The 57,493-nt window shown below is 58.2% G+C and carries 54 protein-coding genes and 1 pseudogene (1 of these 55 running past the window's edge); 43 read left to right on the top strand and 12 right to left on the bottom strand.

Annotation, left to right across the window (positions count from 1 at the left end; translation table 11 throughout):
• The 8 genes from corC to HMPREF3140_RS24910 form a co-directional block, all read left to right on the top strand.
• Positions 1-117: the 3' portion of a CNNM family magnesium/cobalt transport protein CorC gene (gene corC / locus HMPREF3140_RS24950; protein ID WP_004197606.1), read on the top strand. 762 nt of this gene lie to the left of the window's left edge; only the last 117 of its 879 coding nucleotides appear in the window; its start codon lies beyond the left edge, outside the window; it ends in the stop codon at positions 115-117.
• A 125-nt stretch (positions 118-242) separates the two neighbouring features.
• Complete coding sequence (gene lnt, locus HMPREF3140_RS24945) at positions 243-1,781, top strand: apolipoprotein N-acyltransferase (protein WP_032411047.1); 1,539 nt, start codon at positions 243-245, stop codon at positions 1,779-1,781.
• Positions 1,782-2,135: 354 nt separating this feature from the next.
• The gene (locus tag HMPREF3140_RS24940; protein ID WP_070553153.1) at positions 2,136-3,047 is read left to right on the top strand and encodes an amino acid ABC transporter substrate-binding protein; all 912 of its coding nucleotides are present in this window, start codon (positions 2,136-2,138) and stop codon (positions 3,045-3,047) included.
• Positions 3,048-3,211: 164 nt separating this feature from the next.
• Positions 3,212-3,952 (top strand): amino acid ABC transporter permease, encoded by a 741-nt coding sequence (locus HMPREF3140_RS24935; protein ID WP_002894709.1) that lies wholly within the window; start codon positions 3,212-3,214, stop codon positions 3,950-3,952.
• Positions 3,952-4,626 (top strand): glutamate/aspartate ABC transporter permease GltK, encoded by a 675-nt coding sequence (gltK, locus tag HMPREF3140_RS24930; protein ID WP_002894707.1) that lies wholly within the window; start codon positions 3,952-3,954, stop codon positions 4,624-4,626. The genes HMPREF3140_RS24935 and gltK overlap by 1 nt, the downstream gene beginning before the upstream one ends.
• A complete protein-coding gene (locus tag HMPREF3140_RS24925) occupies positions 4,626-5,351 on the top strand; it encodes an amino acid ABC transporter ATP-binding protein (RefSeq protein WP_002894706.1) in 726 nt (241 codons plus the stop codon). The genes gltK and HMPREF3140_RS24925 overlap by 1 nt, the downstream gene beginning before the upstream one ends.
• A 373-nt stretch (positions 5,352-5,724) precedes the next feature.
• Positions 5,725-7,395 carry a ShlB/FhaC/HecB family hemolysin secretion/activation protein gene (locus tag HMPREF3140_RS24915; protein WP_004176875.1) on the top strand — a complete coding sequence of 557 codons (1,671 nt, stop codon included), beginning with the start codon at positions 5,725-5,727 and terminating at the stop codon, positions 7,393-7,395.
• 65 nt (positions 7,396-7,460) lie between these two features.
• Complete coding sequence (locus HMPREF3140_RS24910; RefSeq protein WP_023279711.1) at positions 7,461-9,254, top strand: filamentous hemagglutinin N-terminal domain-containing protein; 1,794 nt, start codon at positions 7,461-7,463, stop codon at positions 9,252-9,254.
• 45 nt (positions 9,255-9,299) lie between these two features.
• Here HMPREF3140_RS24910 and HMPREF3140_RS24905 read toward each other — a convergent pair whose 3' ends face one another.
• Positions 9,300-9,782 carry a zinc ribbon-containing protein gene (locus tag HMPREF3140_RS24905; protein WP_002894699.1) on the bottom strand — a complete coding sequence of 161 codons (483 nt, stop codon included), beginning with the start codon at positions 9,780-9,782 and terminating at the stop codon, positions 9,300-9,302.
• 226 nt (positions 9,783-10,008) lie between these two features.
• Here HMPREF3140_RS24905 and leuS point away from each other — a divergent pair, with 226 nt between their 5' ends.
• The 15 genes from leuS to lipA all read left to right on the top strand — a co-directional run bounded on the left by leuS (position 10,009) and on the right by lipA (position 25,489).
• A complete protein-coding gene (leuS, locus tag HMPREF3140_RS24900; protein WP_004147581.1) occupies positions 10,009-12,591 on the top strand; it encodes a leucine--tRNA ligase in 2,583 nt (860 codons plus the stop codon).
• Between the two features lie 14 nt (positions 12,592-12,605).
• A complete protein-coding gene (lptE, locus tag HMPREF3140_RS24895; RefSeq protein ID WP_002894693.1) occupies positions 12,606-13,196 on the top strand; it encodes an LPS assembly lipoprotein LptE in 591 nt (196 codons plus the stop codon).
• On the top strand, positions 13,196-14,227 hold the full coding sequence (holA, locus tag HMPREF3140_RS24890; RefSeq protein ID WP_002894692.1) for a DNA polymerase III subunit delta: 1,032 nt from the start codon (positions 13,196-13,198) through the stop codon (positions 14,225-14,227). Before lptE ends, holA begins: the two co-directional genes overlap by 1 nt.
• The gene (gene nadD / locus HMPREF3140_RS24885; protein WP_004176879.1) at positions 14,220-14,870 is read left to right on the top strand and encodes a nicotinate-nucleotide adenylyltransferase; all 651 of its coding nucleotides are present in this window, start codon (positions 14,220-14,222) and stop codon (positions 14,868-14,870) included. The genes holA and nadD overlap by 8 nt, the downstream gene beginning before the upstream one ends.
• A 72-nt stretch (positions 14,871-14,942) precedes the next feature.
• The gene (locus tag HMPREF3140_RS24880) at positions 14,943-15,572 is read left to right on the top strand and encodes an adenosylcobalamin/alpha-ribazole phosphatase (RefSeq protein WP_004151650.1); all 630 of its coding nucleotides are present in this window, start codon (positions 14,943-14,945) and stop codon (positions 15,570-15,572) included.
• A 222-nt stretch (positions 15,573-15,794) separates the two neighbouring features.
• The gene (gene rsfS / locus HMPREF3140_RS24875; RefSeq protein ID WP_002894623.1) at positions 15,795-16,112 is read left to right on the top strand and encodes a ribosome silencing factor; all 318 of its coding nucleotides are present in this window, start codon (positions 15,795-15,797) and stop codon (positions 16,110-16,112) included.
• 3 nt (positions 16,113-16,115) lie between these two features.
• A complete protein-coding gene (gene rlmH / locus HMPREF3140_RS24870) occupies positions 16,116-16,583 on the top strand; it encodes a 23S rRNA (pseudouridine(1915)-N(3))-methyltransferase RlmH (protein ID WP_002894620.1) in 468 nt (155 codons plus the stop codon).
• A gap of 27 nt (positions 16,584-16,610) precedes the next feature.
• Complete coding sequence (mrdA, locus tag HMPREF3140_RS24865) at positions 16,611-18,512, top strand: peptidoglycan DD-transpeptidase MrdA (RefSeq protein WP_002894617.1); 1,902 nt, start codon at positions 16,611-16,613, stop codon at positions 18,510-18,512.
• Positions 18,512-19,624: a peptidoglycan glycosyltransferase MrdB gene (gene mrdB / locus HMPREF3140_RS24860; RefSeq protein WP_002894613.1), complete on the top strand. Its 1,113-nt coding sequence runs from the start codon at positions 18,512-18,514 to the stop codon at positions 19,622-19,624. Before mrdA ends, mrdB begins: the two co-directional genes overlap by 1 nt.
• An 11-nt stretch (positions 19,625-19,635) precedes the next feature.
• Positions 19,636-20,790 (top strand): endolytic peptidoglycan transglycosylase RlpA, encoded by a 1,155-nt coding sequence (gene rlpA / locus HMPREF3140_RS24855; RefSeq protein WP_023279712.1) that lies wholly within the window; start codon positions 19,636-19,638, stop codon positions 20,788-20,790.
• A 138-nt stretch (positions 20,791-20,928) separates the two neighbouring features.
• The gene (gene dacA / locus HMPREF3140_RS24850; RefSeq protein ID WP_002894539.1) at positions 20,929-22,128 is read left to right on the top strand and encodes a D-alanyl-D-alanine carboxypeptidase DacA; all 1,200 of its coding nucleotides are present in this window, start codon (positions 20,929-20,931) and stop codon (positions 22,126-22,128) included.
• Positions 22,129-22,240: 112 nt separating this feature from the next.
• A complete protein-coding gene (gene ybeD, locus HMPREF3140_RS24845; protein WP_002894474.1) occupies positions 22,241-22,504 on the top strand; it encodes a DUF493 family protein YbeD in 264 nt (87 codons plus the stop codon).
• 104 nt (positions 22,505-22,608) lie between these two features.
• A complete protein-coding gene (gene lipB, locus HMPREF3140_RS24840) occupies positions 22,609-23,253 on the top strand; it encodes a lipoyl(octanoyl) transferase LipB (protein ID WP_002894472.1) in 645 nt (214 codons plus the stop codon).
• A gap of 130 nt (positions 23,254-23,383) precedes the next feature.
• Positions 23,384-24,343: a YbeF family transcriptional regulator gene (locus HMPREF3140_RS24835; protein WP_004220154.1), complete on the top strand. Its 960-nt coding sequence runs from the start codon at positions 23,384-23,386 to the stop codon at positions 24,341-24,343.
• 180 nt (positions 24,344-24,523) lie between these two features.
• Positions 24,524-25,489, top strand: a complete 966-nt coding sequence (gene lipA / locus HMPREF3140_RS24830; protein WP_002894467.1) for a lipoyl synthase — start codon at positions 24,524-24,526, stop codon at positions 25,487-25,489.
• A gap of 190 nt (positions 25,490-25,679) precedes the next feature.
• Here lipA and tatE read toward each other — a convergent pair whose 3' ends face one another.
• Positions 25,680-25,886 (bottom strand): twin-arginine translocase subunit TatE, encoded by a 207-nt coding sequence (tatE, locus tag HMPREF3140_RS24825; RefSeq protein ID WP_002894464.1) that lies wholly within the window; start codon positions 25,884-25,886, stop codon positions 25,680-25,682.
• Positions 25,887-26,128: 242 nt separating this feature from the next.
• A complete protein-coding gene (locus HMPREF3140_RS24820; RefSeq protein WP_020803596.1) occupies positions 26,129-26,917 on the bottom strand; it encodes a deaminated glutathione amidase in 789 nt (262 codons plus the stop codon).
• Between the two features lie 89 nt (positions 26,918-27,006).
• Between HMPREF3140_RS24820 and crcB the strand changes: the two genes are divergently transcribed.
• Positions 27,007-27,390, top strand: a complete 384-nt coding sequence (crcB, locus tag HMPREF3140_RS24815) for a fluoride efflux transporter CrcB (protein WP_002894459.1) — start codon at positions 27,007-27,009, stop codon at positions 27,388-27,390.
• A 67-nt stretch (positions 27,391-27,457) separates the two neighbouring features.
• On the opposite strand, the gene cspE is transcribed toward crcB, so the two are convergent.
• Positions 27,458-27,667, bottom strand: a complete 210-nt coding sequence (gene cspE / locus HMPREF3140_RS24810) for a transcription antiterminator/RNA stability regulator CspE (protein ID WP_002439184.1) — start codon at positions 27,665-27,667, stop codon at positions 27,458-27,460.
• 194 nt (positions 27,668-27,861) lie between these two features.
• Positions 27,862-28,380 (bottom strand): lipid IV(A) palmitoyltransferase PagP, encoded by a 519-nt coding sequence (gene pagP / locus HMPREF3140_RS24805; RefSeq protein ID WP_004183399.1) that lies wholly within the window; start codon positions 28,378-28,380, stop codon positions 27,862-27,864.
• A 338-nt stretch (positions 28,381-28,718) separates the two neighbouring features.
• Here pagP and dcuC point away from each other — a divergent pair, with 338 nt between their 5' ends.
• The 4 genes from dcuC to uspG all read left to right on the top strand — a co-directional run bounded on the left by dcuC (position 28,719) and on the right by uspG (position 32,186).
• Positions 28,719-30,092, top strand: a complete 1,374-nt coding sequence (gene dcuC / locus HMPREF3140_RS24800) for an anaerobic C4-dicarboxylate transporter DcuC (RefSeq protein ID WP_004142371.1) — start codon at positions 28,719-28,721, stop codon at positions 30,090-30,092.
• A 92-nt stretch (positions 30,093-30,184) separates the two neighbouring features.
• Positions 30,185-30,982, top strand: a complete 798-nt coding sequence (gene rna, locus HMPREF3140_RS24795) for a ribonuclease I (RefSeq protein WP_023158358.1) — start codon at positions 30,185-30,187, stop codon at positions 30,980-30,982.
• Positions 30,983-31,160: 178 nt separating this feature from the next.
• Positions 31,161-31,571 carry a nucleoside diphosphate kinase regulator gene (rnk, locus tag HMPREF3140_RS24790; RefSeq protein WP_002894404.1) on the top strand — a complete coding sequence of 137 codons (411 nt, stop codon included), beginning with the start codon at positions 31,161-31,163 and terminating at the stop codon, positions 31,569-31,571.
• 186 nt (positions 31,572-31,757) lie between these two features.
• A complete protein-coding gene (uspG, locus tag HMPREF3140_RS24785) occupies positions 31,758-32,186 on the top strand; it encodes a universal stress protein UspG (protein WP_002894401.1) in 429 nt (142 codons plus the stop codon).
• 76 nt (positions 32,187-32,262) lie between these two features.
• On the opposite strand, the gene ahpF is transcribed toward uspG, so the two are convergent.
• Positions 32,263-33,828: an alkyl hydroperoxide reductase subunit F gene (ahpF, locus tag HMPREF3140_RS24780; protein ID WP_004179017.1), complete on the bottom strand. Its 1,566-nt coding sequence runs from the start codon at positions 33,826-33,828 to the stop codon at positions 32,263-32,265.
• Between the two features lie 187 nt (positions 33,829-34,015).
• On the bottom strand, positions 34,016-34,579 hold the full coding sequence (ahpC, locus tag HMPREF3140_RS24775) for an alkyl hydroperoxide reductase subunit C (RefSeq protein ID WP_002894394.1): 564 nt from the start codon (positions 34,577-34,579) through the stop codon (positions 34,016-34,018).
• Positions 34,580-34,990: 411 nt separating this feature from the next.
• Here ahpC and dsbG point away from each other — a divergent pair, with 411 nt between their 5' ends.
• The 4 genes from dsbG (at position 34,991) to HMPREF3140_RS24755 (ending at position 38,798) form a co-directional block, all read left to right on the top strand.
• Positions 34,991-35,740 carry a thiol:disulfide interchange protein DsbG gene (gene dsbG, locus HMPREF3140_RS24770; protein WP_009308177.1) on the top strand — a complete coding sequence of 250 codons (750 nt, stop codon included), beginning with the start codon at positions 34,991-34,993 and terminating at the stop codon, positions 35,738-35,740.
• Positions 35,741-35,920: 180 nt separating this feature from the next.
• Positions 35,921-36,853, top strand: a complete 933-nt coding sequence (gene citR, locus HMPREF3140_RS24765; protein WP_002894372.1) for a DNA-binding transcriptional repressor CitR — start codon at positions 35,921-35,923, stop codon at positions 36,851-36,853.
• A gap of 110 nt (positions 36,854-36,963) precedes the next feature.
• Entirely contained in the window at positions 36,964-38,187 is a 1,224-nt protein-coding gene (locus HMPREF3140_RS24760; RefSeq protein WP_002894369.1) for a phosphoadenosine phosphosulfate reductase, read from the top strand.
• Complete coding sequence (locus HMPREF3140_RS24755) at positions 38,172-38,798, top strand: IbrB-like domain-containing protein (RefSeq protein WP_004151651.1); 627 nt, start codon at positions 38,172-38,174, stop codon at positions 38,796-38,798. Before HMPREF3140_RS24760 ends, HMPREF3140_RS24755 begins: the two co-directional genes overlap by 16 nt.
• Here the strand turns inward: HMPREF3140_RS24755 and HMPREF3140_RS24750 are convergent, their stop codons facing one another.
• A complete protein-coding gene (locus HMPREF3140_RS24750; RefSeq protein ID WP_074195500.1) occupies positions 38,799-39,944 on the bottom strand; it encodes a pyridoxal phosphate-dependent aminotransferase in 1,146 nt (381 codons plus the stop codon). It abuts the gene before it with no gap.
• A gap of 141 nt (positions 39,945-40,085) precedes the next feature.
• Between HMPREF3140_RS24750 and mtnC the strand changes: the two genes are divergently transcribed.
• Both mtnC and HMPREF3140_RS24740 read left to right on the top strand, forming a co-directional pair.
• Positions 40,086-40,775, top strand: coding sequence for an acireductone synthase (mtnC, locus tag HMPREF3140_RS24745; protein ID WP_002894359.1), 690 nt, complete (start codon positions 40,086-40,088; stop codon positions 40,773-40,775).
• Positions 40,772-41,314, top strand: coding sequence for a 1,2-dihydroxy-3-keto-5-methylthiopentene dioxygenase (locus HMPREF3140_RS24740; protein ID WP_002894357.1), 543 nt, complete (start codon positions 40,772-40,774; stop codon positions 41,312-41,314). Before mtnC ends, HMPREF3140_RS24740 begins: the two co-directional genes overlap by 4 nt.
• Before the next feature lie 107 nt (positions 41,315-41,421).
• Here the strand turns inward: HMPREF3140_RS24740 and HMPREF3140_RS24735 are convergent.
• Positions 41,422-43,732: pseudogene (locus HMPREF3140_RS24735) on the bottom strand (molybdopterin-dependent oxidoreductase).
• A gap of 408 nt (positions 43,733-44,140) precedes the next feature.
• Here HMPREF3140_RS24735 and HMPREF3140_RS24730 point away from each other — a divergent pair.
• From HMPREF3140_RS24730 to HMPREF3140_RS24710, 5 genes are read left to right on the top strand one after another with little or no spacing between them, the layout of a single operon-like run.
• Positions 44,141-45,121 carry a sugar ABC transporter substrate-binding protein gene (locus tag HMPREF3140_RS24730; protein ID WP_002894353.1) on the top strand — a complete coding sequence of 327 codons (981 nt, stop codon included), beginning with the start codon at positions 44,141-44,143 and terminating at the stop codon, positions 45,119-45,121.
• A gap of 44 nt (positions 45,122-45,165) precedes the next feature.
• Positions 45,166-46,668 carry a sugar ABC transporter ATP-binding protein gene (locus HMPREF3140_RS24725; protein ID WP_021441413.1) on the top strand — a complete coding sequence of 501 codons (1,503 nt, stop codon included), beginning with the start codon at positions 45,166-45,168 and terminating at the stop codon, positions 46,666-46,668.
• Positions 46,665-47,654: an ABC transporter permease gene (locus HMPREF3140_RS24720; RefSeq protein WP_021312519.1), complete on the top strand. Its 990-nt coding sequence runs from the start codon at positions 46,665-46,667 to the stop codon at positions 47,652-47,654. The genes HMPREF3140_RS24725 and HMPREF3140_RS24720 overlap by 4 nt, the downstream gene beginning before the upstream one ends.
• Positions 47,651-48,655, top strand: a complete 1,005-nt coding sequence (locus tag HMPREF3140_RS24715; RefSeq protein WP_004223619.1) for an ABC transporter permease — start codon at positions 47,651-47,653, stop codon at positions 48,653-48,655. The genes HMPREF3140_RS24720 and HMPREF3140_RS24715 overlap by 4 nt, the downstream gene beginning before the upstream one ends.
• Positions 48,656-48,666: 11 nt before the next feature.
• Entirely contained in the window at positions 48,667-49,608 is a 942-nt protein-coding gene (locus HMPREF3140_RS24710; RefSeq protein WP_004147553.1) for a carbohydrate kinase family protein, read from the top strand.
• Positions 49,609-49,650: 42 nt separating this feature from the next.
• Here HMPREF3140_RS24710 and HMPREF3140_RS24705 read toward each other — a convergent pair whose 3' ends face one another.
• The 3 genes from HMPREF3140_RS24705 to HMPREF3140_RS24695 are packed head-to-tail and all read right to left on the bottom strand — an operon-like array spanning position 49,651 to position 52,793.
• Positions 49,651-50,679: a 2-hydroxyacid dehydrogenase gene (locus HMPREF3140_RS24705; RefSeq protein WP_002894255.1), complete on the bottom strand. Its 1,029-nt coding sequence runs from the start codon at positions 50,677-50,679 to the stop codon at positions 49,651-49,653.
• Entirely contained in the window at positions 50,676-52,172 is a 1,497-nt protein-coding gene (locus tag HMPREF3140_RS24700; protein ID WP_032411039.1) for an FGGY-family carbohydrate kinase, read from the bottom strand. Before HMPREF3140_RS24700 ends, HMPREF3140_RS24705 begins: the two co-directional genes overlap by 4 nt.
• 12 nt (positions 52,173-52,184) lie before the next feature.
• Positions 52,185-52,793 (bottom strand): methylthioribulose 1-phosphate dehydratase, encoded by a 609-nt coding sequence (locus HMPREF3140_RS24695; protein WP_002894164.1) that lies wholly within the window; start codon positions 52,791-52,793, stop codon positions 52,185-52,187.
• Between the two features lie 451 nt (positions 52,794-53,244).
• On the opposite strand from HMPREF3140_RS24695, the gene codB reads away from it, so the two are divergent.
• From codB to HMPREF3140_RS29445, 4 genes are all read left to right on the top strand, one after another.
• A complete protein-coding gene (codB, locus tag HMPREF3140_RS24690; RefSeq protein ID WP_032411037.1) occupies positions 53,245-54,507 on the top strand; it encodes a cytosine permease in 1,263 nt (420 codons plus the stop codon).
• Positions 54,504-55,739, top strand: a complete 1,236-nt coding sequence (locus tag HMPREF3140_RS24685; RefSeq protein WP_002894159.1) for a PucR family transcriptional regulator — start codon at positions 54,504-54,506, stop codon at positions 55,737-55,739. Before codB ends, HMPREF3140_RS24685 begins: the two co-directional genes overlap by 4 nt.
• On the top strand, positions 55,736-56,974 hold the full coding sequence (codA, locus tag HMPREF3140_RS24680; protein ID WP_032411035.1) for a cytosine deaminase: 1,239 nt from the start codon (positions 55,736-55,738) through the stop codon (positions 56,972-56,974). Before HMPREF3140_RS24685 ends, codA begins: the two co-directional genes overlap by 4 nt.
• 145 nt (positions 56,975-57,119) lie before the next feature.
• Positions 57,120-57,493, top strand: a 374-nt coding sequence (locus HMPREF3140_RS29445; protein ID WP_228705087.1) for a LacI family DNA-binding transcriptional regulator, incomplete at its 3' end; no start/stop codon positions are given.

The following is a 57,493-nucleotide window of genomic DNA, read 5'->3' as shown; positions in this document are numbered from 1 at the left end:
GAATCTATCGACATTGATGGTTACCAATTCAAGGTAGCAATGGCAGATAGTCGTCGTATCATTCAGGTGCATGTAAAGCTGCCCGATGACGCTCCCCAGCCGAAGCTGGAAGAGTAAGCGGTAGCGCTGAAATGGCCAGCCGGGAGACCGCGAGTCATACACGGTTGTAGGTGCCCCGCGTCCGGCTGGCAAAAAGAATAGCCTGTAGCAGCAGGCGTTAATTAACGGGACGATTAACCTAAATGGTATTTGCCTCTCTTCTTGAACGCCAGCGCATACGTCTGTTGCTGGCGCTGTTGTTTGGAGCCAGCGGAACGCTGGCTTTTTCACCTTATGACTTCTGGCCAGCGGCTATCGTTTCGCTGATCGGTCTGCAGGCGTTAACCCTCAACCGACGCCCGCTGCAAAGCGCCGGGATCGGCTATTTCTGGGGACTCGGGCTGTTCGGCACGGGTATCAACTGGGTCTATGTCAGCATCGCTCAGTTTGGCGGAATGCCCGGCCCGGTTAACGTCTTCCTCGTCGTTCTGCTGGCGGCCTATCTCTCGCTCTACACCGGCCTGTTTGCCGGCCTGCTCGCCCGTCTGTGGCCTAAAACTAACTGGATACGGATGGCTATCGCTGCCCCTGTCGTCTGGCAAATCACCGAGTTCCTGCGCGGCTGGGTGCTGACCGGCTTTCCGTGGCTACAGTTCGGCTACAGCCAGATTGACGGCCCGCTGAAAGGCCTCGCGCCGGTGATGGGCGTCGAGGCGATTAACTTCCTGCTGATGGTAGTCAGCGGCCTGCTGGCCCTGGCCCTCGTCCAGCGCAACTGGAAGCCGCTGGCGATTGCCGCGCTGCTGTTCGCCCTGCCGTTCCCGCTGCGCTATATCCAGTGGTATCAGCTGCTGCCGGCGCGCGCGACCCAGGTCTCGCTGGTGCAAGGCGATATCCCACAGGCCATGAAATGGGACGAAAAGCAGCTGGTCAATACCCTGAAAACCTACCTGGCGCTGACCCAGCCGCATATCGGCCACTCGCAGCTGATTATCTGGCCTGAATCGGCGATCCCGGATCTGGAGATCAACCAGCAGCAGTTCCTCAGCATGATGGACGATCTGCTGCGCGCAAAAGACAGCTCGCTGATCACCGGCATTGTCGATGCGCGTCTCAACAAGCAGAACCGTTACGATACCTACAACACCATCATTACTCTCGGCAAAGATAACCCGTACCGCTACGACTCGACCAACCGCTACAACAAGAACCATCTGGTGCCGTTCGGCGAGTTTGTACCGCTGGAGTCGATTCTGCGTCCGCTGGCGCCGTTTTTTGACCTGCCGATGTCCTCCTTCAGCCGCGGCCCCTACGTGCAGCCGCAGCTGATGGCGCATAACCTGAAGCTGACCGCGGCCATCTGCTACGAGATAATCCTCGGTGAACAGGTGCGGGATAACTTCCGGCCGGACACCGACTTCCTGCTGACCATCTCCAACGACGCCTGGTTCGGCAAGTCCATCGGCCCGTGGCAACACTTCCAGATGGCGCGAATGCGCGCCCTGGAGATGGCCCGCCCGCTGCTGCGCAGCACCAACAACGGCATTACTGCGGTGATCGGCCCGCGCGGCGAGATCCAGAAGATGATCCCGCAGTTTACCCGCGAGGTGTTGACCACCACCGTGACCCCCACCAGCGGCTTAACCCCTTACGCCCGCACCGGCAACTGGCCGCTATGGGCGCTGACGGCGCTGTTTGGTTTCGCCGCGCTGCTGATGAGCCTGCGCCAGCGTCGCCGATAAGTTTCTCCGCCGGCGACGCCCGTCGCCGGCTTTTTCTTCCCATCATCTGCCACTCTGGCACAGTCATTGCTTTATTTAACCTGGTAGCGGCATCGTCCGACCCAGTGCAACCGGGTTGCACCAGAAACGATCGGTGGTCGCGCTATTTTGGTGCAATGGAAGATATTTGCCTCCGATTGGTGCGGAGCGCTTCGCAAAAATAAACAATAAAGCAGCAAAATCTTTACATTAAGCCAAACTAAATGCTAACAAACACATACAAATGCGGCACGTGGATGCGTGCCCCCAATAACAACACACACAATCACAATGGGTATCAATAGCGTCGCTGACGCTGCGGATAAGGAGTTGGATATGCAATTACGTAAACTGGCCACGGCAATGCTGGTAATGGGAATGACCGCTGGTCTGGCGCAGGCGGAAGATGCTGCCCCGGCGGCTGGCCAGAACACCCTGGATAAGATCGCCAAAAACGGGGTTATCGTTGTCGGCCATCGTGAATCTTCGGTCCCGTTCTCTTACTACGATAACCAGCAGAAGGTTGTGGGCTACTCTCAGGATTATTCCAACGCCATCGTCGATGCCATCAAGAAAAAACTGAACAAACCCGATCTGCAGGTCAAACTGATCCCGGTCACCTCGCAGAACCGTATCCCGTTGCTGCAGAATGGCACCTTTGATTTCGAGTGCGGCTCAACCACCAACAACCTTGAGCGCCAGAAACAGGCGGCCTTCTCCGATACCATCTTCGTGGTCGGTACCCGTCTGCTGGTGAAGAAAGGCGGCCCGATCAAAGATTTCCCGGACCTGAAGGATAAAGCGGTCGTCGTCACCTCCGGAACCACCTCAGAGATCCTGCTGCATAAGCTGAACGATGAGAAAAAAATGAATATGCGCATTATCAGCGCCAAAGATCATGGCGACTCTTTCCGCACCCTGGAGAGCGGACGCGCCGTGGCCTTTATGATGGATGATGCCCTGCTGGCTGGCGAACGCGCCAAGGCGAAGAAACCGGATAACTGGGAAATCGTCGGCACCCCGCAGTCGAAGGAAGCCTATGGCTGCATGCTGCAGAAGGACGATCCGACGTTCAAGGCGCTGGTTGATGAAACCGTCGCCCAGGCTCAGACCTCTGGCGAAGCGGAGAAGTGGTTTGACAAATGGTTCAAAAACCCGATTCCGCCAAAAAATCTTAACCTCAACTTCGAGCTGTCGGACGACATGAAAGCGCTGTTCAAATCACCTAACGACAAAGCACTGAACTAATTATAACAACCAGGGGCGGGATATCCTGCCCTCCCGATGATTGTCACAGCACGGACAGACTATACGGCGGCTGGTCGTTCCCCAGCCGCCGCGAATACCGAAACAAGCTGGACAACCGTCTTCGAGGGTAGCACTGGCTACCCTTTTTTTTCCAGGAGTCATGTATGTCAATAGACTGGAACTGGGGGATATTCCTGCAACAGGCCCCCTTCGGCAACACTACCTACCTGGGCTGGCTGTGGAGCGGTTTTCAAATCACCGTCGCCCTCTCCATCTCGGCCTGGATCATCGCTTTTCTCGTCGGCTCACTGTTCGGCATTTTACGCACGGTACCCAATCGCTTCCTCTCGGGCATTGGCACCTGCTATGTCGAACTGTTTCGCAACGTGCCGCTGATCGTGCAGTTCTTTACCTGGTACCTGGTGGTGCCGGAGTTCCTGCCGGAAAATATCGGCATGTGGTTTAAATCGGAGCTGGACCCAAACATTCAATTCTTTGTCTCCTCCATGCTGTGCCTGGGGCTGTTTACCGCCGCTCGCGTCTGCGAGCAGGTACGCGCCGCCATCCAGTCGCTGCCGCGCGGGCAGAAGAACGCCGGCCTGGCGATGGGCCTGACCCTGCCGCAAACCTACCGCTACGTGCTGCTGCCGAACGCCTACCGCGTTATTGTGCCGCCGATGACCTCGGAGATGATGAACCTGGTGAAAAACTCGGCCATCGCCTCCACCATCGGTCTGGCCGATATGGCCGCGCAGGCGGGCAAACTGCTGGACTACTCCGCTCATGCCTGGGAGTCTTTTACCGCCATCACCCTGGCCTATGTTTTCATCAACGCGGTGATTATGCTGATTATGTATGTGGTCGAGCGTAAGGTTCGCCTGCCTGGCAATATGGGAGGCAAATAATGTACGATTTTGACTGGAGTTCGATCGTTCCCTCCATGCCCTATCTGCTGGCAGGGCTGGTGATCACCCTGAAGATTACGGTGATCGCCATCGTGGTCGGCATCGTCTGGGGCACCCTGCTGGCGGTTATGCGCCTGTCCAGCTTTCTGCCGCTGGCCTGGTTTGCTAAATCCTACGTCAACGTATTCCGCTCAATCCCACTGGTGATGGTCCTGCTGTGGTTCTACCTGATTGTCCCGGGCTTCCTGCAGAACGTGCTGGGACTGTCGCCGAAAACGGATATTCGCCTGATCTCGGCGATGGTGGCGTTTTCGATGTTCGAAGCCGCCTACTATTCAGAGATTATCCGCGCCGGCATTCAGAGCATCTCCCGCGGCCAGTCCAGCGCCGCGCTGGCGTTGGGGATGACCCATTGGCAGTCAATGCGGCTGGTGATCCTGCCGCAGGCCTTCCGCGCCATGGTGCCGCTGCTGCTAACCCAGGGGATCGTCCTGTTCCAGGATACCTCGCTGGTGTATGTATTGAGTCTCGCCGACTTCTTCCGTACCGCCTCCACTATTGGCGAGCGTGACGGAACCCAGGTCGAAATGATCCTGTTCGCGGGCGGCGTCTATTTTGTGATTAGCCTCAGCGCCTCGCTGTTGGTCAGCTGGTTGAAGAAAAGGACTGTGTAATGATTACCCTGAAAAACGTTTCAAAATGGTATGGTCACTTTCAGGTGCTGACCGATTGCTCCACGGAAGTGAAAAAAGGCGAAGTCGTGGTGGTCTGCGGGCCGTCAGGCTCCGGTAAATCCACGCTGATTAAGACTGTGAACGGCCTTGAGCCGGTACAGCAGGGGCAGATTATTGTCGATGGCACCGTGGTTAACGATAAAAAGACCAACCTGGCTAAACTGCGCTCGCACGTCGGCATGGTGTTTCAGCATTTTGAACTGTTCCCGCATCTGTCGATTATCGACAACCTGACGCTGGCGCAGGTTAAAGTGCTTAACCGCGATAAAGCCTCAGCGCGCAAGAAAGGCCTCAAGTTGCTGGAGCGCGTTGGCCTGGCGGCGCATGCGGAAAAATACCCGGCGCAACTCTCCGGCGGCCAGCAGCAGCGCGTGGCCATTGCCCGTGCCCTGTGTATGGACCCAATCGCCATGCTGTTTGATGAGCCCACCTCAGCGCTTGACCCGGAGATGATTAACGAGGTGCTGGACGTTATGGTCGAACTGGCCAACGAGGGGATGACCATGATGGTCGTGACCCATGAGATGGGCTTTGCCCGCAAGGTGGCGAACCGGGTGATCTTTATGGATGAAGGGAAGATTGTCGAGGATGCCGATAAAGAGGCCTTCTTTGCCAATCCGCAATCCGAGCGTGCCAAAGATTTCCTCGCCAAAATACTCCATTAATGGTTTTTCTCTGCGCATACCGCCCGGTATGCGCAGTTAATCTTTTCCGCCATATTATTCGCCAATGTTATTTATGCGGCAGATTATCGCTACTATCATTTACGTACCCAATAAACCTGGGCGATAAAAGCTGAACTTATTTATTAAATCGATCAATTCATAAAGAATTCAATAATGAATTAGTGGACCGGCCTTGCCACCGCCGCTAGCATATAACGCCTCGTAACAGGTTCGTCGCACGATTATTTTATTAATTGAATATAATATTCTTGCCTGACCTCGCCTGCGCCGAAATAAAGGCCATCAATATTCTCTGCCGCTCGCAGAATAATGGATGCGCCACCAAACCAATGAAACAAATGGATATTGCTTCATGTTAATTCGATCTCGCACGCTCACCGGGCTGCTGTTTATCACGCTGGCGGGCACCTCAGCCGCCGGGGCCGCGCCATTGGCCTCTTCTACTCACCAGACGGAGCAGGATAAAGCCCGCCAGGAAGCGCTGGCGCCGCAGCAACAGGATTTTCAGTCTTCACAACAGCGCGTGGCGCCGCAGGGTATCCCTTTTCCTGAGGAAACGCATTGCAAATTGATCAACCGGGTCGATATCGACTCCGATAACCAGGCGCTCACCCGGAAATTACTGGCGAAAACCGCGCGGCAGGCGCAGGGACGCTGTCTGGGTAGCGAAGGCATTCGCCTGCTGGCCTATACCTTGCAAAATGAGCTGATCGCGCAAGGCTACATCACCTCGCTGATTGATGTGCCCTCCCAGTCGCTGGAGCACGGCATACTCAGGTTCACGCTGCACTATGGCAAAGTGGGCGCTATCGACTATGCCGACGGCTCGGACACCACCCGCCTGTGGAATTCCCTACCCACCTCTTCCGGTACTATCCTGCGCTTAAGCGACCTTGAGCAAGGGATGGCCAACCTGCAGCGTCTGCCCGGCGCCACCGCGCACATGAAACTGCTGCCGGGCCAGCACGAGGGCGAAAGCGATATCCAGATCGCCCGCAGCCTGGCGAAAAAATGGCAGCTTGGCGCCTGGCTTGACGACGCCGGCAGCAAAGCCAGCGGACGCTACCAGGCCGGCGGGGCCCTCTATCTCTATGACCTGACCACCCTCAACGATATCCTGTACCTTTCCGGCGGGGGCGATATTGAATTCAATCAGCATAACGACGGCAACCACAACGGCAGCCTGTATTACTCCATTCCCTTTGGCTACTGGACACTAAGCGCCTACGGGGCATACAGCCAGTATCGTCAGCAGTTTAACGGCAACTGGTCGACGATGGATTATAAGAGTAAAAATCGCTACTACAGCGCCACGCTGAGTCGTCTGCTCTCCCACACCCGGCAGCAAAAAACCACCGCTGACCTGCGGATCGCCAAGAGCACCTCGCATTATTACTTCGGCGGCAGTGAGCTACTGGTGATGCGCAAGCAGAACCCCTCATGGGAATTCACCCTCAACCACCAGCACTACTTTAACAAAAAGATTGTTGATGCCAGCATCGGCATCCAGCGCAGCCTGCCGTGGCTCAGCTCGACAGCAACGCCGGAAGAGCAGGCCGGGCTGTATAGCCCGCTGTCGCGGATTGTGCATGGTAATCTGCAGGCAATGATGAAATTTGACGCCACCGGCGACAAATTTACCTGGGCTCCCCGCCTCAGCGCCCAGTTCAGCCCGGACAAACTCGCTTCCGATAATAAATTCAATATTGGTAGTCGCTGGAGCGTGCGCGGTTTTGACGGTGAAAACAGCCTGTCCGGCAATCAGGGATGGTACTGGCGCAACGATTTTATCTGGGATCTGGCCACCCACGAGCGGCAATTCTATTTGGGCGCGGATATAGGCCGTCTTATCGGCGCCGATCTATATCAAAAAGGCAAAGTGCTCTCCGGCGCCGTCAGCGGGCTGCGCGGTCAGCTATGGTCAACGCAGTACGATCTGTTTATTAGTACCCCGCTGAGTAAACCGGATAAGTTTCATAGCGACGCCCTGAATATGGGCTTTTCATTACAGTGGAGGTATTAATTCGCACATTATTGACTCGTCATATTTACATTATTTATTAATCATTATTTAAAGGAATAAAGAAAATGTTTAAGTTTAAGGCTTCTTATGTCGCACTGGCGGCAGTATTAACCTCGTCGGTAGTTTATGCCGACCCCACAAGCTATACGCACTCTTCCGGCGCCACGGTTATCGATATTGAAAAGCCGAATGCCGCCGGTGTCTCCCATAACCTGTACCGCGACTTCAACGTCGGCACCAATGGCACCATCCTTAATAACAGCGGCGATGATGTCAGCCACAGCACATTTGGCAATATCGCCCGCAACAATAATCTGACCGCCGGCAGCGCTTCGGTGATTTTGAACGAGGTGACCTCCAAAAACGCCAGTAGCCTGAAGGGCTTTATCGAAGTCAACGGTCAGAAAGCGGATGTGGTAATCGCCAACCCGAACGGCATCACCTGTTCCGGCTGTAGCTTTGTTAATACCAACAAGGCTATCCTGACCACCGGCAAGGTTAATATGACCGACGATGGCGCCATCGGCAGCTATACCGTAACGGGAGGCACCCTCACCATCGGCGAAAATGGCATGAACGCCGCCAACGGCTACGCGGTTCTGCTCGCCGACGCGATTAAGATTAACGGTAAAGTGCAGGCCAACAACGCCCTGGTCAGCGCGGGCAACTTCACCATGGATAACAGCTCTGGCTCGGTGACCTCCGCCGGTAAAAAGGCCACCCTGATCCAGATGACGGTTAACCCGCAGTACAGCATCGACGTCAGCAGCCTTGGCGGCATTGAGGCCAACAGCATCAGCATGGTCGGCAATAACATCGGCTTTGGCGTACGTAATAAGGGTTCTATTATCTCCAACGGCACGCTGATGCTCACCAGCAACGGTAATTTACTGAACAAAGGGTCAATAACGGGCAAAGGTTTGCTGAGCCAGGTTTCCACCGTCACGGGCATCACCAATGACGGTAGCATCGCCGGCGCCTATTATTTAATGCTCTCCAGTGGCGATTATATCGTTAACACCGGTTCTCTCTCCGGCGGCCAGCTGATTGCCACCGCTAACGGCAACATCACCAACGGCGACTCAGGCACGATGACCGGCACCAGTGGATTAAGCCTGACCAGCGGCGGGAAAATCCGCAACGAAGAAAAAGCCTCCCTGCTGTCAAATAACCAGATTGCCGCCACGGCAATCGGTGATTTCCTCAATGAAGGCAAAATCAGCGCCAAACACACCAGCCTGACGTTTGTCGGCGACAGCTTTAAAAACACTGGCAATATTAACTCTACTGGCCAAACCACCATTCAGTCGCTTAAACAGGACGGCAGCGCCAATACGGGCGAGATCTATAACCTCGGCAATATCACCGGCGAAAATATCAATCTGCAGACCAATGGCACGCTGGCGCAAAGCAGCAGTGGTCGTATTGAGGCAACCAACGCCATTACCGCCCACAGCTACTGGCTGAACCAAAATGGTTATATGAATGCCGCCGATATCACCACCGATCACGGCGTAGTGAATAATTATGGCAATATTACTGCCAAAAATATTTCAATCACGACCTACTCAGATATCACCAACGAAGGGCAGATCAGCAGCACCGGCGACCTGACCTTAAATACCAAAAATAAAGGCGCGATCTACAATTATTCAACCCTCAGCGCGGGCGGCAACATGACGTTAACCGCCACCAAAGTGGTCAATGGTGGTAAAAGTTGCGGCATCCTGGGCCTGGCGAAATGCGGCGTCGGGACGTTAACTGCTGACAAGCTGGTACTGAACTCATCGCAGAAATATGTTAGCGACATGGGTGGAAAACAGTATTTCAAGAGCACCGAAGTCAACACGGTGAAATAAGACAAACCACGATGCGCGAAGCCTCGCGCATCGTTTTTCGCACGCTTAGGGCTCGAAGGGCCGACGCTGGAACTGATCGTGGCCACATTTTGGACAGCGCGGCAGCACGTCCGGGGTGTATACCGCCAGGTGATAGTGGCACTTCTCGCAGACCAGGTTGCCCAGACCGACCACTTCGCCGCTGTGGTACACGCCGTGATGATTCAGATCCTGAAAGACTTCCCGCCACTCGAGCTGGGTTTTGTCGGTGATATCAGCCAGCTCCTGCCACAGGCTCTCTTTGATCACCCGCATAAACACGCTGTCGCTCTCGTCTTCGTGACTCTCTTCGTAGCTGCGGGCAAACTCCTCGAGGTCGCGCTTGACCGCCGCAATCACCGACTCGATCTCGCTCTGCGTCAGATCGCCGGCGCGGACGATTTTTTCCCGCGCCTGCGTCACCAGCGCGTCGATATCGCGCTCTCCATGGCGGAGCCGTTCGCTGAGCGAGGAGACCAGTTCACGGTAATATTGAGCAACCTTGTTCATCATTTCGCCTCCGGTGGGGTTAACGTCTTCTGATAATAGACCTTATTCCTCTCCCGCTGTGTCTGACAAGCCACAGAGTCGCGAAATAATCTGCGCAGCTTTTGCCGATGTTGATGTGCGAAAAGCTGTTTTGACGTGGGCGTTTGGGCTATGCTATGCCGATCTGAAATAACACATCCATTGGCTACACTTTGTAGCTGTATTGAAAACAGGACCACTGGCTGCCATGCAAGAGCAATACCGCCCGGAAGAGATAGAATCGAAAGTCCAGCTTCACTGGGACGAAAATCGTACATTTGAAGTAACTGAAGACGAGAGCAAAGAGAAGTATTACTGCCTGTCGATGCTTCCTTATCCTTCTGGTCGACTACACATGGGTCACGTGCGTAACTACACCATCGGCGACGTGATTGCCCGCTACCAGCGCATGCTGGGCAAAAACGTCCTGCAGCCGATCGGCTGGGATGCGTTCGGTCTGCCGGCAGAAGGGGCGGCGGTGAAAAACAACACCGCGCCAGCGCCGTGGACCTACGACAACATTGCCTACATGAAAAACCAGCTCAAAATGCTGGGCTTCGGCTATGACTGGAGCCGCGAGCTGGCGACCTGCACCCCGGAATACTACCGCTGGGAGCAGAAGTTTTTCACCGAGCTGTACAAAAAAGGCCTGGTGTACAAAAAAACCTCCGCAGTGAACTGGTGCCCGAATGACCAGACCGTGCTGGCCAACGAACAGGTTATCGACGGCTGCTGCTGGCGCTGCGATACCAAGGTCGAGCGTAAAGAGATCCCGCAGTGGTTTATTAAAATCACCGCCTACGCCGATGAACTGCTGAACGATCTGGATAAGCTGGACCACTGGCCGGACACCGTGAAGACCATGCAGCGCAACTGGATCGGCCGTTCGGAAGGGGTAGAAATCTCCTTTGACGTCAACGACTACGCTGACAAACTGACTGTCTACACCACCCGTCCGGACACCTTTATGGGTTGTACCTACCTGGCCGTCGCGGCGGGTCACCCGCTGGCGCAGCAGGCTGCGGCGAACAATCCGGCGCTGGCCACCTTTATCGACGAGTGCCGCAATACCAAAGTGGCCGAAGCCGACATGGCGACGATGGAGAAAAAAGGCGTCGATACCGGCTTTAAAGCCATTCATCCGCTGACCGGTGAAGAAATTCCGGTCTGGGCGGCAAACTTTGTGCTGATGGAATACGGCACCGGCGCGGTAATGGCCGTTCCGGGTCACGACCAGCGCGACTACGAGTTCGCCAGCAAGTACGGTCTGAACATTAAGCCGGTTATCCTCGCTGCCGACGGCTCCGAGCCGGATCTCTCCGAGCAGGCGCTGACCGAGAAAGGCGTCCTGTTTAACTCCGGCGAGTTCAGCGGTCTTGATTATGAAGCGGGCTTCAACGCCATTGCCGACAAACTGGCTGCTATGGGCGTGGGCGAGCGTAAAGTTAACTACCGTCTGCGCGACTGGGGCGTATCCCGTCAGCGCTACTGGGGCGCGCCGATCCCGATGGTGACCCTGGAAGATGGCACCGTGCTGCCGACCCCGGAAGATCAGCTGCCGGTGATCCTGCCGGAAGACGTGGTCATGGACGGCATCACCAGCCCGATCAAAGCCGATCCTGAATGGGCCAAGACCACCGTCAACGGCCAGCCGGCGCTGCGCGAAACCGACACCTTTGACACCTTTATGGAATCCTCCTGGTACTATGCGCGCTACACCTGCCCGCAGTATCAGGAAGGAATGCTGGATTCGAAAGCGGCCAACTACTGGCTGCCGGTAGATATCTACATCGGCGGTATCGAACACGCCATCATGCACCTGCTCTACTTCCGCTTCTTCCATAAGCTGATGCGCGACGCGGGCATGGTGAACTCCGATGAGCCGGCGAAACAGCTGCTGTGCCAGGGCATGGTGCTGGCTGACGCGTTCTACTATGTGGGCGAAAACGGCGAACGTAACTGGGTTTCCCCGGTTGACGCCATCGTTGAGCGCGACGAAAAAGGCCGCATCGTGAAGGCCAAAGACGCGGCGGGCCACGAGCTGGTGTACACCGGCATGAGCAAGATGTCCAAGTCGAAAAACAACGGCATCGACCCGCAGGTGATGGTTGAGCGCTACGGCGCGGATACCGTGCGTCTGTTCATGATGTTTGCGTCCCCGGCGGATATGACCCTCGAGTGGCAGGAATCTGGCGTTGAAGGGGCGAACCGCTTCCTGAAACGCGTCTGGAAACTGGTCTACGAGCACACCACCAAAGGAGAGGTTGCGGCACTGAACGTGGCGGCTCTGAGCGAAGATCAGAAAGCGCTGCGTCGCGATATCCACAAAACCATCGCCAAAGTGACCGATGACATCGGCCGTCGTCAGACCTTCAACACCGCCATCGCGGCAATCATGGAGCTGATGAACAAGCTGGCGAAAGCGCCGCAGGAAGATGAGCAAGATCGTGCGCTGATGCAGGAAGCTCTGCTGGCGGTGGTGCGTATGCTCAACCCGTTCACTCCGCACGCCAGCTTCACCCTGTGGCGTGAGCTGAACGGCGAAGGCGATATCGACAACGCGCCGTGGCCGGTAGCGGATGAGAGCGCGATGGTGGAAGACAGCACCCTCGTCGTCGTCCAGGTCAATGGCAAAGTTCGTGGTAAAATTACCGTTGCGGTAGATGCAACTGAAGAGCAGGTTCGCGAGCGCGCCGGCCAGGAACATCTGGTGGCGAAATATCTCGACGGTAAAACCGTGCGTAAAGTGATTTACGTTCCGGGTAAACTGCTCAATCTGGTCGTTGGCTAAGCGCGGGAGGAAGCGTGCGATATCTGGTAACAATGTTGTTATCTCTGGCGGTGCTCGTCACCGCCGGCTGTGGCTGGCATTTGCGTAGCACTACCAAGGTGCCCGCCACCATGAAAACCATGATTTTCCAGTCGAGCGATCCGAACGGCCCGTTAAGCCGCGCGGTACGTAATCAGCTGCGTCTTAACGGCGTGGAACTGATCGACGCCAGCACGCTGCGTAAAGATGTCCCTTCTCTGCGCCTCGATGGCTCGTCGATTCAGAAAGATACCGCATCGGTGTTCCAGGATGGTCGTACGGCGGAGTATCAGATGGTCATGACCGTTCATGCCAGCGTCCTGATCCCGGGTCACGATATCTATCCGATTACCACCAAGGTCTACCGGTCGTTCTTTGATAACCCGCAGGCGGCATTAGCGAAAGACGCCGAGCAGGATATGATTATCCAGGAAATGTACGACAAAGCGGCGGAACAGCTGATTCGTAAGCTGCCAAGCGTTCAGGTAGCGGATGTTGAAGCAACCCAGCAGGAAGAGAAACCGGTCGCCAGCAGCGCGGCGCCGGCTTCCTCGGGTAACCGCGTCTCCACCACGCTGGGTCAATGATGATTCGGTTGTACCCGGAACAGCTCCGCGCGCAGCTCACTGAAGGGCTGCGCGCGGCCTATCTGCTGCTTGGCAACGATCCCCTGCTGTTGCAGGAAAGCCAGGACGCCATTCGCGAAGCTGCTGCCGCGCAGGGCTTTACCGAGCACCATACTTTTTCAATCGACAACAGCACCGACTGGCAGGCGATTTTCGCCTTAAGCCAGGCGATGAGCCTGTTTGCCAGCCGGCAAACCCTGCTGTTGATCCTACCGGAAAACGGCCCCAACGCGGCGATCAATGAACAGCTCGCCACGCTGGTTGGCCTGCTGCACGACGACCTGCTGCTGATAGTTCGCGGAAATAAGCTGACCAAAGCCCAGGAGAATGCCGCATGGCTCACCGCCCTGGCTCAGCGCGCAGTCCAGGTCAGTTGCCAGACGCCGGAATACGCGCAGCTGCCGCGCTGGCTGGCCGCCCGTGCCAAACAGCATCAGCTGCAGCTCGACGACGCGGCCAGTCAGCTGCTGTGCTACTGTTACGAAGGCAATCTGCTGGCGCTGGCGCAGGCGCTGGAGCGTCTGGCGCTGCTCTGGCCGGACGGTAAGCTAACCCTGCCCCGCGTTGAGCAAGCGGTAAACGATGCCGCGCACTTTACGCCTTACCATTGGGTCGATGCCCTACTGGCCGGCAAAAGTAAGCGCGTGCTGCACGTCCTGCAGCAGTTACGCCTTGAAGGCTGCGAGCCGGCGATCCTGCTGCGTACTCTGCAGCGGGAGCTGCTGCTGCTGGTTACCCTCAAGCGCCAGGCGACGCACACGCCGCTGCGCTCGCTGTTTGATAAACATCGGGTCTGGCAAAACCGCCGTCAGCTGCTCAGCGACGCCCTCACGCGCCTGAGCGGGGAACAGCTGCGCCAGGCGGTGACCCTTCTGACCCGCGCGGAGCTCACCTTTAAACAGGATTACGGGCACGACGTCTGGCCCGAACTGGAAAGTCTTTCGTTGTTGCTCTGCCACAAAGCCCTGGCGGACGTTTTTATTGATGGTTGATATGACTCAGTTACAGGCAATCTATGGCGGCACCTTCGATCCGGTGCATTACGGTCACCTCAAGCCGGTTGAGATCCTGGCGAATCAGATTGGCCTGAGCAAGGTCATCATCATGCCTAACAACGTCCCGCCGCACCGGCCGCAGCCGGAAGCCACCAGCGCCCAGCGCGTGCACATGCTGAAGCTGGCGATTGCCGATAAACCGCTGTTCACGCTCGATGAACGCGAACTACGGCGCGATACCCCCTCCTGGACGGCGCAAACGCTGCAGGAGTGGCGCCAGGAGCAGGGGCCGCGCAAACCGCTGGCGTTTATCATTGGCCAGGATTCGCTACTGACCTTTCCCACCTGGCACAACTATGAAACCATTCTCGACAATGTCCACCTGATTGTTTGCCGCCGCCCGGGTTACCCGCTGACCATGGCGCAGGAAGCGGATCAGCGCTGGCTAGATCGCCATTTAACCCACGACGTGGAGTCTCTGCATAACCGCCCTTCCGGCGTGATCTACCTGGCTGAGACGCCGTGGTTCGATATTTCCGCGACGATCATCCGCCAGCGCCTTGAGCGCGGCGAGTCCTGCGCCGAGATGCTGCCCGCCGCCGTGCTGGATTACATCCGCGAGCAGGGACTCTATTGCTGACCCCAGGCTGGGCCTGGCGCGAAAAAAGCGCTATCGTAACGCCATCTCTTCATCGCCTGTCAGAGCCTGTTCATGAAATTGTGGTTAGTTCGCCATGGCGAAACCGAAGCCAACGTTGCCGGGTTATACAGCGGCCATGCCCCAACGCCCCTGACGCCGCGCGGCGTCGCTCAGGCGCGCGCGCTCGGCGAACGGCTGCGCCTGGCGCCTTTCGATAAAGTATTCTGTAGCGAGCTGGCGCGGACCGGGACAACGGCCGATCTGCTGCTTGGCGACCGCGCTATTCCGCGTGAGCGCCATCCCGCGCTCAATGAGATGTTTTTCGGCGACTGGGAGATGCGTCATCATCGCGACCTCCAGCGAGAAGATGCGGAAAACTATGCCGCCTGGTGTGCCGACTGGCAGCATGCGGCCCCCACCAACGGCGAAAGCTTTCAGAATTTTGCCCGCCGCGTCAGCGAGTTTATCCCAACGCTGACCGACTGCCGCCATCTTGACCATCTGCTGATCGTCGGCCATCAGGGCGTCCTGAGCCTGCTGACCGCCCTGCTGTTGCAGATGCCTGCGGCGGCGATGTGGCACTTTCCCATTGCCCATGGCGCCTGGAGCCTCCTCGAAATCCGCGACGATTTCACCACCCTGCGGGTATTAAATAGCCAGGCCGTCTGGCGGCCGCAAGAAGAATTCCCGCCAGACCATTGACAGGCCAGAGCAGGCTGTTATTCTCCGCTGCCAGGCAGCATCCGCCAAAGCCGGTTTGCAGAAATTGTTTTACAAAAATGGCGATGCAATCCGCGGCGAGGGATGGGATGATAGCCCGCCACGAACGCCTGCCGACAGACATTTCACCCGACTTTTTCATCAGTTCAGGTATACTGTCAGGCTCTTTATGATTATCAATCTTCACGCACCCAGGGGGAACACTTGCAGGGTAAAGCACTCCAGGATTTTGTTATCGACAAAATTGATGACCTGAAAGGTCAGGACATCGTTGCCATTGATGTACATGGCAAATCCAGCATCACCGATTGCATGATTATCTGCACCGGCACCTCCACGCGTCATGTGATGTCTATCGCCGACCACGTGGTTCAGGAGTCCCGCGCCGCCGGCATGCTGCCGCTGGGCGTTGAAGGGGAAGCCGCCGCCGACTGGATCGTCGTCGACCTCGGCGACGTGATGGTCCACGTCATGCAGGAAGAGAGCCGTCGTCTGTACGAGCTGGAAAAACTCTGGAGTTAATGCGTGAAGTTGCAGCTGGTGGCCGTTGGCACCAAAATGCCGGACTGGGTACAGACCGGCTTTAGCGAGTATCTGCGCCGTTTTCCCAAAGATATGCCGTTCGAGCTGGTGGAGATCCCTGCCGGTAAGCGCGGTAAGAACGCTGATATCAAACGCATCCTCGAAAAAGAGGGCGAGATGATGTTAGCCGCTGCCGGTAAGAACCGCATCGTGACCCTGGATATTCCGGGTAAACCATGGGATACACCGCAGCTGGCGCGCGAACTGGAACGCTGGAAACAGGACGGGCGCGACGTCAGTTTACTGGTAGGCGGCCCGGAAGGTCTCTCTCCCGCCTGTAAAGCAGCGGCGGAACAGAGTTGGTCGCTCTCCACCCTCACCTTACCTCACCCGCTGGTGCGCGTACTGGTGGCCGAGAGTCTGTACCGGGCGTGGAGCATCACCACCAACCACCCGTACCACCGTGAGTAATGATGATCAGGGTAGACTAAGCAGCGAATGAAATTACAGAATTCTTTCCGCGACTATACGGCTGAATCCTCGCTGTTCGTGCGCCGGGCGCTGGTCGCTTTTTTGGGGATTTTGCTGCTTACCGGCGTTCTGATCGCCAACCTGTACAATGTGCAAATCGTTCGCTTCGACGACTATCAGACGCGCTCGAACGAAAACCGCATCAAGCTGGTGCCGATCCCGCCGAGCCGCGGCATTATTTACGATCGCAACGGCACCCCGCTGGCGCTTAACCGCACCATTTACCAGCTGGAGATGATGCCGGAGAAAGTCGATAACGTACAGCAGACGCTGGATGCGCTACGCGACGTCGTCGATTTAACCGACGATGACATCGCCGGTTTCAAAAAGGAGCGCGCCCGCTCCCATCGTTTTACCTCGATTCCGGTAAAGGTCAACCTCAGCGAAGTGCAGGTGGCCCGCTTTGCCGTCAACCAGTACCGCTTTCCCGGCGTGGAAGTCAAAGGCTACAAGCGTCGTTATTACCCCTATAATTCGGCGCTGACTCACGTCATTGGCTATGTCTCAAAAATTAACGATAAAGACGTCGACCGCCTGGATAAAGAGGGCAAGCTGGCCAACTACGCCTCGACGCACGACATTGGTAAGCTGGGTATAGAGCGTTATTACGAGGACGTTCTGCACGGTCAGACCGGCTACGAAGAGGTTGAAGTGAACAACCGCGGCCGCGTCATTCGTCAGCTGAAAGAGGTGCCTCCGCAGGCCGGACGCGACATCTACCTCACCCTCGACCTCAAGCTGCAGCAGTATATTGAAACGCTGCTGGCCGGCAGCCGCGCCGCCGTGGTGGTGACCGACCCGCGTACCGGCGCTATTCTGGCGCTGGTTTCAACCCCGAGCTATGACCCGAACCTGTTCGTCGACGGCATCTCCAGCAAAGATTACTCCGCGCTGCTCAACGACCCGAACACACCGTTGGTCAACCGAGCAACGCAGGGGGTCTATCCGCCGGCGTCGACGGTCAAACCGTACGTCGCCGTCTCGGCGCTGAGCGCCGGGGTGATCACCCGCAACACCAGCCTCTTCGACCCCGGCTGGTGGCAGTTGCCTGGCTCAGAGAAACGCTATCGTGACTGGAAAAAGTGGGGCCACGGCCATCTGAACGTCACCAAAGCGCTCGAGGAGTCTGCAGATACCTATTTCTACCAGGTCGCCTATGACATGGGCATCGACCGTCTCTCAGAGTGGATGAGCAAGTTTGGCTACGGCCACTACACCGGTATCGACCTCTCCGAGGAGCGCTCTGGCAACATGCCGACCCGCGAATGGAAGCTCAAGCGCTTTAAGAAACCCTGGTACCAGGGGGACACCATTCCGGTGGGCATCGGCCAGGGTTACTGGACCGCCACGCCGATCCAGATGAACAAAGCGCTGATGATCCTGATTAACGACGGCGTGGTGAAGGTGCCGCATCTGCTGCAGAGCACCGTGGAAGACGGCAAGCCCGTACCCTGGGTCCAGCCCCATGAGCCGCCGGTAGGCGATATCCATTCCGGCTATTGGGAAATCGCCAAAGACGGCATGTACGGCGTGGCCAACCGCGGCAACGGCACCGCGCACAAATACTTCGCCAGCGCGCCGTATAAAATCGCGGCCAAGTCAGGTACCGCTCAGGTGTTCGGCCTGAAGGCCAACGAAACCTATAACGCGCACCGGATCTCCGAGCGCTTGCGCGACCATAAACTGATGACGGCGTTTGCGCCTTATAACAACCCGCAGGTTGCCGTGGCGATGATTCTGGAAAACGGCGGCGCCGGCCCGGCGGTCGGTACGATTATGCGCCAGATCCTCGATCACATCATGCTGGGCGATAACAACACTACGCTGCCAAGCGAAAACCCGGCGGTAACCGCAGGGGAGGATCAATAATGACGGATAATCCGAACAAAAAATCGCTATGGGATAAAATCCATCTTGACCCCACCATGCTGCTTATCCTGCTGGCGCTGCTGACCTACAGCGCGCTGGTTATCTGGAGCGCCAGCGGTCAGGATGTCGGCATGATGGAGCGTAAAATCGGCCAGATCGCCATGGGCGTGGTGATCATGATCGTCATGGCGCAGATCCCGCCGCGGGTCTATGAAGGCTGGGCGCCCTACCTCTATATTTTCTGTATCATCCTGCTGGTAGCCGTTGACGCCTTCGGCGCCATCTCCAAAGGGGCGCAGCGCTGGCTGGATCTCGGTATTGTGCGCTTTCAGCCGTCGGAGATCGCCAAAATAGCCGTGCCGCTGATGGTAGCGCGGTTTATTAACCGCGATGTCTGTCCACCGTCGCTGAAGAACACCGGCATTGCCCTGGTGCTAATCTTCCTGCCGACGCTGCTGGTGGCGGCGCAGCCTGACCTCGGGACCTCGATCCTGATCGCCCTATCCGGGCTGTTTGTGCTGTTCCTCTCCGGCCTCAGCTGGCGCCTGATTGGTATCGCCGTGGTGCTGGTCGCCGCCTTTATTCCGATCCTGTGGTTCTTCCTGATGCACGACTATCAGCGTCAGCGCGTGATGATGCTCCTCGATCCGGAAACCGACCCGCTGGGCGCCGGCTATCACATTATTCAGTCTAAAATTGCCATTGGCTCCGGCGGTCTGCGCGGCAAAGGCTGGCTGCACGGCACCCAGTCGCAGCTGGAGTTTCTGCCGGAACGCCACACCGACTTTATCTTCGCCGTCCTCGCCGAAGAGCTGGGCCTGATTGGCGTACTGATCCTGCTAGCGCTTTATATTCTGCTGATTATGCGCGGACTGTGGATCGCCGCCCAGGCGCAAACCACCTTTGGCCGGGTCATGGCCGGTGGTTTAATGTTGATTTTATTCGTTTATGTCTTCGTAAATATTGGTATGGTGAGTGGTATTTTACCGGTGGTGGGCGTACCGTTGCCGCTGGTGAGCTACGGGGGCTCCGCCCTGATCGTACTGATGGCCGGGTTTGGTATCGTAATGTCGATCCATACCCACAGAAAAATGTTGTCGAAAAGCGTTTAAAGGGGTTAGCAATGCGTAAGCAATGGCTGGGGATCTGCATAGCAGCGGGGCTGCTGGCGGCATGTTCGAGTGATGACGTGCAACAAAAAACGGTCAGTACTCCACAGCCGGCCGTCTGTAATGGCCCGACGGTTGAGATCAGCGGCGCCGATCCGCAGTATGAAACGCCGAACGCCACGGCGAATCAGGATTATGAGCGCGACGGTAAAAGCTACAAAATCGTTCAGGATCCGGCCAACTTTACTCAGGCCGGTTTCGCGGCGATCTATGACGCAGAACCCAACAGCAACCTGACCGCCAGCGGCGAAGCCTTCGATCCGACTCAGTTGACCGCAGCGCACCCGACGCTGCCGATCCCGAGCTACGCGCGGATCACTAACCTTGCCAACGGACGGATGATCGTCGTGCGGATTAACGATCGCGGTCCCTATGGCAACGATCGGGTCATCTCGCTTTCCCGCGCATCCGCTGACCGCCTGAACACCTCCAACAACACCAAAGTGCGCATCGACCCCATTATCGTCGCGCCTGACGGTTCGCTTTCCGGCCCGGGGATGGCCTGTACCACCGTCGCCAAACAGACTTACGCCCTGCCCGCCCGTCCGAATCTGGACGGTGGGGACGCCGCTGGCATGAGCCAACCCGCACCCACTGACGTTCGCCCGATCAGCAACAGCACGCTGACGCCGGCAGACAGCGTGGGCGCGCCGGTGAACAGCGGCGGTTTCCTCGGCGCGCCGACGCCCCTGAACAACGGCGTGCTGGAGAGTAGCGAACCAGCGGCAGCCGCCGCGACGGCTCCTGCCGCCGGCGCCACGCCAACAGCGCCAGTGACCGCGCCTGGCTCCATTCAGGGTAATGTGGCGCCCGCTGCGGCCACCGCCGCAGCCGCAGCCGCTGGCGCCGTGGCGGCCTCGTCCTCCGCGACCTCCAGCGCCAGCGGTAATTTTGTTGTCCAGGTGGGCGCAGTAAGCGACCAGACGCGGGCGCAGCAGTATCAGCAGCGCCTGAGCCAGCAGTTTTCTGTGCCAGGCCGGGTCATGCAAAACGGCGCGGTCTGGCGTATTCAGCTGGGTCCCTTTGCTGATAAAGCACAGGCCAGCGCCGTGCAGCAGCGCCTGCAAAGCGAAGCGCAGCTGCAGTCCTTTATTACTCGCGCCAACTAAACGCCGCGGGCCGCCCGTTCACCTCGCGCATGTAAAAGTCATTAACAAACTCATGCGCAATGTCGGATGCTGGCCCGCAGAGCATTTGCTATAGTAAGGCACTTTTTTAACTCCATCACGGATGCCGTTGTTCTGACCATGAAGACCTCTTTCACCGCTCGTTTACTCATTACGGCGCTCTCCGTTGCAGCGCTCTCCTCCGCTGCCCGCGCCGATGACCTGAATATCAAAACGATGATCCCAGGCGCCCCGCAGATTGACGCCGAATCCTGGATCCTTATCGATTACAACTCTGGCAAGGTACTGGCTGAAAACAATGCCGACTCCCGCCGCGACCCGGCCAGTCTGACCAAAATGATGACCAGCTATGTTATCGGTCAGGCGATGAAAGCGGGCAAATTCAAAGAGTCCGATCTGGTCACCGTCGGCAACGATGCCTGGGCCACCGGCAACCCGGTTTTCAAAGGCTCTTCTCTGATGTTCCTCAAGCCGGGCATGCAGGTGCCGGTTTCTCAGCTGATCCGTGGTATTAACCTGCAGTCCGGTAACGATGCCTGCGTGGCGATGGCCGACTACGTCGCCGGCAGCCAGGACGCCTTCGTCAGCCTGATGAACAACTACGTAAACGCTCTGGGCCTGAAAAACACCCATTTCCAGACCGTTCACGGTCTTGATGCTGACGGACAGTACAGCTCCGCGCGCGACATGGCGCTGATTGGCCAGGCGCTGATCCGCGACGTACCGAACGAGTACTCCATCTATCGTGAGAAAGAGTTCACCTTCAACGGCATCCGCCAGCTGAACCGTAACGGCCTGCTGTGGGATAACAGCCTGAACGTCGACGGCATCAAAACCGGCCATACCGACAAAGCGGGTTACAACCTCGTCGCTTCCGCCACCGAAGGCCAGATGCGCCTGATCTCCGCGGTAATGGGCGGCCGGACGTTCAAAGGCCGTGAGTCGGAAAGCAAAAAACTGCTTACCTGGGGCTTCCGCTTCTTCGAAACCGTCAACCCGATTAAAGCTGGCAAAGAGTTTGCCTCCGAACCGGCCTGGTTCGGCGACAGCGATCGCGCTTCGCTGGGGGTGGATAAAGACGTCTACCTGACCATTCCGCGCGGCCGAATGAAAGATCTGAAAGCCAGCTACGTGCTGAATAACACTGAGCTGCACGCCCCGCTGCAGAAAAACCAGGTTGTCGGCACCATTAACTTCCAGTTGGATGGTAAAACCATCGACCAGCGTCCGCTGGTGGTCCTGCAGGAAATTCCGGAAGGTAATTTCTTCGGCAAAATTATTGATTACATTAAATTAATGTTCCACCACTGGTTTGGTTAAAAATCGAACACTTGAAAGTGTGATTTCCATCCCCATATACTATTCATCCAAGTAACCTGATAACTCCCGCCCTTGGTGGGAGTTATTATTTTGTCGTAACACCGGAGCTGACATGAAAACCAAACTTAACGAACTGCTTGAATTCCCTACGCCATTTACTTACAAAGTAATGGGGCAGGCGTTGCCGGAGCTGGTTGATCAGGTGGTGGAAGTGGTACAGCGCCATGCGCCTGGTGATTACTCGCCGTCAGTAAAACCGAGCAGCAAAGGTAACTACCACTCGGTCTCCATCACCATCAACGCCACCCACATTGAACAAGTGGAAACGCTGTACGAAGAGTTAGGCAATATCGATATCGTTCGGATGGTGCTGTAACCTTTTCCCTGACCCGGCCGCCGTGCCGGGTCTTCTCATTCCCTTCTGCACGGCTGTGATATACTCCCCAACCTGAATTCTCTCTTCCCGGCGGAGATGTTGTTTTGCAGCACAATAAAATTCTTATCCGGCAGCTTGGCCTGCAACCTTACGAACCCGTCTCGCAGGCGATGCATGAATTTACCGACGCCCGTGATGAAGATACCCTCGACGAGATCTGGCTGGTGGAACATCACCCCGTATTCACCCAGGGTCAGGCCGGCAAAGCGGAACACGTGCTGGTGCCCGGCGATATTCCGGTGATCCAGAGCGATCGCGGCGGCCAGGTCACCTATCACGGTCCGGGACAGCAGGTGATGTACGTCCTGTTGGACCTCAAGCGCCGTAAGCTGGGCGTGCGGGAGCTGGTGACGCTACTGGAGCAAACGGTCGTCAATACCCTGGCTGAATATAGTATCGAGTCGCACCCCCGCGCCGATGCCCCTGGCGTCTATGTCGGCGAACGCAAAATCTGCTCTCTGGGATTGCGGATCCGTAAAGGTTGTTCTTTCCACGGTCTGGCGCTTAATATCGCCATGGATCTCACACCGTTTTTGCGTATCAACCCCTGCGGCTACGCCGGTATGGAGATGACGCAAATGCGCCAGTGGCAGCCGGCAGCCTCCCCGGAGACGGTCGCTCCGCGACTGGTCGCCAATCTGCTGGCGCTGCTAAATCATCCACCACACGAATATCTTCCCCGGGATTAAGCGGCAGGCCAACGTCCCGCTGTCAGCGGGGCGCTAAACGAGTAACACGTTATTTTTGCAATCAATTGTCACGCACGGCAACGCGGTGGGCCGCTATACTTGGCCTATCATTCCCAACCGGACTCATCGCGTGCCAGAGAATACGCCTCCGTCAGAATCTCCTGACAGACAGGATGAACGTTACGATCGTCAAATGTTTCGCATCCTGCGTAATATTGACCTCAATCTGTTGACGATCTTTGAAGCGGTATACGTGCATAAAGGTATCGTCAACGCCGCGAAGATACTCAATATCACACCCTCGGCGATTAGCCAGTCAATTAACAAACTGCGGGCGTTGTTCCCCGATCCGCTATTTATCCGCAAAGGACAGGGCGTCACCCCCACCGCCTATGCCACCCATCTTCATCAATACATCAGCCGCGGCATGGAAGCTTTCCTCAGCGCGCTGGATATCACCGGTAGCCCGCACCAGCAGCGGGTGATCACTATCGCCACTACGCCAGCGATGGGAGCGCTGCTGATGCCTGGCCTGGCCAGCGCGCTGAAGCCGACCTTTCCGCAGATCCTGTTGCACAATATCGCCATCGTCGACGCCGCGCGGCAGCTTGACCAGCGCCAGGTGGATCTGCTCATTGATACCCACCTGCACAGCGGCCAGGCGATAAGCCATCATGTGCTGTATCAGGATCGGGTACAGATGTACTGCCGCGCAGGGCATCCCGCGCTGGACGGTCCGCAGGATGAAACGACCCTCGCGGAGTACGAATTTGCGCTGCTGCTGCCGGAAGGCCAGCGCTACCCCACCCTCCATCGCCGACTACAGGAAGAGATGGGCGAGCGCCGCTGCGGCTTTAGCACCTTTAACCTGATGACCCAGGCGGCGATGATCGCCGGGAGCGATATGCTAGGTCTGACCACCGAACGCCTGTTCGCCATGGTGTCCCGTCTCTGGCCGCTGCAGACCCTGGATTTCCCTTCCCTCGGTGAAGAGCAGATTGACGTTGCGCTGCACTTTAATAAGCTGAGCGGGAAAGAGCCATTGCTGAAAGAGATCATCGAGACGGTGATCCGCTCGTTTAAGGCGTAGCGCACGGAAGGGAAAAGGATAAAACAACAACTATTTTACAATTTGCCGGGCAGGCAGGCTGCATTCTGCCCCTTTTCAATGGTATACTGCCTGCTCTTGATTCAAATATAGTTGATAATTGCAACATTTCATTGAATTAATTCGCTTTCCTTCGTGACTCGCAACTGGAACACGCACGCTATGAGTAAACCCATTGTGATGGAACGCGGTGTTAAGTACCGCGACGCCGATAAAATGGCCCTTATCCCGGTGAAAAACGTGGCAACTGAGCGTGAAGCTCTGCTCAGAAAACCGGAATGGATGAAAATCAAACTTCCGGCTGACTCGTCCCGTATCCAGGGAATCAAAGCAGCGATGCGTAAGAACGGCCTGCACTCTGTGTGCGAAGAGGCCTCCTGCCCGAACCTTGCAGAATGCTTCAACCACGGTACCGCGACCTTTATGATCCTCGGCGCGATCTGTACCCGCCGTTGCCCGTTCTGCGACGTCGCGCATGGACGCCCGGTCGCGCCAGATGCAAACGAGCCACAAAAGCTGGCGCAAACTATCGCCGATATGGGTCTGCGCTATGTCGTAGTCACCTCGGTAGACCGTGACGACCTGCGTGATGGCGGCGCACAGCATTTTGCCGACTGCATCAGCGCCATTCGCGAGAAAAATCCGTCGATTAAGATCGAAACGCTGGTTCCGGATTTCCGCGGCCGCATGGATCGCGCACTTGATATTCTGACGGTGACCCCGCCGGATGTCTTCAACCATAACCTCGAAAACGTGCCCCGTCTTTATCGTCAGGTACGTCCGGGCGCGGATTACAACTGGTCGCTGAAGCTGCTGGAGCGTTTTAAAGAAGCGCACCCGGAGATCCCGACGAAATCCGGCCTGATGGTAGGTCTGGGCGAAACCAACGACGAGATCATCGAAGTGATGCGCGACCTGCGTCGCCATGGCGTCACCATGCTGACGTTAGGCCAGTATCTGCAGCCGAGCCGTCACCACCTGCCGGTGCAGCGCTACGTCAGCCCGGAAGAGTTTGAAGAGATGAAAGCGGAAGCGATGGCGATGGGCTTCACCCACGCCGCCTGCGGTCCCTTCGTCCGCTCTTCCTATCATGCCGACCTGCAGGCTAAAGGGATGGAAGTTAAATAACCCACCGCTTCCGCCGCTGCGCGCCTGTTCGGCGCAGCGGCTCTCTCCGCTTCATCCGTTTCGCCTGTCCGTAACAGTTAGTTGCATCTTTTCTCCGCGGCGTCGACAAAAACGACAAAGGCCGCAACGATAAACGTCGCGGCCTCTTCGCCGTACCGCCAGCATCCCGTCAGGGGACGCAGCCGGAGAATTACTCTTTATGAGAGAGCTTCTGCGCCGGCGCTTCTTCTTCTGCGGTGGTTTTCTTCGCGCTATCGTCATCTTCGTTCATGGCTTTTTTAAAGCCCTTGATAGCCGACCCCAGGTCGCCGCCCAGCGTACGTAATTTCTTGGTACCAAACACTAAGATAATCAGTGCTGCGACTACCAGCAGTTTGGTAATACTAATCTCACCCATAGCTAACCTTCTTCTCTATACAAGCTGCGAATACGCCATCATACACGCATTTATCCGTCCTATTGTAATCCACCTGTGCGTGGGCTGCGTGTTTCGGCCCATAGCCTCCCCTCCGGGAGTGAGCGCTGAGATGTCCATCCTGACGTGCACAGCGAATTATTGGGATAAACAATACGGGTATTTGACGCGCGGACACAATAGCAATCTGTAACAAGGTGAATCAAGCCTTGTTTAAAAAAACGTCATAATAATTGCGGTGGCGCAAATCGTCGGTTCCGCAGCACTGGCAAACGCTCGCGAACGCGCGCAAGGTCATCCGCTGAGAGATCGGCAAAGATCAGCTGCGGCTCGCTCCCGGCCCCCGCCAGAGTGGTCCCCAGCGGATCGACGATGCGGCTCAGCCCGATATTGCGCGTTCCGCATTCGCCTGCCGCCACGATATAGCAGGTAGTATCGAGAGCGCGTGCCGCCAGCAGCGTCGCCCAGTGATACTCTTTCTGCGGCCCTTTCACCCATGCAGCGGGCAGCACCAGCAGCTGTGCCCCATTCAGGGCCAACGAAAGCGCCAGTTCCGGAAAGCGAAGATCGTAGCAGGTCATCAGGCCAACGCGTAATCCCGCCACCTCAATCACCGGCGGGATCTGCTGACCGGGATCCACCCGCCGGGACTCCTGCATCGCGAAGGCGTCATATAGATGAAGTTTATGATAATGGGCGATCACTGCGCCTTCCCGCAATACCACCAACGTGTTGGTCGCTCTCCCCTCCCCTGACGGCACATGGAGCGTCAGGACCGTGGTCAGGCTGTTACGCCTGCTCTCGGCCAACAGCGGCTGCAAAAATGCGCCATCCAGCGGCTGGGCCGATTTAACTGACAGATCCGGGTCGTTGTCATCCCGCGCCAGCAACGCCTCCGGCAGCACCAGCAGCGCCGCCCCTTCTCGCTCCGCCTGCTGCATCATCGCCACACAGGTTTGCGCATTCGTCCGCCATACTGGCGTGACGGCAAATTGTCCTGCCGCTACCCGCATGTTCTTCTCCCGTCAGGTTATGGATAGCCAATCGCGCCCGATGCGCGCTACACTTGACACTCTCTTACATCAAATAGCAGGAAACGACCGTGTTTCAACTTCTTTGCGCCGTTTTTATTGGCGGCGGCACCGGCAGCGTATTGCGCTGGTGGCTCGGCATGAAGCTCAATCCTGTGCACCATGCTATCCCGATTGGGACTCTAACGGCCAACCTGTTAGGCGCCTTTGTGATTGGCGCCGGGCTGGCGTGGTTTAATCGTCTGACCGGTATTGACCCGATGTGGAAACTGCTGATTACCACCGGTTTCTGCGGCGGCCTGACCACGTTCTCCACCTTTTCTGCGGAAGTGGTGTTTCTCCTGCAGCAGGGCCGGGTAAGCTGGGCGCTGCTCAACGTCGCGGTGAATTTGCTGGGTTCGTTTGCGATGACGGCGGTCGCCTTCTGGCTTTTCTCGCAGGCGGCCAGCCGCTAAAAGCGAAGGAGACAGGCAAAAAAAAACCCGCTTATTAGCGGGTTTTTATATTCTACTGACGCGTTGCTTACAGAGCGATGACGTTTGCAGCAGAAGGGCCTTTGGCACCGTTAGTGATTTCGAACTCTACGCGCTGACCTTCAGCCAGAGTTTTGAAACCGTTGGACTGGATTGCAGAGAAGTGTACGAATACATCTTTGCTGCCATCTTCCGGAGTAATGAAACCGAATCCTTTGGACTCATTAAACCACTTAACGTTACCTTTAATCTTAGACATCAAAATTACCTTTATATGAAAAATCGACACTAATGCTGTGTCGGGTATCAGTACACCAATTGTGGTACCTTTTGTCCAGTGCAACTTTGCTAAAAAGTGATAAAAGTCGCTATCTTTTTTAGTGGGTAACGCTTTAGTCCTTGTTTTTGCACAAGACCTTCCGCTTATCTCATTTATTGCTAAGACTTAGCGAATTAAAACTGGAAGCGCGCCCAGGCGAAGTAAACGTTACCGTTATTGTAGGTGCCGGGAATATAGGTCATCTGGAAAGTTGCCGGACCGTAACCTATTGACGCCAATGGCAAGATCACCGGGATCGGGATGTAGTTCCAGTTATCGCGCGCCGTGACGCCGAGGGTATAGCCAAGGCCGAGGTGGAAATTCTGGTCCGTCAGCGGGCGCCAGGTTTTCTCCCAACCGTAGCCGCCGATGGGCTCCCACTTATTAAAAGAGTCTTTAAACGCCATCAGGTACAGGCCATGCCAGTTCCCTTTCTCATCCCAGCGCGAGACGCCGAAACCTGCCCCCCACGGACGTTCGTTATACTTATCGGTTTTTTCCTTGTCATAGGCAAAGCGCGCATGCCAGGTGATGGCTGGAACGTACAAATCATAGTGCTCCGGCTCATTCCAGGTCTGCGCTACGTTATTACTTAAGGTATGGTAACCTTCGCTAAGGGTCGATGAAAACGACGCGCTGGCGTTTCCGGACACCAATAACCATCCTAAAAAACCAAGAGAAAACAATGAAAAACGACGTAACATCAACACTTTTCTATTACCACTTTGATTTAAAAGCCACCTAAAATAGCAAAGATAATCTCAATACAGGTTGAACGAAATAAGGCAAACTCCTGATTTTCGCCCGCTGTCCATCAGAACGGCTTAACTATCCATCTGGTGATTATATCCAGGCGTGACGGGGGACGTGTAGTTCTTATCGCTTTATTGATTTGCATCAGCGAGTTTTGTCCGTTTTTTCGGCACATTCGCACATTAAAATTTGGTGTGGTGCTTTTTAGCTACATATTCTTTGGGTTTAGGGGTAATAAATGCTGACGTTTATTGAGATCCTGATAGGGATCGTGGTCATTGTGGGCGTAGCCCGCTATATCATTAAAGGCTACTCGGCCACCGGGGTGCTGTTCGTCGGAGGCTTAATCTTACTGATCGTCAGCGCCCTGCTGGGACATAAAGTGTTACCGGGTAATACCGCGAGCACCGGCTATTCCGCTACCGATATTATTGAATACATTAAGATTCTACTCATGAGCCGCGGCGGCGATTTGGGTATGATGATCATGATGCTATGCGGCTTCGCCACCTATATGACCCATATTGGCGCCAATGATATGGTGGTCAAATTAGCGTCGAAGCCGTTGCGCTATATTAATTCGCCCTATCTGCTGATGATTGCCGCCTATTTTGTCGCCTGCCTGATGTCGCTGGCCGTCTCCTCCGCGACCGGCCTTGGCGTACTGCTGATGGCGACGCTGTTCCCGGTAATGGTGAATGTCGGTATCAGCCGCGGGGCCGCCGCCGCCATCTGCGCCTCACCGGCGGCGATTATCCTCTCGCCAACCTCGGGTGACGTCGTCCTGGCGGCCAAAGCCGCTGAAATGCCGCTGATCGACTTTGCTTTTAAAACCACGCTGCCGATCTCCATCGCGGCTATTATCTGCATGGCGATCGCCCACTTTTTCTGGCAGCGCTATCTGGATAAAAAAGAGCACATTTCTCACGAGATGCTCGATGTCAACGACATCACCACCACCGCCCCGGCGCTGTATGCCATTCTGCCGTTTACCCCGATCATCGGCGTGCTGATCTTTGACGGTAAATGGGGGCCGGAGCTGCACATTATCACCATCCTCGTTGGCTGCATGCTGCTGGCGGCGATCCTCGAGTTCCTGCGCGGTTTCAACACCAAAAACGTCTTTAGCGGGCTGGAAGTCGCCTACCGTGGAATGGCCGACGCCTTCGCCGGCGTAGTGATGCTGTTGGTTGCCGCCGGCGTCTTTGCCCAGGGGTTAAGCACTATCGGCTTTATCAACGGTCTGATCTCAATCGCCACCTCCTTCGGCTCGGCCAGTATTATTCTGATGCTGGTGCTGGTGATCCTGACCATGCTGGCGGCGATGACCACCGGTTCCGGTAATGCCCCGTTCTACGCCTTCGTTGAGATGATCCCCAAGCTGGCGCACTCCTCCGGCATCAATCCGGCCTACCTGTCGATTCCGATGCTGCAGGCTTCTAACCTCGGCCGCACGATATCGCCCGTCTCCGGGGTGGTGGTCGCCGTTGCCGGGATGGCGAAGATTTCCCCATTCGAAGTGGTCAAGCGCACCTCAGTGCCGGTGCTCGTTGGCCTGCTGGTGGTGATCGTTGCTACTGAAATCCTGGTGCCCGGCAGCGCGCTCCACTAATGGTCTAACCACGCGAAAAGGCGCCAGCGGGCGCCTTTTTTATGCTTTAATAACTCCCCGTTATCTTTTGCCATCCACAATCAGGAATAAACATGTTCAGGAAGGATTTCGCCGCGCTTGCCCTTGTGCTCACCGCCACTCAGGCCGGCGCTGAACCGCTCACCGCGACGCGATACGCTGATTTTGACCGCTACGTCCTTGCCCTCTCCTGGCAAACCGGATTCTGTCAGAGCATATATGACCGCAATCGCAACGAACCGGAAGAGTGTCGCCTGCAGCAGGACACCGCGAATAAAGCCGACTTTCTGACCGTGCATGGCCTGTGGCCCGGGCTGCCAAAGTCCATTGCCGCGCGCGGAGTGGATGAACGTCGCTGGATGCGCTACGGCTGCGCCACGCGTCCGGTGCCCAACATGCCGGAGGTAAAAGCGAACCGCAAATGCCAGGCGGCGGAGACCGGACTGTCGCTGGAGATGGCCAATAAACTTAATAATGTGATGCCGGGATCGGGCGGCACCTCCTGTCTGGAACGCTACGAATATGCCAAACATGGCGTCTGCTTCGGCTTCGATCCCGACAGCTACTTTGGCGCCATGGTGCGACTAAACGGTGAAATTAAGCGCAGCCCGGTGGGGGATTTTCTCGCGAAGCACTATGGCCAAACGGTCAGCCGCGCCGACTTCGACGCCGCCGTGGCCCGCGCCTGGGGTCCGCAGAGCGTGAAGGCGTTTAAGCTAACCTGCAACGGTAATCCGGCCTATCTGACGGAGATGCAAATCTCGCTCAACGCCGCGACCATCAACGCCCCGCTGGCCACTTCCGCTTTTCTGCCCCAGCCTCACCCGGGTAACTGCGGCGCACAGTTTATCCTCGATAAGGTTGGCCACTAGCGCAAAGCGGGATGCTGATTGGAAAACACCGTCTGCCGGATGGTGTTGCACGCTGAATGTGCGTTTCATCACTTCAAACTGCCGGCAACTCTCAGTATGATGGTAGGACCTTAACCCTTGCCCCTTTCGGCGAGGGTTTTCTTTTACGGACAGGTTCCTGGATAACATGGAGTATGCAATGACCAGACCCGCAATCATCATTAATGAACTGGATGCCGAACGTATCGACAGGCTGCTGGAGCAGCCGGCTTTCGCCAACTCACCGGTTGCCGATGCCCTGAATGAGGAACTCGACCGCGCGCAAATGCTGGCCCCGGAAGCGATGCCGCATGATGTCGTCACCATGAATAGCAGGGTAAAATTCCGCGATTTAACCAGCGGCGAAGAGCGCGTGCGGACGCTGGTGTTTCCGTCACAGGTGACCGACAGCGCCAGCCAGCTCTCCGTCCTCGCGCCGGTGGGCGCCGCGCTGCTGGGCCTGAAAGTCGGCAGCACCATTCACTGGGAGCTGCCGGGCGGCGCATCGACGCACCTGGAAGTGCTGGAGCTATTGTACCAGCCGGAAGCCGCTGGCGAATTCCACCGCTAATTCCGCTGCCTGAGGCGTTTCGCGCTTTATTCAGAGGATGTCCGCACATCCTCTTTCTGCTGTTTTCCCGCCGCTTACCCTTTTTTACGCTTTGCGCCTGCCTGGCTGACAGTTTTGCGACCTGAATGACACAATATCCGCATATAATATGTTGATATAGACGCAAACGAACAAGGAGGATTGCATATGTATAAGACTATCATTATGCCGGTTGATGTCTTTGAGATGGCGCTGAGCGATAAAGCCGTCCGGCACGCGGAGTTTCTGGCCCAGCAGGACGGGGTGATCCATCTGCTCCACGTCTTACCGGGTTCCGCGAGCTTTACCATGAGCCGTTTTACCGCCGACCTGCGGCGGTTTGAGGAACATCTGCAGCATGAGGCGGAGACTCGCCTGCAGACGATGGTCAGCCACTTCAGCATTGACCCGTCTCGTATCAAGCTACATGTCCGTTTTGGCAGCGTGCGCGATATGGTCAACGAGCTGGCCAGCGAAATTAACGCCGACGTGGTAGTTATTGGCTCACGCAATCCCTCCATCAGTACCCACCTGCTCGGCTCCAATGCCTCGAGCGTGATCCGCCATGCCCATATCCCGGTAATGGTCGTCAGGTAAGAATGACGAAAAGAGTATAAAAAAAGAGGCTACCCCTGGGTAGCCTCTTTGTTATGCAGGTCTATTGTCTGACTTGTTATGCGGTTTTCGTGCGGATCAGGTAGTCGAAAGCGCTCAGCGACGCTTTTGCCCCTTCCCCTGCCGCAATAATAATCTGTTTGTACGGCACGGTGGTGCAATCGCCCGCGGCGAACACGCCTTTGACGTTGGTTTCGCACTTCGCATCGATGATGATCTCACCCATGCGGTTGCGCTCAACGGCGCCTTCCAGCCAGGTGGTGTTAGGCAGCAGGCCAATCTGGACGAAGATCCCCGCCAGCGCGATATGATGCTCATCGCCGCTCACCCGGTCACGATACTGCAGGCCGGTGACTTTGCTGCCATCGCCTTTCACTTCCGTGGTCTGCGCATTAAGAATGATGTCGACATTCTTCAGGCTGCGGACTTTATCCTGCAACACCTGGTCGGCTTTCATCTCTGGGGCAAACTCCAGCAGGGTTACGTGCTCTACGACGCCCGCCAGGTCAATGGCGGCTTCCACGCCGGAGTTCCCGCCGCCGATTACCGCTACGCGTTTGCCCTTAAACAGCGGACCATCGCAGTGAGGGCAGTAGGTCACGCCCTTGGTGCGATACTGTTCTTCGCCCGGCACGTTCATATTGCGCCATTTCGCCCCGGTGGCGATGATGACGCTACGCGCCTTGAGCACCGCGCCGGAGGCGGTTTCGATCTGATGCAGGCCGCCCTCTGTCGCCGCCGGCGTCAGTTTGGTCGCACTCTGGGAGTCGATCACGTCTACGTTATAGTCATTGACGTGCGCTTTCAGCGCGCCTGCCAGCTTCTGGCCTTCAGTTTTCGGCACCGAAATATAGTTTTCGATATCCACGGTATCCAGCACCTGACCGCCGAAGCGTTCGCCCATCAGGCCGGTACGAATCCCTTTACGTGCAGAGTAGACCGCCGCCGCCGCGCCGGACGGGCCGGAGCCAACGATCAGTACATCGTAAGCGTCACGCTGATTCAGCTCTTCCGCTGCGCGTTTTTCCGCACCAGTATCCACTTTGGCGACGATTTCAGTCAGCGTCATCCGTCCCTGACCAAACTCCTGACCGTTCATGAACACCGCTGGCACGCCCATGACGTTACGCTCGGTGATCTCATTCTGGAAGGTCCCGCCGTCAATCGCCGTGTGTTTGATGCGCGGGTTGAGCACCGCCATCAGGTTCAGGGCCTGGACCACGTCCGGGCAGTTATGACAGGAGAGCGAATAGTAGGTTTCGAATTCGAAATCGCCATCAATATCGCGGATCTGCTCCAGCAGCGACTGGGCCTCTTTCGACGGATGACCGCCGGTCCACAGCAGCGCCAGCACCAGCGAGGTAAACTCGTGGCCCAGCGGCGAGCCCGCAAAACGCGGCCCCTGGTCGGAACCTGGGTTAGTAATCAGGAACGAGGGCTTACGTACCGCGAGCGTGTTGTCTTCTTTAAAGGTGACTTTGTCTGACAGTTCAGCGATTTCAGCCAACAGTTCCTTGATTTCTGCCGATTTAGCGCTGTCATCCAGCGTGGCAATCAGCTCAACAGGCTTGGTCAGCTTCTCAAGGTAGGCCTTGAGCTGGGTTTTCATGTTGGTGTCGAGCATTGTTATCTCCTGGGCTTAAAACATCATCATGCAAGCGGCCTCGTCAGGCTGCCTGAATGCGCTTGCATCATGGTGTTGGAATAAAATGGGCGCGAAAGCGCCCATTGATTGCCGGGTGGCACGCCGTTTACCCGGCCTACGATGTTGTAGGCCCGTGCAAGCGTAGCGCCGCCGGGCACAAACAGACTTAGATCTTACCAACCAGATCTAAAGAAGGAGCCAGCGTCGCTTCGCCTTCTTTCCATTTCGCCGGGCAGACTTCGCCTGGGTGAGAAGCAACGTACTGCGCCGCTTTGATTTTACGCAGCAGGTCAGACGCATCACGGCCGATACCTTCAGCGGTAACTTCGATCGCCTGGATGATACCCTGCGGGTCAACGACGAAGGTAGCGCGGTCAGCCAGACCTTCATCTTCACGCATGTTGTCGAAGTTACGGGTCAGGGCGCCAGTCGGGTCGCCGATCATCGCATATTTGATTTTGGCGATGGTTTCAGAGCTGCTGTGCCACGCTTTGTGGGTGAAGTGGGTATCGGTAGACACAGAGTAAACGTCTACGCCCAGCTTCTGCAGTTCTTCGTAATGGTCAGCCACGTCGCCCAGTTCGGTCGGGCAGACGAAGGTGAAGTCAGCCGGATAGAAGAAGAAGACGCTCCAGCGGCCTTCGGTGTCTTTCTCGGTGACTTCGATGAATTCACCATTTTTGAATGCCTGGTTTTTGAACGGTTTGATTTTGGTGTTAATTAAGGACATCTATACTTCCTCCGTGTTTTCGTTGAGGTCTAAGTTAACGAATTTTTCCTGACCCGACCAATGCGTTTACATTATCGAATCAATAAGCGTTATCTAACAACCGGAACAAGACAACTCTGTGAACCTGTCGACGCGTTCAGCGCTAATCGCTGTTTTTCGCATCATTTGCCGCGACAAAAGTAAAAAGGCCACCTTTTCAGGCGGCCCCGTTACCTGAAATACCCGAGGGTAGGTTCAGCGCCAGTCAGACTGGCTATGTGTTGCGCTCTACATTACCTTAATGTAACAGCATCCAGGATTACATCACCCACGCCAGCAAAGGGCAATCCGTCATTCTGCTGATCTTGCCTATGACTGTGATAGGTTCGACAATCGTTTTGCCCTTTCCTGCTGATTTTACAAGGAATACTTATGTTAAAGCGTCTTCTGTTACTCAGCCTTTTGCCGTTATGCAGCCATGCGGAGGAACTCCCCGCTCCGGTAAAAGCGATTGAAAAACAGGGCATTACCATTATAAAACCCTTTGAGGCGCCGGGGGGAATGAAAGGCTGGCTGGGCAAATACCAGGACATGGGGGTCGCCATCTACCTAACGCCGGATGGTAAACACGCGATCTCCGGCTATATGTATGATGAGAACGGCAGCAACCTCAGCGAGCAGCTGTTTCAGAAAGAACTCTATACCCCGGCGGGACAAGAGATGTGGAAGAAGATGGCCAGCGCCCACTGGCTGCAGGATGGTCGCAAGGACGCCCCTATCGTGCTGTATGTCTTTGCCGATCCCTTCTGTCCCTACTGCAAGCAGTTCTGGCAGCAATCCCGCCCCTGGGTAGAGGCCGGTAAAGTGCAGATCCGCACTCTGCTGGTGGGGGTGATCAAGCCGGAGAGCCCGGCCACCGCCGCGGCGATTCTCGCCAGCAGCGATCCGGCGAAAACCTGGCATGATTACGAGCAATCGAATGGGAAAATGGCTCTGACGATCCCGAAAGTTATTCCGCCGGAGAAAATGAAAATGCTCAACGTCAACCAGCAGCTGATGGACGATCTGGGAGCCAACGTGACGCCGGCGATTTATTATATGAATAAAGATAATATGCTGCAGCAGGTGGTCGGCCTACCGGATAAAGAGAAACTGCATATTATGATGGGTGAAAAAGAGTAATTCCATCCCGCAATGGCGCCTGGCGGAAGCGACCGCTGGCGCCACCGTCGACGATAAGATATATTAAGCAGAACTTAACTGTATTTGCCAATAGTTAAATTCACACCGCAAATATTAAGCCACAAAACATTATCATTAAGAATATTATAATCCGCACCGGTAATAAACAGGACTGCATTAATGGCAAATCTTTACGATCTGAAAAAGTTCGATTTGAATTTATTGGTTATTTTCGAATGTATCTATCAACATTTGAGCATCAGCAAAGCGGCGGCGATGTTATTTATCACCCCCTCAGCGGTGAGTCAGTCGTTGCAGCGTCTGCGCCAGCAGTTAAACGATCCGCTATTTGTTCGTGTTGGCAAAGGAATGACGCCCACCACCGCCTGCGTCAATCTTCATTATCATCTACAGCAAAATCTGGAGCAGCTGGAAAAAACCATCAATCTTAATAATCGCTCAGAACTGCGTAAACGTATTGTGATATATGGCCCCCCGCTGTTCTGTTCAGTCAATAGCCACGTTATGATTAACCAGCTCTGTCATCAGGCGAACTTGCAAATTGAGCACCATAACCTGACCACCACCGAATCGGCTGAGGAGCTGCTGGCGTATCGCCAGGCGGACCTGGTGTTCACCCGCATGCCCATTACCAACCGCGCCACGATCTGTCAGCCCTATCAGACGGTGCAGACGCTGGCGGTTTGCCGGGCGGGCCATCCGCGACGCGAAACGCTTACCTCGGTAGAGTCACTGGCGCAGGAGTTTTTCACTCACTATATTACCAACGATCCCGTTATTCAGCGCGTGCAGCAAAGCAGCATCGCCTGGCTGAATCCGCGCAATATTGCCTTTCGCAGCGACTCTTTTATGACCATTCTTAACATGATTAATAAAACCGACTTAATTGGCTTTTTGCCTTCCTATTTATATGACTTTATCTCACCCACTATGCAGCTTCACGCCATCAACATAGATAATCTTTTTCCGGATATCACGATCTACATTAATTACCACCATGCATCTTCGCAAAATCATTTTTTAACTGAATTAATCACCATATTAATGAATGATCGAGAGGCATCACGGCCCAAATTTAATCACAGCGAATAACGCCCTTCTGTTCCCCCGCTGCCAGAAACAATAATCGACCATTAATTTCCTACCCCTCATCGTTTATACTGAGCTAACGGGAATTTTCTACTATTAAAGGATTAATGGTCATGTCGTTTATTAAATATCCCTTACCGGAATCGGTGCTGCAAGCAACTGAGCAGCGGATCCAGTGGGTCATGGATAATTTTTCGCGCATCTGTGTCTCTTTTTCCGGGGGAAAAGACTCCACCGTTATGCTGCATTTAACCGCCCAGGCGGCGCGGTTACAGGGGAAAAAAATCTGCGTGTTGTTTATTGACTGGGAAGCGCAGTTCTCCTGCACCATCGCCCACTGTGAAAAACTGCGTGCGCTGTATGCGGATGTCATCGAAACCTTTTACTGGGTCGCCCTGCCGCTCACCACCCAAAATGCCCTGACGCAGTATAAGCCGCAATGGCAATGCTGGGAGCCCGGAACCGAGTGGGTACGCCAGCCGCCGCCCTGGGCCATTACCCACCCGGGCTATTTTTCATTTTATCAACCCGGAATGAGCTTTGAAGCCTTCGTCAGCCACTTCGCCGAGTGGTTTTCGCAGCGTCGTCCCGCCGCCGTGCTGGTGGGCATTCGCGCCGACGAATCGCTAAATCGCTTTATGACGATTTCTTCACAGCGTAAACAGCGCTTCGCCGACGATAAACCATGGACCACTTCAGCGCCGGGCGGCCATGCCTGGTACATCTACCCGCTCTATGACTGGAAAACCGCCGATATCTGGACCTGGTTTGCCAAAAGCGGCGAGCCCTATAACCCGTTGTACGATCTGATGTATCAGGCCGGGGTGCCGCTGCGCTATATGCGCATTTGCGAACCGTTTGGTCCCGAGCAGCGCCAGGGGCTGTGGCTGTATCACGTGCTGGAACCTGAGCGCTGGGCCGCGATGTGCCAGCGAGTGAGCGGCGCGCACAGCGGCGGGGTCTATGCCGGGCATGATAACCAGTTCTACGGTCATCGGAAAATCGACAAGCCCGACCACCTGACGTGGAAAAGCTACGCCCTGTTCCTGCTCGACAGCATGCCGGAAACCACCGCCGAGCACTACCGCAATAAAATCGCCGTCTACCTGCGCTGGTACCAGAAAAAAGGTATGGAGGATATTCCGGATACCCAACCTGCGGACATTGGCACCAAAGATATCCCATCCTGGCGGCGAGTCTGCAAAGTACTGCTCAATAACGATTACTGGTGCCGTCAGCTTTCGTTTAGCCCAACCAAAAGCAGCCACTATCAGCGCTACCGTAAACGCATGGAAAAACATCGCCAACAATGGGGGATATTATGCAACAACAACTGACGCAGGCGCTGGAAGCTTACCTGCAAAAGCTGGATGACGAGGCGCGCATTGAGGCTATCAACGCGTTTCGCCAGGTGCTCCACCACTACAGCCCCTTCCGCTCGCAGCCCGTCGACTGCGTGCTGTGGGTCAAACAGGAGCTGGTCGCCCCCAACGATTACAACCCGAATAACGTGGCGCCGCCGGAGAAGCGTCTGCTGCAAACGTCGCTGGAGGCCGACGGCTTTACCCAGCCGGTCGTCGTCATCCAGCAACGCCCACAGGCGTATACGATTGTCGATGGTTTTCACCGCCATGAGCTGGCCTGCAGCAAAGCCGCGCTGAAAAAAACGCTAAAAGGCTATTTGCCGGTGACCTGCCTGACGAGTGAAGCTGCCTCGCGTGACGGGCTGATGGCAGCGACCATACGCCATAACCGGGCGCGCGGTCGCCACCAAATCCACGCCATGTCAGAGATCGTCCGCGAGCTGACCCAGCTCGGCTGGACGCCGCAGAAAATCGGCAAAGAGCTGGGGATGGATGCCGATGAAGTGCTGCGTCTGAAGCAAATTAGCGGCCTGACAGAGATGTTCGCCGGCCGCCAGTTCTCCCAGGCGTGGACGATTAAGTAACTACAGCTGGCACAAACGCGTCGCCGCAGCCAGCAGAGTCGCCGGCTGTTTGGCGAAGCACAAGCGGATCAGCTTGTGCGGGAACGGATCGGCGCAGAAGACGGAGAGCGGGATCGCCGCCACGCCGATCTCAGTGGTCAACCAGCGGCAGAAGCTGACATCGTCAAGATCGGAGATGGCGCTGTAGTCCGCCAGCAGGAAATAGGTCCCTTCACAGGGCAGGATTTCCAGCCGGCTTGGGCGCAGCGCTTCAATAAACAGATCGCGACGTTCCCGATAAAACGCCGGCAGCTCACGATAATGCTCCGGCGCTTCGCGCAGCATGTCGGCAATCGCCAGCTGCGCCGGGGTATTCACCGAGAAGGTCAGATACTGGTGCACCTTGCGCAGTTCGGCGCTGATGGCCGCCGGGGCCACGCAGTAGCCGACCTTCCAGCCGGTCATATGAAAGGTTTTGCCAAACGAAGAGACCGCCACCGCCCGCTCGCGCAGCTGTGGATGCGCCAGTACGCTGGCGTGGCCGCCCTCAGCAAAGCAGATATGCTCATAGACTTCATCGCTCAGGACATAGATCTCGCGTTCGGCGATCGCCTGCCACAGGGTGGCAAAATCCTCGCGCTGCCAGACGGTGGCCGAAGGGTTGTGCGGGGTGTTGAGGATCACCAGCCGGGTTTTCTCGCTCAGGGCGGCGGCAAATTGCCGCCAGTCGACGCGAAAATGCGGCGGCTGCAGCGCAATACGACGTAACTCGCCGCCGGCCAGCGCCACCGCGGGGGCGTAGCTGTCATAGCTGGGATCGAAACAGATCACCTCGTCGCCGCGGCGCACCAGGGCGGTGATCGCCGCATACAGGGCCTCCGTCGCGCCGGCGGTGACCGTGATCTCGCTGTTAACGTCGGGCTGGTAACCATACAGCTCCGCCGTCTTCCCGGCGATCGCCTCGCGCAGCGCCGGCACGCCAGTCATCGGGGCGTACTGATTCGCCCCCTGCGCCACGTGGTACGCCAGACGCTCCTGCAGATAGCGCGGGCCGTCAAAATCGGGAAAGCCCTGGGACAGGTTTATGGCCTGATGCTGCTGGGCCAGGGCGCTCATCTGGGTAAAAATCGTGGTGCCGAGCGCAGGAAGTTTACTCTCTGGAATCAAGGGGTTATTGTTCATTCTTTTTATACCGATTGTAATGCTGTTGTTGAAGCCACTATAACACGATGTTAATATTTGGCAATCAAGACGCTTAGACGTCTAAATGCTAATGTTATTCCACGCTACGCCCACTCTGGAGAAACCATGATCCGCGCCATCGTGACCGACATAGAAGGCACCACCAGCGATATCCGCTTCGTGCATAACGTGCTGTTCCCCTACGCCCGCGAACGACTGGCCGGCTTTGTGACCGCTCAGCAGCACGCTGAACCGGTCAAAACCATTCTCGACAACCTGCGCCGCGAAACAGACGCCCCCGCCGCCAGCACCGCCGACCTTATCACTACCCTCTTCACCTTTATGGATGAAGACCGTAAATCCACGGCGCTGAAGGCGCTGCAGGGGATCATCTGGCGCGACGGCTATCTCAACGGCGACTTTACCGGCCATCTCTACCCGGACGTACTGCCGGCGCTGGAGCAATGGAAAGCGCAGGGTATTGATCTGTATGTATATTCCTCAGGCTCGGTGGCTGCGCAGAAATTGTTATTTGGCTACAGCGATGAAGGTGATATTACTCATCTGTTCACGGGCTATTTCGATACCCTGGTAGGCGCCAAACGTGAGGTGCAGTCCTACCGTAACATTGCTGAACACCTGGGCCATGCCCCTGGCACCATCCTGTTCCTGTCGGATATCCATCAGGAACTTGATGCCGCCGAGGCCGCGGGTTTGCGCACTGTGCAGCTGGTTCGCGGCGACCGCGACCCGGCGAGCCACCATCCTCAGGTTCAGCGTTTTGACGACATTCATCCGGAGCAGATCCCAGCATGAGCGCATTAACTCTTTTTTCCGTGACCGATCCGCAAACGCCGGTCTGGCACAGCACCGACGCCAAAGCGATTCAGGATCAACTTAACGCCAAAGGCGTCCGCTTCGAGCGCTGGCAGGCCGACCGCGACCTCGGCGCAAATCCCAGCCCAGAAACGGTGATTGCCGCCTATCAGCATGCGATTGATAAACTGGTCGCCGAAAAGGGCTACCAGAGCTGGGACGTCATCAGCCTGCGCGCCGATAACCCGCAAAAAGAGGCGCTGCGGGAAAAGTTCCTGAACGAGCACACCCATGGCGAAGACGAGGTCCGGTTTTTTGTCGAGGGCGCTGGCCTGTTTTGCCTGCACATTGGCGACGAGGTGTTCCAGGTGCTGTGCGAAAAGAACGATCTGATTTCGGTTCCCGCCCACACTCCGCACTGGTTTGATATGGGATCAGAACCGAACTTCACCGCCATTCGCATTTTTGATAACCCGGAAGGCTGGATCGCTCAGTTTACCGGCGACGATATCGCCAGCGCCTACCCGCGGCTGGCGTAACGTCAAACTGTCGTCAGTCTTGAACCGCCAGGCGCGCACTTTGCCGGAGGCGGCGCATACCGCGCCTCCTCCGGACTACCCGCCCCGCCGCCGGCGAGCGCCAACGCCTAAACCTCAATAAACCTCGGCGGATCAAAGGCGGTGATCGGCGGCAGTTCCTCACGCCACGGGGCGATCTCCACCCAACAACTCTGGGCGCTACAGCCTTGCCCCAGGCGCGAACTGCCGCGATCCTCGGTTAACACGTTGGGATTACCGTGCTTATCGAGCGACCGTTCTTCCTTCGGATCCAGCGGGTCATACCAGGCGCCGGTGGACATCTGTACCACGCCGGGCAAAATCTGCTCGCTCAGGTGCACCCCCGCCAGAATCGCCCCGCGGTCGTTATAGACTTTCACCACGCTGCCTTCGCGGATATCCCTTGCCTGCGCATCGCTCGGATGCATCCACAGCGGCTCGCGTCCCTGAACTTTCGTCGCCCGGCTGACGCTGCCGTGGTCGTACTGACTGTGCAGGCGGGCGCGCGGCTGGCTGGAGAGCAGATGAAGCGGCCAGCGCGCCGCCTCCTGCCGCTGGCGGGCAGCCTCCTGTTCATCCCACCACGGATGGCCAGGGCATTCGCGATAGCCAAACCCGGCGACGGTGGCAGAAAAGAGTTCAATTTTGCCGGAGGGGGTGGAGAGCGGATAGCGCTGCGGATCGGCGCGAAAATCGGCGAGAAAAATTTGCGGCCGCTCCGGCGCGCTGTATTCCAGCACCCCCTTGCTGCCAGAAGTCATCGAACGAGGGCAGCGCAATACCCTCCTCCTGCGCCCGCGGTCTTGACTCCTCATAGAGATGACGTAGCCACTGCCCGGCGTCACGCCCTTCGCTGAACGCTTCTCCGAATCCCAGCCGCCCGGCCAGATCGCAGAAAATGGCGTAATCGTCACGCGCTTCGCCCACCGGCGGGATCTGCGCGCTCATGGCGATCATAAACCCGTCGTGACCGCCGCTGCCGATATCCTCTCGCTCCAGCGAGGTGGTGGCCGGCAGAACGATATCGGAGAATTTGGCCTGCGCGGTCCAGTACTGCTCATGCACCACCACCGTCTCCGGGCGGCGCCAGGCCTCGCACAGTCGGTTGATGTCCTGATGATGATGAAACGCATTGCCTCCCGCCCAGTAGACTAAACGGATATCGGGATAGCGCCGCTGCTGACCGTCGAACTCATAGGTTTCTCCCGGGTGCAGCAGCATATCGGACAGCCGCGCCACCGGGATAACGCTGTCCACCGCATTCTCCCCGGCGGGTAAGCGTGGGCCGGAAAACGCTTTTCGCACCGCGCCCGCCAGGTTGGTGCAGGCGTAGCCAAACCCGAGGCCGCCGCCCGGGGTGCCGAGCTGTCCCAGCAGCGCGGTCAGGGCCACCGTCGCCCAGTAGGCCTGCTCCCCTTGACGGGCGCGCTGGATAGACCAGGAGATATTCACCATCGTCCGGTGGCGGGCCATCTCCCGCGCCAGGTCGGCGATGCGCTGGGCGTCCAGGCCGGTAATCGCCGCCGCCCACGCCGGGGTTTTCGCTACGCCATCGTGCTCGCCCAACAGATAAGCGCGATAGGGGGCAAACCCGACGGTATGGCTGGCAACAAACGCCTGGTCGTAAAGGGACTCAGCGATCAGCACATAGCTCAGGGCCAGCAGCAGTGCGGTATCGGTGCCCGGCCGAATGGCCAGCCACTCGGCGTCGGGCACCGCGCTGAGGTCATTGCGCACCGGACTGATATTGATAAACCGCGTGCCGTTGGCCTGCATCTTATCCAGCCAGTACTGGAGCATATGGTCATTGGCGCCGCCGCCGTTGACCTGGGCATTGCGCAGCGGCAGACCACCAATGGCGACAAACAGCTGACACTCCCGGGCCAGCTCGGAAAAATGGGTATGCTGCCGGTGCAGCGGGCTCAGCGGCCCGAGAATATGCGGCAGAATACGCTCGCCCGCGGCGCTGCTATAGGTATTGGTGCTGGCGGTGTACCCGCCAAAGCCCTTGAGAAACCGGTGCAGCTGGCTCTGCGCATGGTGAAAGCGTCCAGCGCTGGCCCAGCCGTAGGAGCCGCCGTAGATCGCCTCATTGCCGCAGCGCGCCTTGACCGAGCGCAGCTCGCGCGCCAGCAGGTCCAGGGCCACCTCCCAGCTGACTTCGACAAAGGGCTCTTTACCTCGCCCTTCTCGTGACGCCGGCCCGTGCTGGAGATAGCCGGCGCGCACCGCCGGACGGCGAATGCGCGTTTGGCTGGTCACCGCGTCGGGAAGCGACTGGCCGATGCGTGAGGGATTTTTATCCCAGGGCACCGGCTTAACCGCCACGATCTCGCCCTCACGGCTCTCCACCTGCCAGGTTCCCCAGTGCATCACCGTATAATTATGCTGTTTCTTCATAGCGCCCGCGTTCTTCTCAGCTTAAGGTTCATTACAATAAAGCGGGGAAATAGGGTAATAATCCTTACCCGGCCAGACATTGCTCTGCTAAAAAAAGCTTTAGCCCGCGCAATCTTCTTTTTTTCTCTGTAGACGCCGTATTTCCCATGCACTCACAATATTAAGAAAATTGTCTTTATCCGCTAAATAAACACGGAATAAGTCAAAAATAAAACCACAAAATAAAAAGGTCTATCCGCCATCATGAAATATTTTCAGGTTCCTCATGACAAAATAAACTTTTTCTCTGACGTTTCTGCGATATAACATTCCTGGCATAACTTAGACTTATTTTGTATTTGAGGTGGCGAGGTGCTTCTTGTCATGCTACCGGTCCGCAACCACCTTCATCACAGGATCATAATAACAATGTCGCAGAAAAGAAAATTATTGCCTGCCGCGCTGGGACTGCTTTCCCTTGCCTCGCTGAGCGTCGCTGCCGCAGACGCCCTCTCCTTACAGGGAAAAACCATTGGCGTTGCCGTGGTCGGCACTCAGCATTTCTGGGATCGCGAGGCCTTTAAAGGCGCGACAGAGGAGGTGGAGAAACTGGGGGGCAAAGTCATTGGCGTCGATGGCGGCCGCGATAATCAGGTGCATGCCAATAACCACGATATTTTACTGTCACGCAAGGTGGACGCGGTAATTAGTATTCTCGGCGATAGCGCCGTCGAACCTAAATTTAAAGCATTGCGTGATGCCGGTATCCCGGTATTTACCGTAGATCATGTTTCTCAATATTCGGTCAACAATACCACTTCCGATAACTACACCTTAGGCTCAACCATCGGCCGCTACATGGCGGATGAATTAGGCGGCAAAGGCAACGTCGCCGTATTTAACGCATTCTCCAGCGCGCTGCGTATTTGCGGAATTCGCTACGATCAGTGGAAATATGTCCTTAAGGATTATCCGGATATTCATATTATCCAGCCCGAGCTCGCGGAACAGTTCGCCAACTCGCCGGAAGACGCGCGCAAGAAAACCCTCGAATTACTCAGCCAGTATCCGAAAGGTAAACTGGACGCCATCCATGTCGCCTGCTGGGATCAACCGGCCATCGGCATCGTCCAGGCGCTGGAAGAGACCGGTCGCGATAAAGACGTGAAAGTGACGGCCATCGACGCCGGTCCGGAGACCCTGGAGATCATGGCGGAGCCCGGCAGCCCGTTCGTGGCTAACGTCGCGCAGCAGCCGCATCTGATCGGCCAGACCTCGGCTGACAACGTGGCCCGCTACTTTGCCGGCCAGAAACTACCGGTGCAAACCTTTATTCCGGTGGTTCCGGTGAAAGGTCCGCAGGAAGCGAAAGCGGTGTATAAACAGTTGGGATACGGCGAGCTGCAGTGATTAATCAACATCCTGGCGGGGAACGCCCCGCCGCTGGTCTGGTCATGGAGCAGATCGGTAAACGTTTTGCCAGCGTCACCGCGCTTAATGCGGTTACCCTGCGCCTCAATCCGGGGGAGATTCATGGCCTGATTGGCGAGAACGGCGCCGGTAAATCGACGCTGATCAAGATCCTCGCCGGTGTCTATCAGGCCGACAGCGGCAGCGCCACCCTCGACGGTCACCCGCTGCCCCTCGGCAATCCGGCAGCCATCGAAGCCGCCGGCATCCGCGTTATCCACCAGGAGTTGAACCTGATCCCGCACTTTACCGTCGCGGAATCGGTGTTTCTGGGCCAGGAGTATCGCACCCGCTGGGGGGCACTGGATCGCCGACGGATGAAGGCCGCCACGGCGCAATTTTTCCAGCAAAACTGGCAGCTGGCGATCGACCCCGAACGGCTGGTGCGCGACCTGAGCCTGGCCGAGCGCAAGCTGGTGCAGATTGCCCGCGCGCTGATCGACGGCGCAGCGCGGCTGGTGGTGTTCGACGAACCCACCGCCCCCCTGGAGGCGCAGGAGGCCAGTCTGGTCTCCTCCGCCATCCTGCGCCTGCGCGACCAGGGCATTGCCATTCTGTATATTTCCCACTACCTCAATGAGATAGCCACCCTCTGCGACCGCGGCACCGTGCTGCGCAACGGGGAAGTGGTCGGTTACCCGGACCGCGACCTGCTGCAGAATACCGAGGCGCTGATCGCCATGATGGTCGGCCGGGAAATCGACCAGCTGTATACTCCGCGCCAGCGCCCGGCGGCAGACAATGGGGCAACCCCGCTGCTCTCGGTGCGCCAGCTGAGCGACGGGCGGCAGCTGCAGGATCTTTCTTTTGATATTCAGCCGGGCGAAATCGTCGGCGTCGCCGGCCTGCTGGGCGCCGGACGCGATGTGCTGGTCGACCTACTCTACGGCTTACGCCCGGCGGAACGCGGCACCATCCACCTCGAGGGCCGGCCGCGGCGCATTCGTACGCCAAAGCAGGCGATCCGCGCCGGCATGGCGCTGGTGCCGCGCGACCGCCGCCATCAGGGGCTGATCCTGCCCTTCACCACCGCCGACAATATTAATCTCGCCTCGCTGCCGGAAACCGCCACCTTTGGCTGGGAGCGGCGGGGTATCGCCGAGCAGAAAGCGCGCGACTGGATAGAACAGCTGGCGATCCGCCCGGGACGACCGGGGCTGCCGGTACGCTACATGAGCGGCGGTAATCAGCAAAAAGCGATCCTCGCCCGCTGGCTGGGGACCGATGCCCGGCTGTTTATTCTCGATGAACCCACCCTTGGGGTCGATATCGGCGCCCGCCGGGATATTTATCAACGTACGCGCCAGCTGGCCGATCAAGGACGGGCGGTGCTGGTCTCCTCCAGCGACGCCCCCGAACTGCTCGGACTATGCGACCGGATCCTGGTCCTCTGGCGCGGCGCGCTGGCGGCCAATCTGCCCACCCGCGGACTAACGCTGGACGCCCTGCTGGTGGCGATCAACGGCGGACAGGAGCCTTCACCATGAGTACTGCTATCCAGCGTCGCGGCCGTCCGGGCCTGACGACGCTGATTGAAAAATTTCCCCTGATCCTGTTTCTGGCGCTGCTGGTATGGCTGAGCGTACAGTCGCCCTACTTTCTCAGCTGGCAAAATATCAGCCTGATGCTGGTCCAGAGCGTTCCGCTGGCAATCCTCTGTTTCGGCCTGGTCTGCGTTATCGCCGTGGGCGGAGATGACGTGGTCTCCGGCGGCATCGACCTCTCCCTGCCGGCGACGGCGGTGCTCGGCGTCGCGCTGCTCAGCCTCGGGCTGGCCGAATGGCACACGCCATATCTCCTGCTGCTGGCGCTGCTGGCGGCGGTTTGCCTGCTGTGCGGGGCGATCAACGGCTTGCTGGTGCTGGCGGCCGGCCTGCCGCCGCTGCTGGCCACCCTCTCGACCTCGGTGGCGTTTACCGGTCTGACAGATCTGTTGACCGGCCAGCGGCGCATCGCGGTCAGCGATCCGCTGATGGTCGCCTTTCGCGACAACAGCGTGCTGGGCCTGCCCTGGCCGCTAGTCTACCTGCTGGGGGTGTTTATCCTGTTCCAGTTCCTGCTCCACCACTCCCGCTTCGGCCAGCATGTGCAGGCGGTGGGCGGCAACCGCGATATGGCGCAGATGAGCGGCCTGAACGTGCGCCGCTTGACCCTGCTGGTCTGGCTGTTAGCGGGCATTGCCGCCGGGCTGGCTATTCTGCCGCTGCTCAGCCAGGGCTCCGGCAGCTCCAGCGGGACGGCCACGCCGCTGCTGCTGGAGACCGTGCTGGCGACCTTTATCGGCGCCGCCTTCTCGCGCCGTCGGGTGGTCACCATCTGGGGCGCGCTGCTGGGGGCAATCCTGGTCAACGCCCTCTCTAACGGGCTCGGCCTGCTGGGGGTCAATATCTTCTGGATGGGCGCCATTAAAGGCGGCCTGATCCTGGTGGTGCTGGCGGCCTCGGCGGTCAGACACAAAGGAGGCGAGGCATGAGTCAAATCACCCTGAAAACCTCTGCGTCGGCGGAACAGACGGCCAGCAGCCCGCTGGCCTGGCTGTCGCGGGCCGGATTTGGCGTCATCATCCTGCTGGCCATCGCCCTGTTTGGCTGGGCGAATCCGGTATTTTTAACCGTGGATAACTGGGCCAACCTGCTGCAGGGCAGCGCGATCCTGCTGATTGTGGCGATGGCGATGACCCTGATCGTCAGCGCCGGGGCGATTGATCTGTCGGTGGGCGTCGCGCTCGATTTCGGCGCCGCCTTCGCCCTCGTCGCCCTGAAAACCTGGCATCTGCCGTGGCAGGCCGCGGTGGGCTGCGCTCTGCTCGGCGGCGTGCTGATTGGCCTGCTCAATGCCTTTCTGATCCTCATCTGCCGGATCCGCCCCTTCCTCGCCACGCTCGGCACCTGGTTTATCGCCAGCAGCGCCGAGCGCATCTATACCGACGGCGGCGGCGCGATAGCCTATCGGCGGATGGCTCCGGAGTATCACGACCTGGCGGTGGGCAACCTTGGCGGGATCCCCACGCCGGTAGCGATCGTGCTGGCGCTGTGGCTGGCGGCCTGGCTGGTTACCGAGCGCACCCTGTGGGGCAAATATGTCCGCGCCATCGGTCAGAACAGCGAAGCGGCGCGTATCGCCGGGATCCGCGATCGCCTGACCATGCTCGGCGTGCTGGTGGCCGCCTCGGCGCTCTGCGCCGTCGGCGGGGTGATCCTCTCCGCCAACCTGCGGCAGTTTACCCCGCTGGCCGGGCAGTCTTACCTGATGGACGCCATTGCGGCAGTATTTATCGGCACTGCCTTTACCCGTCTGGGCCGGGTCAGCATCCTCGGCACCCTCGGCGGCGTGCTGTTCCTTGCCATTATTGATAACGGCCTGAACCTGATGGGGCTCAATTATCTGGTGAAGGACGCGCTGGTCGGCGTGATTCTGGTGGTGGCCCTCGCCCTATCCTTCTGGCAGGCGCGCCTGCGCCAAACGCATCGCTAAACGGGAGAACGATGGCAACCTTTGACGCCGTATTTGTCGGCCTGACTATTCTGGATATCGCCGGGCGCCCGGTGGTGGCGATCCCGCCGCGCGGCGGCGTCGCCTTTATTGAGCAAATTCGTCTCAACCCCGCCGGCACCGCCGCCGGGGCTAATATCAACGCCGCGAAGCTCGGGATCCGCACCGCAGCGGTGGCCTGCCTGGGCGAAGATGAAAAGGCCGACTTTATCCTCGCCAGCTATGCCCGGCTGGGCATCGACTGCTCGCTTATCCAGCGCACCGCGCTGAAGGAGACCTCGGCGACGATCCTGCCGATTCGCCCCAACGGCGAACGTCCGGCCCTGCACTGCCGGGGCGCGTCTGACGCCCTGTTTGTCAGTGAAGCGGAATTTGACGCCGTCCTTGACTGTCGTTTCCTGCATCACGGCGGGACCGGGCTGCTGGCGGCAATGGACCAGGGACAGAGCGCGCGGCTGTTGCAGGCGGCCAAAGCGCGCGGAGTCACCACCAGCTTTGACCTTATCGCCCCGAATGAAGAGACCCTCGAACTACTGCGGCCCCTGTTGCCGTCGGTGGATTATTTCATGCCTTCGCTGGAGGAAGCCGCCTTTCTCTCCGGAGAGACGCAGCCGGAGGCCATCGGCCGCTTCTTCCTGGCGCTCGGCGTGGGCACCTGCATTCTGAAAGACGGCGAGAACGGCTCCTGGCTTATCGGCCGCGATGGCGGGCCGCAGCATATTGCGCCGTGGCCGGTCGAGGCGGTGGATACCACCGGCTGCGGCGACAGCTACTGCGGCGGGTTTATTGCCGCACTGGCGCGCGGACTCAGCGTGAAAGCAGCGTGTGACGTCGCCTCGGCGGTGGCCGCGCTGGTGGCGACCGGGATGGGATCGGATGCTGGGGTAGTGGACTGGGAACAGACCCAGGCTTTTATGGCGGCCCATCGCCCCTGACGATGGACCCGCGCTGCTGCAGAACGCGGCGGCGCAAGCGGCTTAACGCCACTGGTACAGCAGCGGCTCCCCGGCGACATAGCGCTGAAGATCGGCGGCAATCATCGCCGTGTGTTTGGCGATACTCTCCCGGGTGGCTCCGGCGATATGCGGCGTGATAATCACGTTATCGAACTCGATGACAAAAGGATGATCGCGCCACAGCGGTTCGCGGTGATAGACATCCAGCGCCGCGCCGCCCAGCGGGCCGTGGCGCAGGGCATCAATCAGCGCTGCCTCGTCGACCACCGCCGCGCGAGAGGTATTGATCAGCAGCGCGCCGGGCTTCATGCTGTTTAACAGCGCGGCATTCACCAGCCCGTCGCTGTGCGGCCCGCTGCTCAGGTGCAGGCTGACGATATCCGCCTCGCGGAACAGCGCCTCCAGGGTCGTTTTCTGTAACCCTGGCTCATTGATATCCTCTGCGGCGACGAACGGATCCACCACCAACACCGCCATGCCGAACGCCCGGGCGATACGCGCCACCCGGCGGCCAATGTTGCCATACCCCACCAGCCCCAGCGTTTTATTGCGCAGTTCACTGCCTTTAAACACTTCATAGGGGCTTTCCGGGCTCACGTCCCAGACCACATCCCGCCGCAGACCCTGCTGGGTGGCGGCGGCGGCATTGTCAGCCTGCGTGAATTCCCCCCGCTTCAGCGCCGCATGAGATTGCGGAATATGGCGCGCCAGGCTGAGCATCAGGCCAAGCGTCAGCTCCGCGGCGGCATCGGCATTGCGCCCCGGGGTGTAGAGCACCCGGATGCCGCGCGCCTGGGCGGCCTGGGTATCAATATTCACCGGATTCGCGCGGGTGCAGGCGATCACCTGCAGGCGCGGACAGGCGGCCATCACCGCGTCCGTCACCTCATCATAGCTGGTCACCAGCACCTCGGCGTCGTGGGCCAGCTCAATCAGCTGACCGGCGCTGAGTTTCGGTTTGCCCAGCGCCCACCCCTCCACCAGCAGCTCGCCCAGCTGGTGGAAGGCGCTAAGGTCGCCAGCATGCTCGGCGGTAAAAACGATTTTCATGGTTGTAGGTCCTGAGAAAGAGGTTGAAGGGCGGCCTGTCTGGCCTGCCATACCGGCAGCATCTGCTCGCGCAGCAGGCGGTAAACGGGATACAGCGCCGCGTAGCGGGCATGCGCCTGAGGGCGCGGCTGATAGCGGGTCTGCGCCAGCGGAGGCGTCTCGGCCAGCGCCGCGACGCTACGGGCCGCCAGGATCGCCGCGCCGCGCGCGCTCAGTTCGTTAAAGGCGCTGGAGACCACCGTGCGTCCGGTACAGTCGGCGATAATCTGCAGCCAGGTCGCCGAGGCTGCGCCGCCGCCGGTCAGATACAGCTCGCCGCCCTGCGGATAACCCTGCAGCGCATCGACAATGGCGAAGGCCAGGCCTTCAAACACCGCGCGCTGCAGTTCGGCGCGGGTGGTGTGCGGGCTAATGCCGAAAAAGCCGGCCCGCGCGTCCGGGCTGTAAAACGGCGCACGTTCGCCATTGAGGTACGGCTGCCAGAAGACGCCGCCGCTGCCTGGCTCCACCGCCGCGATCGCCTGCTCCAGGTGCCCCAGATCGGCGTCCAGCGAAATATGCTGCTGCAGCCAGTCAATGTTTGGCGTACCGGCCTGCATCGGAAACAGGGAGATCACCTGTCCGGCTTCGGTATGGGTGACAAAGCGCGTCGCCTCGTTCACCGTCTGCGGGCCGCGGCAGACGATCCCGGTGCAGCAGGTGGTGCCGAGGATCGTGTAGATATCCCCTTCGTTGACCGCGCCGCAGCCCAGCGCGGCGCTACAGACATCCAGCGCCCCGGCGGCCACCGGCGTCGCGGCGGGCAGCCCGGTCAGCGCCGCCACCGCGTCGCTCAGCGTGCCGGCCGGGGCATCCGGGGCCAGCAGCGGGGGAAACAGCGGCAGCAGTTCGTTCAGCCCCATCTCGTTCATCACCACCGAGGACCAGCTGCCGGTCTGCTGATTGAGTAACGAGCTGCTGGCGTCCGTCAGCTCCAGCGCCGCCACGCCGGTCAGGCGAAAGCGGATCCAGTCCTTGGCGAAAAACAGATAGCGCGCGGCCGCCAGCCGCGCCGGCTGATACTGTTTCAGCCAGTACAGCTGCAGGCTGGTATTGCAGGGCTGCAGGTGGGTGCCGGTATCGGCGAAATAGCGGCGGTCGAAGCCGGGTCGGCGCAGCAGGTCGCTCATTAGCTCGTGGCTGCGGGTATCGCTCCACAGGATCCCCGGGCCCACCGGTTCGCCCTGCTCATCGCTGAGCCAGACCCCCTCCCCTTGCCCGGCGAGGCCGATAGCCCGCAGCCGCCCCGCCTGTAGCGCCGGATGGCAGGCAATCTGGCGCAGAATAGCCAGCACCGAATGCCACAGCTGGGTCATATCCTGTTCCGCGTAGCCATTGGCCGACAGGCGGGGTGAGGTATTTTCCGCGGCGCTGGCGCAGGCGGTGAAATGCTGATCAAACAGCACCGCTTTCACCCGCGAGGTGCCAATATCGATACCAAGATAAAAATCCATACCTGCTCCGGCTCAGGGCTCGTAGCGGCGGCGCATCAGCTCGCACTCGAACAGGAACTCCAGCCCCTCCAGTTGACGGCGGGCCTCCTGAATATCTTTCCCCCAGCAGGTCAGGCCGTGGCCGCGCAGCAGAAAGCCGTAGCGCAGCGGGCGGGTTTGCGCATAATCGGCAATCCGCGCCGCCAGGGCGTCAATATCCTGGTCATTATCGAAGATGGCGATCGGAACGGTATCGAGATGGCTATGCTGCCCGCTAAGGGTTTTCTGCATTTCATACCCCTGCAGCGCCAGCGTGTCGCTTTTTTCGATGCGCGACAGCACGGTGGCGTTGACGGTATGCACATGCAGCACCACGTTGGCTTCCGGGAACAGGCGATACACCAGGGTGTGCAGACCGGTCTCGGCCGACGGCTTCCGTCCGGAAGGCGCCTGGTTGGTGGCGATCTCAACCTGCAGAAAATCCTCGGTTGTCAGGCTGCCTTTGTCGCGGCCCGACTCGCTTAGCCAGCACCAGGTATCATCCTGACGCACCGACATATTGCCGCCGGTCGCCGGCGCCCAGCCTTTCGCGCCGATCCAATGACAGGTGGTGACCAGTTGCGCGAGTCTTTCTTGCCACATAGCAGTTCCTTAGGTTAGCGATGGTTTATTTAGCCGTCTAAATGGCTATTTATCCGATACTAACACCGCTAACCGGAGGGGACAATATTTCAGGAAACACACACAAGACAAATGGTTATATCATAAAAGCATATTAAATAACCTTTATTCACAGTGATTTAACCAACCGTTTTCAGTACACCGCTATTCTCCACTACTCTCTGGCCAAAAACAGGCGGATCGTCCTGGCTAAAATTCTCCTCCGGCGCCAGGGATGCGCTCACCGCCCTCCTCTGCCCTGGACTGGTGCAAAACCTGGCAGGATGCACAGTAGAATGGCATTACCCCTCCGAGATCCTTCAATAACTGTGCATGTTGCACACCGCGCGCTATTCCCCGTGCCCGGTTTTTCCTGGCACATCTCTTGCTACTTCCGGCTATCACCGCCCATCTACCAGCCAGAGGTTCCAGGATGTCAAACAGCAATGATTTTCCCCTCGTCGAAGCGCCCGCCGCCGGACGCAAAGGCGTATTTTCCATCGCCATGGTGTTGTTCAGCTTTACCTTTTTCACCGGCACGATGTTCGCCGGCGGTAAACTCGGCGTCTCCTTTTCCATCGTCAATCTGCTGTGGATAGCCGTCATCGGCAACGCCTTGCTGGCCCTCTATGCCGCGTCGCTGGGCTGGATCGCCGCGCGCAGCGGCCTGAATACGGTGCTGATGGGCCGCTTCTGCTTCGGGGAGATTGGCAGCAAGCTGGCCGATTTTATTCTTGGCTTTGCCGAGCTGGGCTGGTACGCCTGGGGCACCGCCACGGTCGCTATCTCGTTGGTGAAGATCCTCGCTCTGCCCGAGGCGCTGACCCAGCCGTTGATGGTGCTGTTTGGTATTCTGTTCTGCGTCACCGCGCTGGTGGGCTACAAGGGGCTGGACGCGCTGTCGCGCCTGTCGGTGCCATTGATGTTTGTGCTGCTGATGGTCTCCATGTATCTGGCGCTGCACCACGCCGGCGGCTGGCAGGCGATGACCCGTATTGCGCCGAGCGACACCATGACCTGGTCGGCGGCCATCACCATGGTCTTCGGCACTTTCGCCAGCGGCGCCACCCAGGCGACAAACTGGACCCGGCTGGCCAACTCCAGCCGGACCGCCATTCTCGCCAGCATGGGCAGCTTCCTCATCGGCAACGGGCTGATGATCGTCGCCGGCGCCTGGTGCGCTATCGTCTATCAACAGGCCGATATCGTTGAAGTGCTGATCCTGCAGGGGCTATCGGTGGCCGCGGTGATCATGCTCTGTCTCAACCTGCTGACCATCCAGGGCCCCACCATCTATAACGTCTCCGCCGCAGCCTGCCATCTGCTGCGCAGCGAACGTAGCCGGACGCTGACCCTCGCCGCCGCCGGGGTGGGCATTGTGCTGGCCATTGGCGGGATGTACGAAATGCTGATCCCCTTCCTCGTGCTGCTGGGCAGTATTATTCCGCCCATCGGCGGGGTGATCCTCGCCGACTACTGGTTCGCCCGCGGCGGGCGCTATCCCCTGCTGCAGAACGCCCGCCTGCCGCGTTTTAACTGGCTGGGACTCGGCGCCTACGCCGCCGGCGCGGTGGTGGCCTATCTTTCGCCGTGGATCGCGCCGCTGGTGGGGATCTCCGTCTCCGCGCTGGTCTATATCGCCCTGACTCTGCTAAGCAAACGCCAGCCTGCCGCCGTCGCGGAGCAGGAGCCATGAGCCTGACGGTCAGCGAACTGCTGGCCCTTGAGGGACTCTCCGCCCTGCGTCTGCGAGCGGGAAAGCAAGGGCTGCAGCGGGCCGTACGCTGGTACTACGTGGCGGAAAATGAACATATCGCCGAGTGGATCATGGGCGGCGAGCTGGTGTTTATCACCGGCATCAACCATCCCCGGGATGAAGCCAACCTGATCCAGTTGCTGATGGAGGGCAAACAGCGCGGCATCGCCGGGATGGTGATCCTCACCGGCGAGGCCTATATCCACGCCATTCCCGCCACGCTGATCGCCCTTGCCGACGAGCTGGGCATGCCGCTGATCGAGCAGCCCTACCTGCTGAAGATGGTGATTGTCACCGAGCGCATCGGCACCGCGCTGGTCCGCAGCGAAAACGTCCTGCAGTCGCAGCGCGACATTCTGATGCAGCTGGTCACCGGCGACTATCCGGACCTGCAGATGCTCCATCAGCGCGCCCTCCACCAGCAGCTCGATTTTACCCGTCCGCTGCGGCTGGCGGCGCTGCGTCTGGAGGGGTTGTCCCGCCTGTTTCGCCAGTTCCCGCCCGAGCAGGCCGAAGCCTGGCTGCTGCAGGCCCACCGCAGCGTGCGTCAGCAGCTGCAGCAGCAGCTCAACCAGCAGGGCAATTCCTTTCCGCTGCTGGAGCGCAGCAACATGTTCCTTTTCCTGCTGCCGGATGAGGAGGGGGAAGGCTTTCAGCAGAAAAAATGGCTACAGCAGTGGCTGCAGGCGCTGGCGGACGGAGAGGAGAGTTTGTCGCTGCTCTGCGGCCTCTCCGCGCCGGTCAGGCAGCTGCAGGGTTACCCGCGGGCGCTGTCGCAGGCGCGCCAGGCGCTGGATCTGTGCGATACCCTGCGGCCGACCCAGCGCATCAGCGACTATCAGCAGCTGGGGTTCATCAAACTGCTGTCCGCGGTCAGCGACCCGGCGCTGCTCAACGATTTTATGCACGACACCCTCGGCTGCCTGATCGAGCCGGGCCGTAAAGCGCCGTGGCTGCTGCTGGAGACCCTCGAGACGCTGCTGCAGGAGAACGGCAACGTGGTGCGGGCCGCCGACCGGCTGGGTCTCCATCGCAACACGTTGCATCAGCGCATCCAGCGCATTGAAAAACTGACCGGCTACCCGGTCAGCCACCCTCAGTTTCATCTCAACGCCTCGGTCGCGCTGGTGATCTGGCGTTTATCGCAAAACCATTTACAGGACCCACCATGAAAATTATTAACGCTCGCCTGCGCCGCCAGGAGGCGCTGTTTACCCTTGACCTGCAGGACGGGATGATTCACCGCATCACCGCCCAGGCCGCGATGCAGACTGCCGACGCAGGGGATATCGACGCCCAGGGCCGGCTGGCGATCCCGCCCTTCGTCGAGCCGCATATCCATCTTGACGCCACCCTCACCGCGGGCGAGCCGGAGTGGAACCGCAGCGGCACCCTGTTTGAAGGCATCACCCGCTGGAGCCAGCGCAAAGCGAGTATTACCCCGGAGGACACCCGTCAGCGAGCGCTGAAAACCATCGGCATGCTGCGCGATTTCGGCGTCCAGCACGTCCGCACCCATGTGGATGTCACCGACCCGTCGCTGGCGGCCCTGCAGGCGCTGCTGGCGGTGAAACAAGAGGCCGCCGATCTCATCGATCTGCAGATTGTCGCCTTTCCGCAGGAGGGAATCGAATCGTATCCCAACGGCCGGGAGCTGATGACGCGCGCCATCGAGATGGGCGCCGACGTGGTGGGCGGCATTCCGCACTATGAGAACACCCGTGACAAAGGGGTCAGCTCGGTGATGTTTTTGATGGACCTCGCCCAGCGCTACGGCCGCCTGGTGGATGTCCACTGCGATGAAATCGACGATCCGCAGTCGCGTTTCCTCGAAGTGCTGGCGGAAGAGGCGCGGGTGCGCGGCATGGGGGCGCAGGTCACCGCCAGCCACACCTGCGCGATGGGCTCTTACGATAACGCCTACTGCTCAAAGCTGTTTCGCCTGCTGAAAGCCTCAGGCATCAACTTCATCTCCTGCCCGACCGAAAGCATTCATCTGCAGGGCCGGTTTGACAGCTGGCCGAAACGGCGCGGCGTCACCCGGGTGGCGGAGCTGGATCGCGCCGGCATCAACGTCTGCTTTGCCCAGGACTCGATTCAGGATCCGTGGTATCCGTTGGGAAACGGCAATATCCTGCGCATTCTGGATGCCGGACTGCACATCTGCCATATGCTCGGCTATGACGATCTGCAGCGCTGTCTCGACTTTGTCACCGACAACAGCGCCCGGGCGCTGTGTCTGGGCGATAACTACGGCCTCGCCGAAGGCCGCCCGGCGAACCTGCTGATCCTCGATGCGGAAAACGACTACGAGGCCGTCCGTCGTCAGGCACGGGTGCTGACCTCCATTCGCCACGGCAGGGTGATTTTGCAGCGTGAGGTGGAGCACATCCGCTACCCGGCATAGGGCGCAAGGCGCTGCGCGACGACGCCTTTCTGTGATACCTTTTCAGGCAGTGTGCGTGACCGACGCCCGCCCGGGCGTCGGCTTCCTGGAAAACAGACGGCGCGAAACGACGATGAGCGATAAAAAATGGATTAAGGCCGAGGACGTGGCCAGACTGGCCGGGGTCTCGCGCTCGGCGGTCTCCCGCACCTTCACCCCCGGCGCCTCGGTGTCGGAGAAGACCCGGCAGAAGGTGCTGAGCGCCGCGGAAGCCCTGGGCTATCAGGTGGATATCATCGCCCGGACGATGATCACCGGCAGCAGTAATTTTATCGGCATCGTCACCGCCGGTTTCGACAACCCGTTTCGCAGCAAACTGCTGGCGCCGCTGGTCCATCAGCTGGCGCTCAATGGCTTTATGCCGCTGCTGATGAACGCTGACGATCCGCAGCAGCTCGCCCCCTCGCTTAAACAACTGCTGAGCTATCACGTCGCCGGGGTGATCATCACCTCCGGCGCGCCGCCGCTGTCGCTGGCGGA

The sequence above is a fragment of the Klebsiella sp. HMSC16A12 genome (assembly GCF_001808265.1).
Lineage (GTDB): Bacteria > Pseudomonadota > Gammaproteobacteria > Enterobacterales > Enterobacteriaceae > Klebsiella > Klebsiella pneumoniae.
This window is presented reverse-complemented; position numbering and strand designations above follow the sequence as displayed.

Bases quoted from the DNA above. Each gene is read 5' to 3' on its own strand.
- lnt (WP_032411047.1), top strand. From the start codon at position 243: ATGGTATTTGCCTCTCTTCTTGAACGCCAGCGCATACGTCTGTTGCTG.
- HMPREF3140_RS24940 (WP_070553153.1), top strand. From the start codon at position 2,136: ATGCAATTACGTAAACTGGCCACGGCAATGCTGGTAATGGGAATGACC.
- HMPREF3140_RS24935 (WP_002894709.1), top strand. From the start codon at position 3,212: ATGTCAATAGACTGGAACTGGGGGATATTCCTGCAACAGGCCCCCTTC.
- gltK (WP_002894707.1), top strand. From the start codon at position 3,952: ATGTACGATTTTGACTGGAGTTCGATCGTTCCCTCCATGCCCTATCTG.
- HMPREF3140_RS24925 (WP_002894706.1), top strand. From the start codon at position 4,626: ATGATTACCCTGAAAAACGTTTCAAAATGGTATGGTCACTTTCAGGTG.
- HMPREF3140_RS24915 (WP_004176875.1), top strand. From the start codon at position 5,725: ATGTTAATTCGATCTCGCACGCTCACCGGGCTGCTGTTTATCACGCTG.
- HMPREF3140_RS24910 (WP_023279711.1), top strand. From the start codon at position 7,461: ATGTTTAAGTTTAAGGCTTCTTATGTCGCACTGGCGGCAGTATTAACC.
- HMPREF3140_RS24905 (WP_002894699.1), bottom strand. From the start codon at position 9,782: ATGAACAAGGTTGCTCAATATTACCGTGAACTGGTCTCCTCGCTCAGC.
- leuS (WP_004147581.1), top strand. From the start codon at position 10,009: ATGCAAGAGCAATACCGCCCGGAAGAGATAGAATCGAAAGTCCAGCTT.
- holA (WP_002894692.1), top strand. From the start codon at position 13,196: ATGATTCGGTTGTACCCGGAACAGCTCCGCGCGCAGCTCACTGAAGGG.
- nadD (WP_004176879.1), top strand. From the start codon at position 14,220: ATGGTTGATATGACTCAGTTACAGGCAATCTATGGCGGCACCTTCGAT.
- HMPREF3140_RS24880 (WP_004151650.1), top strand. From the start codon at position 14,943: ATGAAATTGTGGTTAGTTCGCCATGGCGAAACCGAAGCCAACGTTGCC.
- mrdA (WP_002894617.1), top strand. From the start codon at position 16,611: ATGAAATTACAGAATTCTTTCCGCGACTATACGGCTGAATCCTCGCTG.
- mrdB (WP_002894613.1), top strand. From the start codon at position 18,512: ATGACGGATAATCCGAACAAAAAATCGCTATGGGATAAAATCCATCTT.
- rlpA (WP_023279712.1), top strand. From the start codon at position 19,636: ATGCGTAAGCAATGGCTGGGGATCTGCATAGCAGCGGGGCTGCTGGCG.
- dacA (WP_002894539.1), top strand. From the start codon at position 20,929: ATGAAGACCTCTTTCACCGCTCGTTTACTCATTACGGCGCTCTCCGTT.
- ybeD (WP_002894474.1), top strand. From the start codon at position 22,241: ATGAAAACCAAACTTAACGAACTGCTTGAATTCCCTACGCCATTTACT.
- lipA (WP_002894467.1), top strand. From the start codon at position 24,524: ATGAGTAAACCCATTGTGATGGAACGCGGTGTTAAGTACCGCGACGCC.
- tatE (WP_002894464.1), bottom strand. From the start codon at position 25,886: ATGGGTGAGATTAGTATTACCAAACTGCTGGTAGTCGCAGCACTGATT.
- HMPREF3140_RS24820 (WP_020803596.1), bottom strand. From the start codon at position 26,917: ATGCGGGTAGCGGCAGGACAATTTGCCGTCACGCCAGTATGGCGGACG.
- cspE (WP_002439184.1), bottom strand. From the start codon at position 27,667: ATGTCTAAGATTAAAGGTAACGTTAAGTGGTTTAATGAGTCCAAAGGA.
- dcuC (WP_004142371.1), top strand. From the start codon at position 28,719: ATGCTGACGTTTATTGAGATCCTGATAGGGATCGTGGTCATTGTGGGC.
- rna (WP_023158358.1), top strand. From the start codon at position 30,185: ATGTTCAGGAAGGATTTCGCCGCGCTTGCCCTTGTGCTCACCGCCACT.
- rnk (WP_002894404.1), top strand. From the start codon at position 31,161: ATGACCAGACCCGCAATCATCATTAATGAACTGGATGCCGAACGTATC.
- uspG (WP_002894401.1), top strand. From the start codon at position 31,758: ATGTATAAGACTATCATTATGCCGGTTGATGTCTTTGAGATGGCGCTG.
- ahpF (WP_004179017.1), bottom strand. From the start codon at position 33,828: ATGCTCGACACCAACATGAAAACCCAGCTCAAGGCCTACCTTGAGAAG.
- ahpC (WP_002894394.1), bottom strand. From the start codon at position 34,579: ATGTCCTTAATTAACACCAAAATCAAACCGTTCAAAAACCAGGCATTC.
- dsbG (WP_009308177.1), top strand. From the start codon at position 34,991: ATGTTAAAGCGTCTTCTGTTACTCAGCCTTTTGCCGTTATGCAGCCAT.
- citR (WP_002894372.1), top strand. From the start codon at position 35,921: ATGGCAAATCTTTACGATCTGAAAAAGTTCGATTTGAATTTATTGGTT.
- HMPREF3140_RS24760 (WP_002894369.1), top strand. From the start codon at position 36,964: ATGTCGTTTATTAAATATCCCTTACCGGAATCGGTGCTGCAAGCAACT.
- HMPREF3140_RS24755 (WP_004151651.1), top strand. From the start codon at position 38,172: ATGCAACAACAACTGACGCAGGCGCTGGAAGCTTACCTGCAAAAGCTG.
- mtnC (WP_002894359.1), top strand. From the start codon at position 40,086: ATGATCCGCGCCATCGTGACCGACATAGAAGGCACCACCAGCGATATC.
- HMPREF3140_RS24740 (WP_002894357.1), top strand. From the start codon at position 40,772: ATGAGCGCATTAACTCTTTTTTCCGTGACCGATCCGCAAACGCCGGTC.
- HMPREF3140_RS24730 (WP_002894353.1), top strand. From the start codon at position 44,141: ATGTCGCAGAAAAGAAAATTATTGCCTGCCGCGCTGGGACTGCTTTCC.
- HMPREF3140_RS24725 (WP_021441413.1), top strand. From the start codon at position 45,166: ATGGAGCAGATCGGTAAACGTTTTGCCAGCGTCACCGCGCTTAATGCG.
- HMPREF3140_RS24720 (WP_021312519.1), top strand. From the start codon at position 46,665: ATGAGTACTGCTATCCAGCGTCGCGGCCGTCCGGGCCTGACGACGCTG.
- HMPREF3140_RS24715 (WP_004223619.1), top strand. From the start codon at position 47,651: ATGAGTCAAATCACCCTGAAAACCTCTGCGTCGGCGGAACAGACGGCC.
- HMPREF3140_RS24710 (WP_004147553.1), top strand. From the start codon at position 48,667: ATGGCAACCTTTGACGCCGTATTTGTCGGCCTGACTATTCTGGATATC.
- HMPREF3140_RS24705 (WP_002894255.1), bottom strand. From the start codon at position 50,679: ATGAAAATCGTTTTTACCGCCGAGCATGCTGGCGACCTTAGCGCCTTC.
- HMPREF3140_RS24700 (WP_032411039.1), bottom strand. From the start codon at position 52,172: ATGGATTTTTATCTTGGTATCGATATTGGCACCTCGCGGGTGAAAGCG.
- HMPREF3140_RS24695 (WP_002894164.1), bottom strand. From the start codon at position 52,793: ATGTGGCAAGAAAGACTCGCGCAACTGGTCACCACCTGTCATTGGATC.
- codB (WP_032411037.1), top strand. From the start codon at position 53,245: ATGTCAAACAGCAATGATTTTCCCCTCGTCGAAGCGCCCGCCGCCGGA.
- HMPREF3140_RS24685 (WP_002894159.1), top strand. From the start codon at position 54,504: ATGAGCCTGACGGTCAGCGAACTGCTGGCCCTTGAGGGACTCTCCGCC.
- codA (WP_032411035.1), top strand. From the start codon at position 55,736: ATGAAAATTATTAACGCTCGCCTGCGCCGCCAGGAGGCGCTGTTTACC.